This is a genomic window from Sporofaciens sp. SGI.106, assembly GCF_050314255.1.
In the GTDB taxonomy this organism is placed as follows: Bacteria; Bacillota; Clostridia; order Lachnospirales; family Lachnospiraceae; genus Claveliimonas.
Genome location: NZ_JBNPMZ010000004.1, coordinates 1 through 57,671, shown reverse-complemented (window position 1 = coordinate 57,671; position 57,671 = coordinate 1). Strand labels below are relative to the sequence as shown.

50 protein-coding genes, 1 riboswitch and 1 other annotated feature (1 of these 52 running past the window's edge) are annotated in these 57,671 nt (G+C 46.5%); of the genes, 47 read left to right on the top strand and 3 right to left on the bottom strand.

The window, feature by feature from the left end; all coding sequences use genetic code 11:
- From ACQRCC_RS04505 to ACQRCC_RS04485, 5 genes are all read left to right on the top strand, one after another.
- Positions 1-575: the final stretch of an elongation factor G gene (locus ACQRCC_RS04505; RefSeq protein ID WP_427849613.1), read on the top strand. It extends 1,501 nt beyond the left edge of the window; the window shows 575 of its 2,076 coding nt (coding positions 1,502-2,076); its start codon lies off the left edge, out of view; its stop codon occupies positions 573-575.
- Positions 576-809: 234 nt separating this feature from the next.
- Positions 810-2,168, top strand: a complete 1,359-nt coding sequence (gene trkA / locus ACQRCC_RS04500) for a Trk system potassium transporter TrkA (protein ID WP_427849612.1) — start codon at positions 810-812, stop codon at positions 2,166-2,168.
- 14 nt (positions 2,169-2,182) lie between these two features.
- On the top strand, positions 2,183-3,625 hold the full coding sequence (locus ACQRCC_RS04495) for a TrkH family potassium uptake protein (protein WP_427849611.1): 1,443 nt from the start codon (positions 2,183-2,185) through the stop codon (positions 3,623-3,625).
- 20 nt (positions 3,626-3,645) lie between these two features.
- Positions 3,646-5,241, top strand: a complete 1,596-nt coding sequence (locus ACQRCC_RS04490) for a CvpA family protein (RefSeq protein ID WP_427849610.1) — start codon at positions 3,646-3,648, stop codon at positions 5,239-5,241.
- A gap of 6 nt (positions 5,242-5,247) precedes the next feature.
- Positions 5,248-6,180 (top strand): AEC family transporter, encoded by a 933-nt coding sequence (locus ACQRCC_RS04485; RefSeq protein ID WP_427849609.1) that lies wholly within the window; start codon positions 5,248-5,250, stop codon positions 6,178-6,180.
- A gap of 140 nt (positions 6,181-6,320) precedes the next feature.
- Here ACQRCC_RS04485 and ACQRCC_RS04480 read toward each other — a convergent pair whose 3' ends face one another.
- Complete coding sequence (locus ACQRCC_RS04480; RefSeq protein WP_427849608.1) at positions 6,321-6,743, bottom strand: hypothetical protein; 423 nt, start codon at positions 6,741-6,743, stop codon at positions 6,321-6,323.
- 238 nt (positions 6,744-6,981) lie between these two features.
- On the opposite strand from ACQRCC_RS04480, the gene ACQRCC_RS04475 reads away from it, so the two are divergent.
- The 34 genes from ACQRCC_RS04475 to ACQRCC_RS04310 all read left to right on the top strand — a co-directional run bounded on the left by ACQRCC_RS04475 (position 6,982) and on the right by ACQRCC_RS04310 (position 45,330).
- Positions 6,982-8,019: an Rpn family recombination-promoting nuclease/putative transposase gene (locus tag ACQRCC_RS04475; protein WP_427849607.1), complete on the top strand. Its 1,038-nt coding sequence runs from the start codon at positions 6,982-6,984 to the stop codon at positions 8,017-8,019.
- Positions 8,020-8,112: 93 nt separating this feature from the next.
- Positions 8,113-8,361: a binding site (T-box leader), on the top strand.
- Between the two features lie 198 nt (positions 8,362-8,559).
- Positions 8,560-10,992 carry a leucine--tRNA ligase gene (gene leuS, locus ACQRCC_RS04470; RefSeq protein ID WP_427849606.1) on the top strand — a complete coding sequence of 811 codons (2,433 nt, stop codon included), beginning with the start codon at positions 8,560-8,562 and terminating at the stop codon, positions 10,990-10,992.
- Between the two features lie 13 nt (positions 10,993-11,005).
- Positions 11,006-12,610 (top strand): dicarboxylate/amino acid:cation symporter, encoded by a 1,605-nt coding sequence (locus ACQRCC_RS04465; protein ID WP_427849605.1) that lies wholly within the window; start codon positions 11,006-11,008, stop codon positions 12,608-12,610.
- Between the two features lie 194 nt (positions 12,611-12,804).
- The gene (locus ACQRCC_RS04460) at positions 12,805-13,143 is read left to right on the top strand and encodes a P-II family nitrogen regulator (protein WP_427849604.1); all 339 of its coding nucleotides are present in this window, start codon (positions 12,805-12,807) and stop codon (positions 13,141-13,143) included.
- Between the two features lie 98 nt (positions 13,144-13,241).
- Entirely contained in the window at positions 13,242-14,492 is a 1,251-nt protein-coding gene (locus ACQRCC_RS04455) for an ammonium transporter (RefSeq protein ID WP_427849603.1), read from the top strand.
- Between the two features lie 145 nt (positions 14,493-14,637).
- Entirely contained in the window at positions 14,638-16,422 is a 1,785-nt protein-coding gene (gene cobK, locus ACQRCC_RS04450; protein ID WP_427849602.1) for a precorrin-6A reductase, read from the top strand.
- Between the two features lie 50 nt (positions 16,423-16,472).
- Positions 16,473-16,710: riboswitch (cobalamin riboswitch) on the top strand.
- A gap of 100 nt (positions 16,711-16,810) precedes the next feature.
- Complete coding sequence (locus ACQRCC_RS04445) at positions 16,811-17,560, top strand: energy-coupling factor ABC transporter permease (protein ID WP_427849601.1); 750 nt, start codon at positions 16,811-16,813, stop codon at positions 17,558-17,560.
- Between the two features lie 13 nt (positions 17,561-17,573).
- A complete protein-coding gene (locus tag ACQRCC_RS04440; protein WP_427849758.1) occupies positions 17,574-17,894 on the top strand; it encodes an energy-coupling factor ABC transporter substrate-binding protein in 321 nt (106 codons plus the stop codon).
- Position 17,895: 1 nt separating this feature from the next.
- The gene (cbiQ, locus tag ACQRCC_RS04435) at positions 17,896-18,666 is read left to right on the top strand and encodes a cobalt ECF transporter T component CbiQ (RefSeq protein WP_427849600.1); all 771 of its coding nucleotides are present in this window, start codon (positions 17,896-17,898) and stop codon (positions 18,664-18,666) included.
- Positions 18,663-19,565 carry an energy-coupling factor ABC transporter ATP-binding protein gene (locus ACQRCC_RS04430; protein WP_427849599.1) on the top strand — a complete coding sequence of 301 codons (903 nt, stop codon included), beginning with the start codon at positions 18,663-18,665 and terminating at the stop codon, positions 19,563-19,565. The genes cbiQ and ACQRCC_RS04430 overlap by 4 nt, the downstream gene beginning before the upstream one ends.
- Positions 19,501-20,271, top strand: coding sequence for a sirohydrochlorin cobaltochelatase (locus ACQRCC_RS04425; RefSeq protein ID WP_427849598.1), 771 nt, complete (start codon positions 19,501-19,503; stop codon positions 20,269-20,271). Before ACQRCC_RS04430 ends, ACQRCC_RS04425 begins: the two co-directional genes overlap by 65 nt.
- 13 nt (positions 20,272-20,284) lie before the next feature.
- Positions 20,285-21,496, top strand: a complete 1,212-nt coding sequence (gene cbiD, locus ACQRCC_RS04420; RefSeq protein WP_427849597.1) for a cobalt-precorrin-5B (C(1))-methyltransferase CbiD — start codon at positions 20,285-20,287, stop codon at positions 21,494-21,496.
- Position 21,497: 1 nt separating this feature from the next.
- Complete coding sequence (gene cobI, locus ACQRCC_RS04415) at positions 21,498-22,244, top strand: precorrin-2 C(20)-methyltransferase (protein WP_427849596.1); 747 nt, start codon at positions 21,498-21,500, stop codon at positions 22,242-22,244.
- Complete coding sequence (cobM, locus tag ACQRCC_RS04410; RefSeq protein WP_427849595.1) at positions 22,245-23,063, top strand: precorrin-4 C(11)-methyltransferase; 819 nt, start codon at positions 22,245-22,247, stop codon at positions 23,061-23,063.
- Entirely contained in the window at positions 23,056-23,787 is a 732-nt protein-coding gene (gene cobJ / locus ACQRCC_RS04405; protein ID WP_427849594.1) for a precorrin-3B C(17)-methyltransferase, read from the top strand. Before cobM ends, cobJ begins: the two co-directional genes overlap by 8 nt.
- Entirely contained in the window at positions 23,780-25,027 is a 1,248-nt protein-coding gene (gene cbiE, locus ACQRCC_RS04400) for a precorrin-6y C5,15-methyltransferase (decarboxylating) subunit CbiE (protein ID WP_427849593.1), read from the top strand. The genes cobJ and cbiE overlap by 8 nt, the downstream gene beginning before the upstream one ends.
- Positions 25,024-26,457 carry a cobyrinate a,c-diamide synthase gene (locus ACQRCC_RS04395; RefSeq protein ID WP_427849592.1) on the top strand — a complete coding sequence of 478 codons (1,434 nt, stop codon included), beginning with the start codon at positions 25,024-25,026 and terminating at the stop codon, positions 26,455-26,457. The genes cbiE and ACQRCC_RS04395 overlap by 4 nt, the downstream gene beginning before the upstream one ends.
- Before the next feature lie 10 nt (positions 26,458-26,467).
- The gene (gene cobT, locus ACQRCC_RS04390; protein WP_427849591.1) at positions 26,468-27,526 is read left to right on the top strand and encodes a nicotinate-nucleotide--dimethylbenzimidazole phosphoribosyltransferase; all 1,059 of its coding nucleotides are present in this window, start codon (positions 26,468-26,470) and stop codon (positions 27,524-27,526) included.
- 11 nt (positions 27,527-27,537) lie between these two features.
- The gene (gene cobS / locus ACQRCC_RS04385) at positions 27,538-28,305 is read left to right on the top strand and encodes an adenosylcobinamide-GDP ribazoletransferase (protein WP_427849590.1); all 768 of its coding nucleotides are present in this window, start codon (positions 27,538-27,540) and stop codon (positions 28,303-28,305) included.
- Positions 28,296-28,871 carry a histidine phosphatase family protein gene (locus ACQRCC_RS04380; RefSeq protein ID WP_427849589.1) on the top strand — a complete coding sequence of 192 codons (576 nt, stop codon included), beginning with the start codon at positions 28,296-28,298 and terminating at the stop codon, positions 28,869-28,871. Before cobS ends, ACQRCC_RS04380 begins: the two co-directional genes overlap by 10 nt.
- Positions 28,868-29,848 (top strand): adenosylcobinamide-phosphate synthase CbiB, encoded by a 981-nt coding sequence (gene cbiB / locus ACQRCC_RS04375; protein ID WP_427849588.1) that lies wholly within the window; start codon positions 28,868-28,870, stop codon positions 29,846-29,848. Before ACQRCC_RS04380 ends, cbiB begins: the two co-directional genes overlap by 4 nt.
- A 27-nt stretch (positions 29,849-29,875) precedes the next feature.
- Positions 29,876-30,931 (top strand): pyridoxal phosphate-dependent aminotransferase, encoded by a 1,056-nt coding sequence (locus tag ACQRCC_RS04370; protein WP_427849587.1) that lies wholly within the window; start codon positions 29,876-29,878, stop codon positions 30,929-30,931.
- Positions 30,924-32,477, top strand: a complete 1,554-nt coding sequence (locus ACQRCC_RS04365) for a cobyric acid synthase (protein ID WP_427849586.1) — start codon at positions 30,924-30,926, stop codon at positions 32,475-32,477. Before ACQRCC_RS04370 ends, ACQRCC_RS04365 begins: the two co-directional genes overlap by 8 nt.
- Positions 32,465-33,355 (top strand): hydroxymethylbilane synthase, encoded by an 891-nt coding sequence (hemC, locus tag ACQRCC_RS04360; protein ID WP_427849585.1) that lies wholly within the window; start codon positions 32,465-32,467, stop codon positions 33,353-33,355. The genes ACQRCC_RS04365 and hemC overlap by 13 nt, the downstream gene beginning before the upstream one ends.
- A gap of 19 nt (positions 33,356-33,374) precedes the next feature.
- Positions 33,375-34,922, top strand: a complete 1,548-nt coding sequence (gene cobA / locus ACQRCC_RS04355; RefSeq protein ID WP_427849584.1) for a uroporphyrinogen-III C-methyltransferase — start codon at positions 33,375-33,377, stop codon at positions 34,920-34,922.
- Between the two features lie 24 nt (positions 34,923-34,946).
- Positions 34,947-35,861, top strand: a complete 915-nt coding sequence (locus ACQRCC_RS04350; RefSeq protein WP_427849583.1) for an ABC transporter permease — start codon at positions 34,947-34,949, stop codon at positions 35,859-35,861.
- An 11-nt stretch (positions 35,862-35,872) separates the two neighbouring features.
- On the top strand, positions 35,873-36,703 hold the full coding sequence (locus ACQRCC_RS04345; protein WP_427849582.1) for an ABC transporter permease: 831 nt from the start codon (positions 35,873-35,875) through the stop codon (positions 36,701-36,703).
- A gap of 1 nt (position 36,704) precedes the next feature.
- Positions 36,705-38,501: a dipeptide ABC transporter ATP-binding protein gene (locus ACQRCC_RS04340; RefSeq protein WP_427849581.1), complete on the top strand. Its 1,797-nt coding sequence runs from the start codon at positions 36,705-36,707 to the stop codon at positions 38,499-38,501.
- Between the two features lie 54 nt (positions 38,502-38,555).
- Complete coding sequence (locus tag ACQRCC_RS04335) at positions 38,556-40,199, top strand: peptide ABC transporter substrate-binding protein (RefSeq protein WP_427849580.1); 1,644 nt, start codon at positions 38,556-38,558, stop codon at positions 40,197-40,199.
- Between the two features lie 21 nt (positions 40,200-40,220).
- Complete coding sequence (locus ACQRCC_RS04330) at positions 40,221-41,228, top strand: bifunctional adenosylcobinamide kinase/adenosylcobinamide-phosphate guanylyltransferase (RefSeq protein ID WP_427849579.1); 1,008 nt, start codon at positions 40,221-40,223, stop codon at positions 41,226-41,228.
- A complete protein-coding gene (locus ACQRCC_RS04325) occupies positions 41,225-41,854 on the top strand; it encodes a precorrin-8X methylmutase (RefSeq protein WP_427849578.1) in 630 nt (209 codons plus the stop codon). The genes ACQRCC_RS04330 and ACQRCC_RS04325 overlap by 4 nt, the downstream gene beginning before the upstream one ends.
- Before the next feature lie 14 nt (positions 41,855-41,868).
- Positions 41,869-42,420: a precorrin-2 dehydrogenase/sirohydrochlorin ferrochelatase family protein gene (locus tag ACQRCC_RS04320; RefSeq protein ID WP_427849577.1), complete on the top strand. Its 552-nt coding sequence runs from the start codon at positions 41,869-41,871 to the stop codon at positions 42,418-42,420.
- Positions 42,410-43,807, top strand: coding sequence for an aminopeptidase (locus ACQRCC_RS04315; protein ID WP_427849576.1), 1,398 nt, complete (start codon positions 42,410-42,412; stop codon positions 43,805-43,807). Before ACQRCC_RS04320 ends, ACQRCC_RS04315 begins: the two co-directional genes overlap by 11 nt.
- A gap of 140 nt (positions 43,808-43,947) precedes the next feature.
- Positions 43,948-45,330: an aminopeptidase gene (locus ACQRCC_RS04310; protein WP_427849575.1), complete on the top strand. Its 1,383-nt coding sequence runs from the start codon at positions 43,948-43,950 to the stop codon at positions 45,328-45,330.
- Between the two features lie 16 nt (positions 45,331-45,346).
- Here the strand turns inward: ACQRCC_RS04310 and ACQRCC_RS04305 are convergent, their stop codons facing one another.
- Positions 45,347-46,282, bottom strand: coding sequence for a helix-turn-helix domain-containing protein (locus tag ACQRCC_RS04305; RefSeq protein WP_427849574.1), 936 nt, complete (start codon positions 46,280-46,282; stop codon positions 45,347-45,349).
- Between the two features lie 152 nt (positions 46,283-46,434).
- Here ACQRCC_RS04305 and ACQRCC_RS04300 point away from each other — a divergent pair, with 152 nt between their 5' ends.
- The 6 genes from ACQRCC_RS04300 to ACQRCC_RS04275 all read left to right on the top strand — a co-directional run bounded on the left by ACQRCC_RS04300 (position 46,435) and on the right by ACQRCC_RS04275 (position 53,500).
- Positions 46,435-48,333, top strand: a complete 1,899-nt coding sequence (locus tag ACQRCC_RS04300; protein WP_427849573.1) for a DUF5696 domain-containing protein — start codon at positions 46,435-46,437, stop codon at positions 48,331-48,333.
- A 4-nt stretch (positions 48,334-48,337) separates the two neighbouring features.
- The gene (locus tag ACQRCC_RS04295) at positions 48,338-49,654 is read left to right on the top strand and encodes a Gfo/Idh/MocA family protein (RefSeq protein ID WP_427849572.1); all 1,317 of its coding nucleotides are present in this window, start codon (positions 48,338-48,340) and stop codon (positions 49,652-49,654) included.
- Between the two features lie 87 nt (positions 49,655-49,741).
- Positions 49,742-51,025 (top strand): ABC transporter substrate-binding protein, encoded by a 1,284-nt coding sequence (locus ACQRCC_RS04290; protein ID WP_427849571.1) that lies wholly within the window; start codon positions 49,742-49,744, stop codon positions 51,023-51,025.
- A gap of 22 nt (positions 51,026-51,047) precedes the next feature.
- Positions 51,048-51,974: a carbohydrate ABC transporter permease gene (locus tag ACQRCC_RS04285; RefSeq protein ID WP_427849570.1), complete on the top strand. Its 927-nt coding sequence runs from the start codon at positions 51,048-51,050 to the stop codon at positions 51,972-51,974.
- A 12-nt stretch (positions 51,975-51,986) separates the two neighbouring features.
- Positions 51,987-52,814, top strand: coding sequence for a carbohydrate ABC transporter permease (locus tag ACQRCC_RS04280; protein ID WP_427849569.1), 828 nt, complete (start codon positions 51,987-51,989; stop codon positions 52,812-52,814).
- Positions 52,815-52,948: 134 nt separating this feature from the next.
- Entirely contained in the window at positions 52,949-53,500 is a 552-nt protein-coding gene (locus ACQRCC_RS04275; RefSeq protein ID WP_427849568.1) for a sugar O-acetyltransferase, read from the top strand.
- Here ACQRCC_RS04275 and ACQRCC_RS04270 read toward each other — a convergent pair.
- A complete protein-coding gene (locus ACQRCC_RS04270) occupies positions 53,495-54,157 on the bottom strand; it encodes a YesL family protein (RefSeq protein ID WP_427849567.1) in 663 nt (220 codons plus the stop codon). The genes ACQRCC_RS04275 and ACQRCC_RS04270 overlap by 6 nt on opposite strands.
- Positions 54,158-54,229: 72 nt before the next feature.
- Between ACQRCC_RS04270 and ACQRCC_RS04265 the strand changes: the two genes are divergently transcribed.
- Entirely contained in the window at positions 54,230-54,850 is a 621-nt protein-coding gene (locus tag ACQRCC_RS04265; RefSeq protein WP_427849566.1) for a hypothetical protein, read from the top strand.
- A 106-nt stretch (positions 54,851-54,956) separates the two neighbouring features.
- Complete coding sequence (ppdK, locus tag ACQRCC_RS04260) at positions 54,957-57,581, top strand: pyruvate, phosphate dikinase (protein WP_427849565.1); 2,625 nt, start codon at positions 54,957-54,959, stop codon at positions 57,579-57,581.
- Positions 57,582-57,671 lie beyond the last annotated feature (90 nt).

The window sequence follows — 57,671 nt, the reverse complement described above, 5'->3', positions numbered from 1 at the left end:
ATGGACATGTAAAGATGAGATTCGAACCATCCGGAGATATGGAGACACCTTATGTATTCGAGGAATGTGTAGTCGGCGGTGCAGTACCGAAGAATTACTTCCCGGCAGTAGAGAAGGGTCTGCAGGAATCCGTTCTGAAGGGACCTCTGGCAGGATACCCGGTTGTTGGTGTGAAGGCAACACTGTATGATGGATCCTACCATCCGGTAGATTCTTCTGAAATGGCGTTCAAGACAGCTACTATCCAGGCATTTAAGAAGGGATTCATGGAGGCTGCTCCGGTTCTCTTAGAACCAATCGCTTCTGTTAAGGTTACGGTTCCGGATGATTATACCGGAGATGTTATGGGTGATCTGAACAAGCGCCGCGGCCGTGTGCTTGGTATGAACCCGATCAGCGGAGGATACCAGGTGATTGAGGCAGATGTGCCGATGACAGGTATGTTCGGATATTGTACAACTCTTCGTTCCATGACAGGAGGAAGAGGTACTTATTCATATGAATTTGCACGTTATGAGCAGGCTCCTTCCGATGTACAGGAAGCAGAGATTGCAAAGCGTGCAGCTGAAGAATAAGGTGTGCGGCAATCCGTATGGATTATAAAGTAAAAACATAAAGTATAATACGGGATGTGCAGAACAATGCACATCCCGTTTTTGCTGCCATGCATACGCCAAAAAGGTTCAGTGGACCATTTTTTAGTGGCGATTTTACTGCCTGCCATCGGGTGTAATAGTATTGAAGTTCCGATATAAAAGTGCTATAATCCATATACTTAGACAAAAAATGAATTCGAAGAGGATAATAAAGTGAAAATAGTAATTATTGGTGACGGCAAAGTAGGGCACAAGCTGACTGCCCAGTTGTCGGACGAAGGATATGATGTGGTGCTGATTGATCAAAATGAAGGAAAGCTTAAGGAAGCTCTGAATCGTCTGGACATTTTCTGCATAACGGGAGACGGGGCAAATGCAGATATCCAGAGACAGGCAGATGTACCGCATGCGGATCTGGTCATTGCATGTGCGTCTACGGATGAGCTCAATATGTTAAGCTGTCTTCTGGCAAAAAGGCTGGGCGCGAAGCATACCATTGCCCGGGTAAGAAATCCGGTGTATTACAAACAGATGGATCTTCTGAAGGAGGATCTGCGTCTGAGTATGGCGGTTAATCCGGAATTTACACTTTCCAATGAGATTGCCAGAGTGCTTCTTTTCCCGGATACGAGTAAGGTGGAGACTTTCGTGAAAGGAAGGGTTGAACTGGTTGAGTTTCCAGTTCGTGAAAACAGCCGTCTGGATGGACTGACACTGGCAGAGGTCTATCGGAAGTTCCAGATTAAAATTCTGGTGTGCGCGATCAAAAGAGGAAACGATGTATTTATTCCGGATGGTGAATTTGTTCTGCATTCCGGCGATAAGCTTCATATCGCAGCCGCACATAAGGACCTGGAGGCATTCTTTGCTGCTCTCGGAAAGAGAACTAATAAGATTAAAAATGTAATCATCTGCGGCGGAGGAAGAGTCAGTTTCTATCTGGGAAGCCAGCTTATCAAGACCGGAATGCGTGTAAAGATTATTGAGCAGAATTACGAAAAATGTGAGAACCTCTGTGAGATGCTTCCGGATGCGACCATCATTCACGGTGATGCAACCGATCATGACCTTCTGATTGAAGAAGGAATAGAGCGCGCCGATGCGCTGGTTGCCCTGACCGGTATGGATGAAGAGAATATTATTATGGCATTATTTGCCAAGATAAAGAATGTGCCGAAGATCATTGCAAAGGTGAATGAGGATTCCAGAGCTCAGATGGTGGAGGGACTTGGAATTGACAGTATTGTGTCTGCCAAGAGTGCAACTGCTGATGCAATCCTAAGTTATGTAAGGGCACGCCAGCAGTCTGTGGAAAGTGCCAATATTGAAACCATGTACCGTCTGGTAAATGACAGAGTGGAAGCCTTGGAATTTATTATTCATAAAGAAAGTGAGTATACAAATGTTCCGTTAAAAGATCTGAAGATTATGAGAAATAATCTGATTGCCTGCATTGGACGTAAGGGCGGAATCATTATCCCGGGCGGAGAGGATCATATGGAAGTAGGCGACAGTGTAGTGGTTGTCACTATGGGCCGTAAGATTAACAGCCTGAGAGATATACTTTTGTAATGAGGGGATCTGACATGAACAGAAAAATGATTATGTATATTCTGGGCAAAATGTTAGGGGCGGAAGCGGTACTGCTTCTGCTTCCGGCTTTTGTCGGAGCGCTTTATAAAGAGTCCAGTGCAGTGACTTTCCTGATTACAGCAGCCATTTTGGTGGCTCTCTATTTTATATTTGGAAGAAAGAAACCAGAAGTAACCACGATTTATGCGAAAGAAGGTTTCGTAGTCGTTGCAGCAGCGTGGATATTATGGTCAATGTTTGGCGCACTGCCATTCTTCCTGTCCGGTGAGATCCCGAGTTACCTGGATGCATTTTTCGAGACGGTATCGGGATTTACCACGACGGGTTCTTCGATTTTAACAGATATTGAATCTTTGTCACAGTGTATGCTGTTCTGGAGAAGTTTCACCCACTGGGTAGGCGGTATGGGAGTGCTGGTATTTGTAATGGTGCTTACGACGCTGGATAAGAACAATTCCATGCATCTGATGCGCGCGGAGGTTCCGGGACCTGAGAAAGATAAGCTGCTTCCAAAGACCCGTTCTACAGCTCAGCTTTTGTACGGGATGTATTTTGTATTAACCATGGTTGAAGTGATACTTCTTCTTTTGGGCGGAATGAATCTTTTTGACAGTCTGATTCATGCCTTTGGCACAGCAGGTACAGGAGGATTTTCCAATTATGCGGCCAGCGTCGGACATTTTGACAGTGCTTACATCGATGCTGTTATTACCATCTTTATGATTTTGTTTGGTATTAATTTTAACCTGTATTTCTTCTTGCTCTTGGGAGAGTGGAAGAGTTTTTATAAAAATGAAGAGCTGTGGGCATACCTTGGTATCATCGGTAGTGCTATCTTGGTGATTACCTGTAATATTGCTCAGATTTATGAATCACCACTTAAGGCGTTCCGTTATGCGGCATTTCAGGTGGGATCAATTATCACGACAACGGGATATGCGACGGCAGATTTTAATCTCTGGCCGGAGTTTTCCAAATGCATTCTTCTTTCTATCATGATCATTGGTGCCTGTGCTTCCTCCACGGGAGGTGGAATTAAGGTTTCCAGAATGCTGATCGTGCTTAAGAGTATCCGAAAGGAAGTAAAGAGGATGCTGCAGCCTAAATCCGTGAATGTAGTAAGAATAAACGGAAGAAAGCTTGGAGAGGAAACAGTCCACAATGTATATATCTATCTGATGGCATATGTGGTGCTGATGATATCCTCAGTTTTAATTGTATCCATTGATAATTTTGATTTTGCAACTACTTTCAGTTCTGTTATTGCGACTTTGAACAATATCGGACCCGGAGTGGGAGCAGTAGGGCCGACGGGAAGCTTCAGTGATTTTTCACCGCTTTCCAAGATTGTATTCTGTCTGGATATGCTGGCAGGCAGACTGGAAATATTCCCGTTCCTGATGCTGTTTTCCATTGCTGACAGAAGGAAGTTTTAATATGAAGGGAGGATGACATTGTGAAAACGTCAAAAAAGCTGCTGATTGCAGTGTTAGTAGTGATTATTGCAGGGATTTATTATTACATTTCTCTTCCGGCATTTAATTTACATTCGTCGGACACATGGTTTTTTATCATATTCTTGCTGATTATACTGCTGTTTATTATTATATTCCGTAAAAAGTTCAGAAAAGAAGAAATTAAGCAATCGAAAATAGTAAAGAGTCTGGGATTCGTAATCCTGGGACTCGGAGTCATCTATCTGGTTGGTTCACTACTTTCTTCTCCGATCATTAATGCCAGACAGTATCAGAAGCTGATGAAGGTGGAAGAGGGAGAATTTACAGAGGATGTACAGGAGATTTCTTTTGACCAGATACCGCTTCTGGATAAAGACTCTGCAGCGATTCTCGGAGACAGGAAGATGGGAAGCATGGTCGATATGGTTTCCCAGTTTGAAGCAGATGATATTTATACCCAGATTAATTATCAGGGAAGACCGGTGAGGGTATCTCCGCTTCGGTATGCAAGTACGATTAAATGGATTACGAATCAGGCCAACGGTATTCCAGCTTATATCCGAATCGATATGGCAAATCAGAATACGGAGCTTGTAAAGCTGGATCAGGGAATCCGTTATTCCACCAGTGAATATTTTAACCGTAACATATACCGTCATCTGCGGTTTGCGCATCCGACTTATATTTATGGTACGTTGAGCTTTGAGATTGATGAGGATGGTGTACCTTACTGGGTTGCACCGGTTAAGAAATTTAATATCGGTCTGTTCGGTGGTGAGACAGTTGGAAGAGTGGTGCTTTGCAATGCCATTACCGGAGAGATGGAGGATTATGCCATTAAAGATGTTCCTCAGTGGATTGACCGGGCTTATTCTGCAGATCTTCTGGTGCAGCTGTTCGACTACTACGGCACCTTAAAGCATGGTTTCCTGAACAGTGTTCTCGGACAGAAGGATTGTCTGGAGACGACGGACGGATATAATTATCTGGCTCTGGATGATGATGTATGGATGTACACCGGTGTTACTTCGGTAAATGGAGACCAGTCCAATGTAGGATTTGTTCTTTCCAATCAGCGAACCATGGAGACAAAGTATTATAAAGTGGAGGGCGCCACAGAGGCAGCAGCCATGGCATCTGCGGAGGGTCAGGTACAGAACCTGAAGTATCATGCAACCTTCCCGCTGCTTCTTAATATTTCCGATGAGCCGACCTATTTTATTGCTCTGAAGGATGATGCGGGTCTGGTAAAGAAATATGCGATGGTCAACGTCCAGAAATATCAGATTGTTGCAATCGGCGACAGTGTAAGTCAGTGTGAGGAGAATTATCTCTCTCTGCTTCTGAGCAATGGTTTGAAGGAAATAGCAGAGGATACCCGTGAAGTGCAGAAGATCACCGGAAAGATCACGAAGATTGCCCAGGGAGTCATTGACGGCAATTCCCACTATTATCTGATGGTAGAGGGATCCGATGATATATTTGATGTATCCGTGGTGGATTACATTGACGTAATCCGGTATGAGGTCGGAGATGAAGTGACGATAGAATATAAGGAAGATGAGAAGGCAAATACGGTGATGTCTCTGAAATAGCGAAAGATGGAATTAAGTATTTTACTGACAAAACAGATCATGGGTCTGTTCTTCATGGGAATGATAGGATTTATCATTGTAAAAACAGGAAAACTAAAAGAGGAAGACAGCAGGATTATTTCCTGGGTGGTTGCCTATATCTGTTCCCCCTGTGTGGTCATTGATGCATTTCAGATTGATTTTACACAGGAAAAGCTTGCAGGGCTTGCGTTAGCCGTGGCAGCGGCAGTATTTTCACATATTATATTGATCGGCGGTACGAAACTTCTGGTAAAGCCGCTGAATCTGAATGGAATAGAACACGCATCCATTGCATATCCCAACTGCGGTAATCTGATTGTGCCACTGGTGACGGCAGTCCTGGGACCGGAGTGGGTATTCTACACCGCAGCATATATGATGGTACAGACTGTTATGATCTGGACCCACGGACAAATAATCCTGAGCGGAGATGCGGAGATAGACTATAAGAAAATCTTCCTGAACCCGAATGTGATCGCCATCGGAGTGGGCCTGATATTGTTCGCAACAGGGATTCGACTTCCGGTACCGCTGGATGCCTGTATCAGTGGATTCGGCAGTACTATAGGCCCTTTAAGCATGCTGGTTGTCGGTATGCTGATTGGAAACCTGGACCTGAAATTGGTATTTGCCCGGAAACGTCCTTATCTTATCTGTGTTATGCGGCTGATCGTATTTCCGCTGATTACGACACTGGTATATGGATTATCCGGAATCGTAAAGGTTCACCCGGATGCGGAGTATATCCTTTTGGTGTCGCTGCTTGCATCCAGTGCGCCTGTGGCGGTGATGGTAACTCAGCTTTCCCAGATTCACGGCAAAGATTCCCGATATGCAAGCATTATCAATGTCATGTCGGTGTTGTTCTGCATCGTTACCATGCCTGTAATGGTGTATATATTTGAAAGTCTGATATAAAAAATAAAGAAAACATGGAACTATTATCAAATCATATCTTGAAAAAGTAAATATTACACGTAAAAAGGGATGGCCGCTATTTTGCCATCCCCATTTTATTTTTATATGTATTCGTCTTATTCAGTTTTTCATTCTCTATCTTAGTTCAGAACAGAGCAGTCTGTAAAGTCTACATCTTTCAGATCATCCTTGCTTGCGCTGATGCTTACGTAGAAGTTAATGCCGCACTGTGCAGAAATCTTTTTCAGTCTCTCTACGAATCTTGGCATGCTTTCAAGATCAACGTTAGCATGCTTTAAAATTCCGTCGATGAATACGCACTCTACGTCGTGGTTTGCACTGTACATACCATATAAAAATCCGATATACTCATCAATGTTTGTGATTGCCGGATAATCATCCATACAAACGACACGAATATCGAATGCTACGCTCCTTGTATCTCGATGGCTGTTTTTAATAAATACTACGTTTCCATTACAAGCTTTAGCCTGCTGATTGGCCAACTCAATCATCTGCTGTGTCTTGCCGCTGCCTTTAGGGCCTGTCAATAAATTTACCATGGGAAACACTCCTTTTTCTATGTATTTAACATACGTATTTTCTTATGTCCTAATTATACATGAATTCGGAATGAGAAACAACCGTAAAGTGGAAAATTATAGTTTTTTGAGTTGGTTGACAATAAATCATAAAATGCTTATTATAATGTAAGAGGTGCTAAATTTACAAAGTTACATGTAAATATTGTGATATATGAAGTAACCATTAATTCTGAGAACATAGAAAAGTGAGGAATCTATGGGGAAAAAAGATACAATAACCAAGAATTACATGTCAAATCGGGAACATTTTGCGGATGCATTCAATTTTTTTATATTTAACGGAAGGAGGGTAATACAAACAGAAAAGTTAAAGGCTTTAGATCCAACAGAAATTGGTCTTGTTTTTCAGGAGAAGGAGAATGATATTGTTCAAAAAGTAAGGGACGTACTGAAGCAGTGTGTAGTTATGCAAGATGATAAGGTGTATTATCTTATTCTTGGAATTGAGAATCAGACGAATATACATTATGCAATGCCTGTGAGAAACATGCTATATGATGCTTTGAATTATGGACAGCAGGTATCCGAACAAGCAAGACAGCATAAGAAAGATAAAGATGTGAGTGGAGATGAATATTTATCCGGATTTTCAAAGAAAGATAAATTAAAACCTGTTATTACATTAGTGATTTACTTTGGGACAGAGGAGTGGGATGCTCCCAGAAATCTGAAAGAAATGTTCGGTGATGTGGATGAACATATCCTCCGATATACAGCTGATTATAAAGTGAATCTGATTATTCCAAAAGAAATCCGGGAAGAAGATTTTTCCAGGTTTGCAACTGATTTTGGAAAGGTTATGAAATATATTTCAGTAGCAGACGATATGGAAAAATTCGCTGCAGCTACAAAAGAAGAGAAATTCAAAATTATCAGCTTGGAGACTGCCCATCTGTTGAATGAATGCCTGGGAACAGAAATTATGATACCTGAAGGAGGGGAGGCGGTAAATATGTGTGAAGCGTGGCGAGAGATTAAAGCCAAAAGTATAGCGGAAGGATTAGCAGAGGGAAGAGCGAAAGGAATAGCGGAAGGAATAGCGAAAGGAATAGCAGAAGGAAGAGCGGAAGGAATAGCAGAAGGAAGAGCGGAAGGAAAACTTGACACTTTATTCAGCCTTGTGAAAAAGGGAATTCTTACAGAGTCTCAGGGTGCCCGGGAAGCAGAATTATCTCTGGAGACTTTCCTTGAGAAGATGGAAAAATGGTCTGAAAAGGATTCTGCGGTTGAGTAAGACTCGATGATTTCGTAGCTTTCCCAAGATGGAAGAATGTTAAACTGGGACTTGACTTATTTTAACATTCTTCTTATAATAGTTGAAGATATGACAAAAACGAAGAAGAGGATTAGTAGGAGATGGAAGCCTGTCAGAGAACTGCCGGATGGTGCGAGGCAGGAGGCGGAAGCTTTGAACTCGCCTCGGAGTTCTTCTGTTGAAGGGTATGACGATGGTAGTCAGGCAGGATAGGCAGAAGCGGGAGTTCCCGTTACAGAATCAATGAGTGCGTTCGGTGCATGAGGATATGACCGGACGAAGAAGAGTGGTACCACGGAATTTAGCCTTTTCGTCTCTTGTGAGATTGAAAAGGCTTTTTTACTCTATAGGCAACTGCGTTTCCATAGAGTAAAAAACCTCCGGGGGATGCGCACTCCGGCGTGAGCTGAAGATGTCGCAGAGCGACCGCCGGAGGCGCGAGAGTTCCGCGAGCGGAACTCTTTGTTCTGCGCAGTATATCTTAGCGTACCAGGAAATCAGAAAGAGAGGATTAGTGAAATGGCACAGAAGATTGTCTATAATCACAAAGCTATTGAGAAAAAATGGCGTGAGAACTGGGAGAAGAACCCGGTAAACCCGAAAGTGGACAAAGATGGTAATAAGAAACAGAAGTATTACTGTCTGGATATGTTCCCGTATCCATCCGGAAACGGACTTCACGTAGGACATTGGAGAGGGTATGTAATCTCTGATGTGTGGAGCAGATATAAATTACTGCAGGGATATTATATTGTACATCCGATGGGATGGGATGCATTCGGCCTTCCGGCAGAAAACTATGCAATTAAGATGGGAGTTCATCCGGCAAAATCCACAGCAGAAAATGTGGCTAATATTAAGAGACAGATTAATGAGATCGCAGCACTGTATGACTGGGATATGGAAGTGAACACAACTGATCCGGAGTTCTATAAATGGACACAGTGGATTTTCGTAAAGATGTTCAAAGAAGGTCTTGCGTATGAGAAAGAGTTCCCGATCAACTGGTGCCCGTCCTGTAAGACAGGTCTTGCAAATGAAGAGGTTGTAAACGGCAAATGTGAGCGCTGTGGTACAGAGGTTACCAAGAAGAATCTGCGTCAGTGGATGTTAAAGATCACAGCATATGCAGAGCGTCTGCTGAATGACCTGGATAAGCTTGACTGGCCGGAGAAAGTTAAGAAGATGCAGGCTGACTGGATTGGAAAATCCTATGGTGCAGAGGTAGATTTCCCGGTAGAAGGAAGAGATGAGAAGATTACTGTCTATACTACAAGACCGGATACTCTGTACGGAGCAACCTTCATGGTACTGGCACCGGAACATGCACTGGCAGCAAGCCTTGCAACGGATGAGACAAGAGAAGCAGTGGAAAAATACATCTACGATGCATCCATGAAGTCTAATGTAGACCGTATGCAGGATAAGGAAAAGACCGGTGTATTTACAGGAAGCTATGCAATTAATCCGTTAAATGGAGAAAAGACACCGATCTGGCTCTCTGACTATGTACTGGCTGATTACGGTACCGGAGCAATCATGTGTGTGCCTGCTCATGATGACCGTGACTTTGAATTTGCTACTAAATTCGGCATTCCGATTATTCAGGTAATCGCAAAAGACGGAAAAGAAATCGAAAATATGACAGAAGCTTATACCGAAGCAAATGGAACTATGATCAATTCCGGTGAGTGGAATGGTATGGAGTCAGCGGTTCTCAAGAAAGAGGCACCGCATATTATCGAGGAAAGAGGAATCGGACGCGCAACCGTAAATTACAAGCTGCGTGACTGGGTATTCTCCCGTCAGCGTTACTGGGGAGAACCAATTCCGATCGTACATTGTCCGGATTGTGGCGCTGTACCGGTACCGGAAGAAGAATTGCCGCTTCGCCTGCCGGATGTAGAGTCCTATGAGCCAACCGGAACCGGAGAATCTCCGCTTGCCGGAATTGAGGAGTGGGTAAACTGCACATGCCCGGTATGTGGAAAGCCAGCCAAGAGAGAAACCAACACCATGCCGCAGTGGGCAGGTTCATCCTGGTATTTCCTGCGTTATGTGGATAATCACAATGATAAAGAACTGGTATCCAGAGAGAAAGCAGATGAGATGCTGCCGGTAGATATGTACATCGGTGGAGTAGAGCATGCGGTTCTGCATCTTTTGTACTCCCGTTTCTACACCAAATTCCTGTACGATATCGGTGTAGTAGACTTTGACGAGCCTTTCCAGAAACTGTTCAATCAGGGTATGATTACCGGAAAGAACGGAATTAAGATGAGCAAGTCTAAAGGAAATGTAGTATCTCCGGACGATCTGGTAAGAGATTACGGTTGCGATTCTCTGAGAATGTATGAGCTTTTTGTAGGACCACCGGAGTTAGATGCAGAGTGGGATGACCGCGGAATTGACGGTGTATCCAGATTCCTGAAAAAAGTATGGAATATGGTAATGGAAAGCAAAGACAAGAACATTGAAGCAACGAAGGAAATGGTAAAAGAGCGTCATAAACTGATTTATGACGTAACCACCCGTCTGGAAAGCTTCAGCCTGAATACGGTTGTTTCCGGATTCATGGAGCATACGAATAAATTGACAGAGATTGCCAAGAAGGCAGGCGGAATTGATGTAGAGACCTTATCTGTTATGGCAGTACTTCTGGCACCATTTGCTCCTCATATTGCAGAGGAAATCTGGGAGCAGCTGGGTCACACAGAGACTGTATTTGCTGCAGGATGGCCGACTTATGATGAGGAAGCAATGAAAGATGACGAAATCGAGATTGCGGTACAGATCAATGGTAAGACCAGAGCGGTTGTATCACTTCCGGCAGATGTATCCAAAGAGGATGCACTGGCAGCAGGTAAAGAGGCAGTAGCAGATAAACTGACCGGAACCATTGTAAAAGAAATCTACGTACCGGGAAGAATCATTAATATTGTACAGAAATAGTAGAGGCAAGATTTTGAAAATTAAGAATGAAAAGCTGGAATACATGCTGAATGATTCAGCTGTTGACAGTGTGGCAGAGAAAGTGCAGTCATTTCTGGCTGCACTGAATATGGAAAAGAAGAATATACTGCGCATCCGCCTTACGGTGGAAGAGATTCTTCTGAACTGGCAGGAACATTATGATGGCGAGGTACCATTTACTTTTTTGACAGGAAAAAGGCTGGGCGCTCCCTTTATCTCCATCGTACTGGCAGGAGAATCTGTAAATCCGCTGGAGCGGATGGAAGAGGAGTGTGGAGAGTGGAGCAGCCGTCTGTTGGTGAACATGGGTATTTCGCCGACCTATTCCTACAGTAAAGGCAAAAATATTATTACCTTTAAGCCGAAAAAAGAAAAAATGAATCCGATGGTTTCTCTGCTGGGAGCGGTTGCCCTGGCAGTTGTCCTTGGATTATTGGCACAGATGCTGCCGGCATCTGTTCATGAAATGCTCACAGAATATTTTGTAACACCGATTTATGATGCGTTTCTCGGGGTGCTGACGACGGTGGGTATTCCTGTCGTGTTTCTGGCCATTGTATCGGGAATATGCGGTGTCGGTGATGTAGCTTCCTTTGGAAAGATCGGAAAGCGAATGGTGGGAAAATTCCTGCAGCAGGAGTTTGTGTATGCGGCAATCGGAACGATTCTTGCCATACCATTTTTTAAACTGATTATTACAACAAAAGTAAATGTAGGAGCACAGCTCGCCAGCGTTGTGGGAATGGTGATGGATATGCTTCCGAAGAATATTATCAGTCCGTTTCTGGAAGGAAACTGCATGCAGCTGATCGTCATAGCGGTTGCACTGGGATTGACACTTCTGGTTATGGGCGAAAGAACAAAGTTGATTACCAAAGGTATCGAGCAACTGACAGATATAGGAATGTTCCTGTTGGACAGATTGAATGATGTTGTTCCTGTTTTTTGCTTTTTTGTAGTACTACAGCTTATCATGTCGGGAACAGCAATGGCGGTCGTATCTGCGTGGAAGGTACTGGTGGGGACTATCCTGCTGGCGCTTCTGGGCGTGATTTTCAACCTGATTTATGTGGGGCGGAAAAAGGAAATTTCACCGGTTGTCCTGGGGAAAAAATTGCTTCCGCCTGTTCTGATCGCGCTGGCAACAGCTTCTTCATCGGCTGCATTTGGTACAAATAGTGTTAATTGTACAAAGAAACTTGGAATTGATAATAAAATAGTTTCCTTTGGGCTTCCCATAGGAAATACGCTCTGTCATCCGGGACATGTATTTATTTTTCTGCTGTGTTCGCTGAATATGGCAGAGTATTATCAGGTAGAATGTTCTGTGGTATGGTTTGTAATAGCTGCAGGGATGTGCGCGATTATGCCAATGGTAATGGCACCGGTTGTCGGTGGAACGGCTGCGGCCTATACATTGCTGTTCAATCAGCTTGGAATCCCCATGACGGCATTGCCGGTTGCTTTGGCACTGAGTGTGGTATGTGATTTCTTTGCAACCGGACTGAATATGGCATATCTGCAGATTAATTTATTGCTGCGTGCAGATGAGCAGGACTTGCTGGACTATGGAGTACTCTCCAAAACAAATGGGTAGAAATGCTGAAAATTCAGCGATTTTTACAATTATAAAATTTTTGTAAAATTTCCTTTGACATTTATTTGTCAACGAGTATAATAAGGTACATCAAAACAAGGGTGTTTTCCAAAGCGGAAAGCACCTTTTTTTGTTACCGTGCATGCCGATGACGGGTTTTGCAGGGTGGATAAGAGAATAAGGAGGACTTGACTATGAAGAAATTGGAAATTATCATTCAGCCGGAAAAGCTGGAAGAACTGAAAGCAATTCTTGATGAGTGTTCAGCCAATGGACTTATGATTACAAATATTATGGGTTATGGTAATCAAAAAGGTCACAAAAAAATTTACAGGGGTGCAGAATACAATGTAAATCTTCTCCCGAAAGTAAAAGTTGAGACGATTGTAGAGCCGGATACGGCAGAGAAAATCATTGAAAAAGTCGTAGCGGAGATTCAGACCGGTACATACGGAGATGGTAAGATTTTCGTATATGAGGTGGAGGATGCAGTCAGAATCCGTACCGGTGAGCGTGGATCAGATGCATTATAGAAGTTATCGAAGGAGATAGCTGTAGAGAGCCGATTAGGGCACTACAGATATCTCCTTTTTAAGTATTCGAAACATAGAGAAAACAGGAGGAAAGAATTATGGGATTAGCGGATTTGATTTCAGGCGGAATGGATGCGGCAGAAGCAGCGGGTCTCTTAATGAATGTTATGTGGACGATGATAGGAGCAGTACTGGTATACTTCATGCAGGCAGGATTTGCCATGTGTGAGGCTGGATTTACCAGAGCGAAAAATACAGGAAATATTCTTATGAAGAATATGATGGATTTTGTACTTGGAAGCTTATTCTTCTTTATATTCGGATTTGCAATTATGCATGGAACGGACTGGAATGGAGTTCTTGGTGTTCAGGGCTTTTTTGATCCGACCAGTCTGGCGGATGAAGCGGGTATGATCAACGGTCTGCCGGCAGGTGTGTTCATCATTTTCCATACAGTGTTCTGTGCAACAGCAGCTACAATTGTATCAGGTTCCATGGCAGAGAGAACCAAATTTGCTGCTTATCTGGCGTACAGTGCAGCAATCAGTATTTTCATTTACCCGGTATCCGGACACTGGATCTGGGGTGGCGGCTGGCTCTCTGAGCTTGGTTTCCATGACTTTGCAGGTTCAACAGCAGTACATATGGTTGGTGGTGTCTGTGCATTAGTCGGTGCGAAGATCCTTGGAGCACGTATTGGAAAGTTTGGTAAAGATGGTAAAGTAAAAGCGATTCCGGGACATAACCTTCCGATCGCAGCTCTGGGAGTATTCATTCTCTGGTTCTGCTGGTTTGGATTCAACTGTGGTTCTACAACTGCAGCAACAACAAATCTTGGAGATATTGCAATGACAACAAACCTTGCAGCAGCGGCAGCAACTTTGATGGCTCTGATCGTTACCTGGGTAAGATACGGAAAACCGGATGTATCCATGACATTCAACGGTTCTCTGGCAGGTCTTGTAGCGATTACAGCAGGATGTGATACCGTAAGCAACTGGTCAGCAATCATTATCGGAGCAATTGCAGGTGTGCTGGTTGTATTCTCTGTAGAGTTCTTTGATAAGGTGGCAAAAATTGATGACCCGGTAGGTGCAATTAGCGTTCACGGTGTATGTGGTGCCGTAGGAACAATTCTGACAGGTGTATTTTCTCCGGACTGTTCACTGGTAACACAGGTAATCGGTGTGGCAGCAACTGCAGCATACGTATTCGTAATGGCATTGATTATCTTCACAATAATTAATAAGACCATCGGACTTAGAGTTACTAAGGAAGAAGAAATCGAAGGTCTCGATATTCATGAGCACGGCTCAACAGCATACGCAGATTTCAACTTTAGATTGTAAAACATCTTTCCAGAGGGAGGCGGATTTTCCGCCTCCTGTTTGCATCTTTGAAAATATTCTGGACATGGTAATCTGTGACCTTTGCCTATTAGTTATGCGTGTGATATACTGAGGTTAACAAATTGGGAGGAAAGAAGAGTTATACATGAAGCTTATCATAATCAGTTTTACCAGACAGGGAAATGAAAAAAACAGGATACTCAGGGAGAAAATGGAAGAACAGGGATACAGCTGTGAGGGTTACGCACCGGCCAGATTTGCCGGTGCTGAGGAGGAGCTGAGTCCCCTTCCGGAGGATATCCGGGGATGGATCGGCACACTGTGGGGAGAATGTGGTTTCCTTTTCATCGGTGCTGCGGGAATTGCAGTCAGGATGACTGCCCCCTGGGTGAAGGATAAGTTCACAGATTCCCCGGTTCTGGTTATGGATGAGAAGGCCGGATATGTTATTCCTCTCTTATCAGGCCATGTTGGGGGTGCCGTTGAGATTGCGCGGGATGTATCCGCCTGTGTCGGAGCAGTTCCGGTGGTGACAACGGCTACAGATGTACAGGGGAAATTTGCAATAGACGTATTTGCAAAGAAAAATGATCTGGTGATTACAGACCGGGTACTGGCAAAGAAAATTTCCGCTGCGTTGCTGGAGGGAGAGAATCCATATCAAATAGAGATCGCACAGCATGTTCCGGACAGCAGTGATGAGGAGGACAGTCAGTGTCTGACACTGCTTCCTAAGAATGTGATCGTTGGAATCGGATGCAGGAAAAACTGTAAAAAAGAGAAGCTGGAAGCGGGACTGGATGAAATTCTATCGAAAAACAGATTGAGAAGGGAACAGATCCGGGCGGTTGTAAGTATTGATCTGAAAAAAGATGAGCTTGGACTTGTAGCGCTTTGCAGGGAACTTCGGGTTCCGTTTCTTACCTATACAAAAGAAGAACTTCTGGAAGTAGAGGAAGTCAGCAGCCGGTCGGAATTCGTTGCCCAGGTGACGGGAGTGGACAATGTCTGTGAACGTGCGGTAAAACGGTATATGAGTGGTAAGCAGGGAATGATTCTTCAGGAGAAGGTGTGTCTGGACGAAATGACGGTCGCAGTAGGATGTATAAAACATGAAAATGAAGAACAACGGAATCCGGAGAACGGTATGAAAACCGGAGGAGTCCTGGTTTTTGCGGGAACCACGGAAGGCAGAAGACTGGCAGAATTCCTGGGAACATGTTCCGGGCAGGCTTATGTCAGTGTGGCGACAGAGTATGGAAAAACCTGTGTGGGAGAATATCCCAATGTTCAGGTGATCTGTGGAAGGATGAACCGGGTGCAGATGGAGACATTTATGAGAGAACATCAGATTTTCATGGTGATTGATGCAACTCATCCTTATGCGGTAGAGGTGACCAGGAATATCAGAGAAGCCTGTGAATGTGTGAATGTTCCATATCTGCGCTGTCTGAGGCAGGAAAAAGATGTGGAGAATGAAGAGCTGAAAGATGTGAAAGTTCTCCATGTAGAGTCTGTGGAAGAGGCAGTACAGTATCTGGAAGGAACTGAAGGTAATATTCTGATTGCTACCGGGAGCAAGGAACTGGGATTGTATACACAAATTAAGAATTACAGGGAGAGGTGTTATGCCAGAGTACTTTCGGTTCGGGAATCTGTGGAGAAAGCGATCAGTCTCGGGTTTGAGGGAAGCCATCTGATTGCCATGCAGGGTCCATTTTCAGAGGAAATGAATCTTGCCCTCCTGAAGCAGACCAGGGCAGAATGGTTTGTGACGAAAGAATCCGGGAAGACCGGCGGATTCGGGGAAAAAGTATGGGCAGCGAAACAAAGCGGTGCCACGCTGGTGGTGATCGGAAGACCGAAGGAGGAAGGTATGACTGTGGAAGAAATCTGCAGACAGTTTCAGAAAATATATACCATTCGTTGAATACTTTTCATAAATGTGATAGAATAAATTCGGTTTCAAATCCGAAAGAAATTCAAAAGAAGTCCGGCAGGAACGCCGTATGGCGTTCCGTGACCGGCGAGGAAGTCAGGTGAGAATCCTGCGCAATACCCGTTGCTGTATTGGAGTAGTGCGCTTCCTGTATTTCTGATGTGGAAATAAATATGTTTCTATGTCAAGAAATAAGTCACTGCAGAGGAGTCTGTGGGAAGGCGGAAGCGGCATGTTTGATGCCTAAGTCAGAATATTCACTTTTGGATGGGTTTGGAAGGTTACGGGAATATAACCAGGTCGTTACTTTGGATTCCTCCGATTCTATGGACAGCCTGGAATATTCTGAGAGCTTGTCATAAGAAAAGGAGAGAAAACAATGACAAAAAAAGAAAAACAACTCATGAGAGCGGCAATTGCATTTTCCGTATTATTTGCCGCAGCACCGGTTTCCCATGCGATGCACATTATGGAAGGTTACCTTCCGGTATCTTACTGTGTGGCATGGGGAGTAGTCTGTGTACCGTTTCTGGCAGCCGGTATGATTTCCCTGAGGAAAAAACTGAATGAAAATCGAAGATCCATGACGCTGATTGCTATGGCAGGGGCTTTTGTGTTTGTGATATCTTCACTGAAGATTCCGTCTGTAACGGGAAGCTGTTCCCACATGACAGGTACGGGACTTGGAGCCATCCTGTTCGGACCCTGCGCAGTGAGCATCCTTGGAATCATCGTGCTGATTTTTCAGGCCGTGCTTCTGGCACACGGAGGTCTTACTACGCTTGGAGCCAATACGTTCTCCATGGCGATTGCAGGACCGATTCTGTCCTGGGGAATCTATAAGCTTTGCCGGAAGATGAAAGTGAATCGAAAAGTGACAGTCTTCCTGGCGGCATGTCTGGGAGACCTGTTTACCTATTGTGTGACCAGTGTTCAGCTTGCGATGGCCTATCCTTCAGAGGCGGGCGGTGTACCTGCGTCTGCACTGAAATTCCTGGGAGTATTTGCACCGACGCAGATTCCGCTTGCTCTGATCGAGGGAATTCTGACCGTGATCGTTGTGATGGCGCTGGAGTCCTATGCGAAGCCGGAGCTTCGCGCAATTGGTTTCTGGAAGGAGGCACAGTAGGATGAGTAAGAAAATGAGTAAAAATATGAAGTTGACACTGATACTTCTTGTGATAGCTGTTTTGATCGCAGTTGTCCCGCTCTTTGCAAAAAAAGGAGCAGAATTCGGAGGCTCCGATGATGCGGGAAGCCAGATGGTAGAGGAAATTGCAGGAGAATATACACCGTGGTTTACCCCGGTTCTGGAGACGGCTCTCGGCGGAGAGATACCGGGTGAAGTGGAAAGTCTGGTATTCTGTATCCAGACTGGAATCGGAGTAGGCATCATTGCGTTTTTCATGGGAAGATTTGTGGAACGCAGGAAATGGCAAAAGGATATGGAAAAGGAAGAATAAAATGATCATTGATAAGCTTTGCTATCAGTCGGGGCTTCGCTATGTGAATGCCAATTTGAAATTTATATTTGCCATGACAAGCCTTCTGTGCTGTGTGATCAGCCGATCAGTGCCTGCAGCACTGACAGTGCTGGTAACAAACGCAGTCCTGACGGTAAAAATCGGAGGCATATCATTTGCGAAGTACAGAAAGCTTATGAGAGTGCCTTTTGCTTTCCTTTTGTTAAGCACCCTTACTATTATTGTAAATATTTCCGGGGAGCCGATGGACGGTTATGCTTTTCTGATTGGAAACTTATATCTGACCGGAAGCCGTGCTTCCCTTGTGTTTGGGGCGAAATTAATTCTTACCGCCCTTGCTGCCGTGTCCAGTCTGTATTTTTTGACCCTGAATACGACTATGACGGATATTCTTGGAGTCATGGAATGGCTGCACGTGCCGGCTCTTATTACAGAACTGATGATGCTGATTTACCGGTTTATTTTTGTGCTGACGGAGGTGGCATCCAATATTACTGTTTCACAGTATTCCAGATTGGGAAACCGGGATTTTCAGACATCGCTTCGCTCTTTTGGGCAGATGGCAGCGGCAGTTTTTGTACGTGCAGTGAAGAAATCAAGATTTCTGTATGATGCTATGGAGTCACGCTGCTACGACGGGAAGGTACGGGTGCTTCGGGAGCAGTATCCTGCAAAGAGGTGGCAGATCGGTCTGGTGGCGGGTTATGAATGCCTTCTGATCGGGATCGTAATTGTGGAGAAATGTCTATGAGTGAGATTTTGCTGGAGCTTCGAAATGTAAGCTTCACTTACGAGGGAGAGACGGAGGCGTCTCTCCAAAATATAAATTTACAGATAAAAAAAGGAAAAAAGATTGCAGTGATGGGTGCCAATGGTTCCGGGAAATCCACCCTTTTTCTCTGTTGTAACGGGATTCACAGACCGGACGAAGGCGGGGTGTATTTCCATGGAGAGCCGGTGGATTATTCCAGAAAAGGCCTGCTGGAGCTGAGACGGAGTGTGGGAATTGTATTTCAGGACCCGGACAATCAGCTGTTCTCCGCCAGTGTTTATCAGGAGATTTCGTTTGGTGCCTGTAACATTGGCATGAGTGAAGAAGAGGCGAAGGGGGCGGTGGAGGATGTGATGGAACATCTGGAGATCACGCCTTTTAGGGAAAGACCGACCCATGCTTTAAGCGGAGGTCAGAAAAAGCAGGTGTCGATTGCGGACATTCTGGTGATGAAGCCGGAGGTGATCATTATGGATGAGCCGGGGGCTTCCCTGGATCCGCGCCATACCCGGATGGTGAACCGGATCATGGAGCGGATGACGGAAGAAGGAATTACGGTACTTCTGGCAACTCACGATATGGATTATGCCTATGCGTGGGCGGATGAGATCGTGCTGATGCATCAGGGGAGGATTCTAAAACAGGGTACACCTCTTCAGGTGTGCAGTGACAGGGAGGCACTCTATAAGACGAATCTGGAACCGCCTATGGTTCTTCGGATGTATGAGATGCTTTGCCACAAGGGCATACTGAAGGAAGGAAAGTATCCGCCGAAGAGTATGGACATATTATTGAAGCAGATGGAGGAAGAAGATGGGGACGAAGAAAGGGATTCTGACGGTCAGCTTCGGGACCAGTCACCTGGATACGCTGGATAAGACAATCAAAGCCATAGAACAGGATATCGCGGAAGCATTTCCGGAGTATCGGGTCTACCGGGCATTTACCAGTCAGATGATTATAAAGAAATTAAGGAAAAATGGCGTGGAGATCGCAGATGTGCGGGAGGCGCTGGAGCAGATGGCAAAGGACGGTGTGGAAAATGTAATCGTTCAGCCGACCCATGTGATCAACGGAATTGAGTATGACGGAATGATGCGAAATCTCCTGGAATATACAGGGCGGTTTCGGCAGATCCGTGTGGGAAAGCCCATGCTCAGCAGTCCCGAGGATTATAAGAAGGCGATTCATGCCGTGATGTCAGATGTAGAAATTGATGAGGATGAGATGTTGGTCTTCATGGGACACGGGACAGACCATCATGCCAATTCCGCATATCCTACGCTGGAATATACCTTCCATTTCCTGGGATATGAGCGGGTGCTGGTGGGAACGGTGGAAGGATTTCCGGATCTGAAAGCGGTGATGACCAAGCTGAATGTGACCGAGTGTAAGAAGGTGGTACTGATGCCATTTATGATCGTGGCGGGTGACCATGCGAAAAATGATATGGCAGGAGAGGAAGATTCCTGGAAGACGGAGCTTGAGGCAGACGGCTATGAGGTTCGGACGCTGGTAAAAGGGCTGGGCGAGATACCGGGAATCCGCAGGATTTTCCTGGAACATATCCGTGAAGCAATGTAACAGGAGAAAGAAAATGAGTAACAACCGGATTGTCTGGAAGAATCAGCAGAAACTAAAAAGTGGATATACGACGGGAAGTTGTGCGGCGGCAGCGGCGAAAGCGGCAGCTCACATGCTTTTTGCCGGGGAAACTGTGCCGCAGATATCTCTGATGACGCCTGCGGGCATCCTGCTGTATCTGGATGTGGAGCAGATTCAAAAAGGAACAGGCTGGGTAAGCTGTGCGGTGAGAAAGGACAGCGGAGATGACCCGGATGTGACCAACGGTATTCTGGTGTATGCAAAGGCAGAGTTTATTACACAATCCGGCGTTACAGAAGCGGATAGGGATGATGAATTCCGACGGCGGATAGAGGTTCCCGGCGGTATGCTGGAGATATCATTGACCGGCGGGAGAGGAGTCGGCCGGGTGACCTGCAAGGGATTAAAGCAGAACATCGGGGAGCCTGCGATCAATCCGGTTCCAAGGCAGATGATTCTGGATGCGGTGGAATCACAGGCGAAGGAAGCCGGAGTGTCGGGCCATATACAGGTGGAGATATCCATACCGGAAGGGAAGGCTCTGGCGGCAAAGACCTTCAATCCCCGTCTTGGCATCGAGGGTGGAATTTCTGTTCTCGGGACCAGCGGGATCGTGGAGCCGATGAGTGAAAAGGCTCTGACGGAGACCATTTACCTGGAAATGAAGGTGCTCAGGGAAAACGGCCGGGACTGGTGCTATCTGGTACCGGGAAATTACGGAAGTACTTTCTTAAGAGAAACCCTTGGATATGACGGAAAACTGGCGGTGAAATGCAGTAATTACATTGGAGAAACCATCGATGATGCCGTGGAGCTTGGCATGAAGGGCATTCTGCTGATCGGCCATGTGGGAAAACTGATTAAGCTGGCAGCAGGCGTCATGAATACCCATTCCAGAATGGCGGATTGCAGGATGGAGGTTCTGGCGGCTCACAGTGCCATGGCAGGGGCCGACAGTGAAACGGTGAGCAGGCTGATGAAATGTGTGACTACCACGGAGGCTCTGGATATTCTTGAGGAAGAACAGCTTCTGGAAACCGTGATGGAAACGGTGATGGAGAAAATCGAGTATTATATCAGACAGCGGTCGGGCGATAACCTGAAAACGGAGGTCATCGTATTTTCGGATGAGAGAGGAATTCTCGGAGAGACGAAGGGCGCAAGATGGCTGAATGAACAGATTAATGCAGAGGAGAATAGATAGCATGCTAGGGAAATTTTATGCAGTTGGCGTGGGTCCAGGTGATCCGGAACTCATGACTCTTAAGGCGGTTCGGTGTATAGAAGAAAGTGATGTGATTGCGGTTGCAGTGTCGAAACCGGAGACTTTGGAGGTCCTGTATCAGGGGGAATCCGAGGAAACATACCGAAATCTTCTGGAAGTCTGTACTGCTTATCAGATTGCCTGTCCGGTGTGTCCGGGAATTGAAAAGAAGGCGAAGCTTTTTCTTCCCATGCCCATGATGAAGGATAAGGAAGTGCTTCGGAGGGTGCATGATGACTGTGCAAAGAAAACAGCAGAGTTTTTGAAAAAGGGACTGACGGTAGCGTTTATTACACTGGGAGATCCCACGGTATATTCCACCTGCCTGTACGTGCACAAAAGGCTGAAATGTGACGGCTATGAGACGGAAATTATTCCGGGGGTGCCGTCATTTTGTGCGGCGGCTGCAAGACTTGGAATGGGGCTTGCAGAGAATCGGGAGGAGATCCATATTATTCCGGCATCCTACCAGGTGGAAGAGAGTCTGAAGCTTCCGGGTACGAAGGTCCTTATGAAGACGGGAAAGAAAATGCCTGCTGTGAAGGATGCCATCCGGCGGGAAAATCTGACGGTACGTATGGTGGAGAACTGCGGAATGGACGCGGAGAGGATTTATGAAAATGTGGAGGATATTCCGGAAGAAGCGGGATATTTCTCTCTCATGATTTTGAAGGAGGAAGAGAAATAGATGATATGGTTTGTGGGTGCCGGACCGGGGGCAGAGGATCTGATTACGGTGCGGGGAAAGGAACTGCTTCAGTCGGCGGATATGGTCATTTATGCCGGTTCTCTTGTAAATCCGGGTTTGCTAAAGGTGTGCCCGGAGGGCTGTGAGATATACAACAGTGCACGAATGACGCTGGAGGAGGTTATGGAGCAGATGCTCCGTGCCGAGCGGGAAAATAAAAGAATCGTGCGGCTTCATACGGGAGATCCCTGTCTCTATGGTGCGATTAAGGAACAGATGGATATTCTGGAGCGGGAAGGGATTCCCTATGAGGTGTGTCCGGGAGTCAGCTCCTTCTGTGGAGCGGCGGCTGCCCTTGGAGCGGAATACACGCTTCCGGGGATTTCCCAGTCAGTTGTGATTACAAGGATGGCAGGAAGGACACCGGTGCCGGATAAGGAATCCATTCGAAGCTTTGCGGCGCATCAGGCGACCATGGTCATTTTCCTGAGCACCGGGATGCTGCGGGAACTGTCGGAGGAACTGATTGCCGGAGGCTATGCTTCTGATACGCCGGCGGCCATTGTTTATAAGGCCAGCTGGCCGGAAGAGAAGGTGTGCCGCTGTACCGTGGGAAATCTTGCTGAGACTGCACAGGAAAATCAGATTCACAAGACTGCACTGATTGTGGTGGGACGGATACTGGATGGGGAGTATCAGCGGTCAGAGCTTTATCATCCGGCGTTTTCCACGGAATTCAGAGAGGCCTCCTGCCGGAGAGAGGATGTGCCGGATATCCGGGACAGAGAATCGAAGGGAAAGGAGCAGCAGGATGTGTAAGATATATGTAGTGGGAATCGGGCCGGGAGCGGAGCGGCAGATGACGATCCTGGCGGACGAGACCCTTAGACAATGCGATGTGATCGTGGGCTATACGGTCTATATTGATCTGGTGAAGAACCGGTATCCGGATAAAACCTTCCTTACCACACCGATGAAACAGGAAGCGGCCCGCTGCCGGATGGCATTTGAGGAAGCTTTAAAAGGAAAAAAGGTGGCAATGATCTGTAGCGGCGATGCCGGAATCTATGGGATGGCAGGGCTTATGTACGAAGTGGGACGGGACTATCCGGAGGTTTCTCTGGAAATCATACCAGGAATTACGGCAGCTTCAGGGGGAGCGGCCGTTCTGGGAGCACCGCTCATGCATGACTTTGCAGTCATCAGCTTAAGTGATCTTCTGACACCCTGGGAGAAGATAGAGGCGAGACTGCGGGCAGCAGCGGCAGCAGATTTTGTAATATGTATCTATAATCCGTCCAGTAAAAAACGGGCAGATTATCTGAAAAAAGCCTGTGACTGTGTGCTGGAATATCAGTCCGGGGACACGGTCTGCGGTCTGGTAAAAAATATCGGCCGCGAGGGAGAGACCTGTCGGGTACTTCCTCTTCGGGAACTTCGGGATACGGCAGTAGACATGTTTACCACGGTGTATATCGGAAATGAGCAGACAATGGAAATCGATGGCAGGATGGTAACACCAAGAGGATATCGCAATGTGTAGAGAAGAGAGACAGATTTATCTGATCGGAATTGGAATGGGCACGACCCGGACATTAACAGAAGAGGGAAATGAGGCGCTTCAGATGGCAGAGCTGATTATCGGAGCGGAGCGGATGACGGCTCCCTTTGAAAAAATGGGCCGGAACTGTCTGCGGGAATACCGTCCGTCCGCAGTGCGTCAGTTTTTGGAAAGTTATTCGGAGTACAGAATCTGTGCGATTGTACTCTCGGGCGACACAGGTTTTTACAGCGGTGCGAAAGGAATGGCGGAGAAGCTTGGAGGTATGGGAGAGATTCACTGGATTCCGGGCATCTCTTCCGTAGCTTATCTGGCTGCCAGACTTGGAACATCCTGGGAAGATGCGGCGCTGGTGAGTGTTCACGGACGATTCCAGAATGCAGTTTATGCCATCGCGCATAACCGGAAGACCTTTCTTCTGACGGATCAGAAATCCGGCGGGCAGTTATATGATAAATTACGATATTATCCATTTGAAAATGTTACGGTTCATATCGGGAATAACCTGTCTTATGAGACGGAGAGAATTGTGTCAGGGAAACCGGAGGAGCTTCATAGAGAAGACTTTGGGGAGCTGGCGGTGGTTATGGTTGAAAATGATGCCCCGGATACGCGGGTGTGCCCTCACCTGAAGGATGAGGAATTTATCCGCCTGGAGGGGGAGGTTCATGTTCCAATGACGAAGGAGGCAGTCCGGACCCTCAGCATCGGTGCGCTGGAACTGACGAAGGATGCGGTGCTGTATGATATCGGTGCGGGAACCGGCTCTGTTTCTATAGAGGCAGCAGGGATGGCACCCGGAATCCGTGTCATTGCGGTGGAGAAAAAAGAAGAGGCCTGTGAGCTGATTCGAAAGAACTGCCGAAAGTTTAAGACGGATCAGGTGGAAGTGATTCCCGGAATGGCACCGGAGATTCTGGAACAAATGGAAGAGTTGGAGCCACCGACCCATGTGTTTATCGGGGGAAGCTCCGGGAATCTGAAGGAAATTCTGCGTTTCGTGAGAGGAAAGAATCCAAATGCACGGATCGTGATCAATGCCATTTCACTGGAGACCGTGTGTGAAATTATGGATGCGGTGAAAGAGGGACTGATTCCGGAACCGCAGATACAGCAGGTTATGGTATCCGGGGCAAGAACTCTGGGCAGTTATCATATGATGCAGGCGCAGAATCCGGTCTATATTGTCAGTACCGGAGGAGAGAAGGGAGTCGGCCAATGAAAATTCCGGGAGTAATGATTGCCGCTGCATCCAGTGGGAGCGGTAAAACGGTGACAGCCTGCGGGCTGATGGAAGCCTTTCTGGGAAAAGGACTTCAGGTTCTGGCATGTAAATGCGGACCGGATTACATTGATCCCATGTTCCACCGGCAGGTGCTGGGCATAGGGTCGGAAAATCTGGATCTGTACTTTTCAGAGGCGGAAGACCTGAGAGAAATATATACGGAGCATGCGAAGAACGCGGATCTGACGATTATCGAAGGTGTTATGGGATACTATGACGGGATGACGCTGGATTCAGAACGGGCCAGTTCCTATGAGGTGGCAAAGACGCTTCAGGTGCCGGTGATTCTGGTGGTATCCTGCCGGGGAATGGCTTATTCGGTATCGGCAGTGATCAGGGGAATTGCAGGATTTCGCAGTGACAGCAATATCCGCGGGGTGATTTTGAATCGGATTTCTCCGTCCCTTTACCCGCGAATGAAGGAAATGCTGGAGAGGGAGCTTGCAGACACCGGAATCAGGATTGTGGGATACATACCGGAAGATGAGGTGTTCCGTCTGGACAGCCGCCATCTTGGACTGGTGACACCGGAAAATATCCGGAATCTAAAAAGTCAGATGGAGAGCGCGGGTCATATCTTAAGTCAGTCGCTGGATCTGGAACTGATCCGTCAGATTGCGGAAAAACACTCCAAATTAGAAATGAATAAATATATAAAGAAACGAAATAATGATTATAGAAATAAATTTAAAGACCGCGTCAGAATTGCAGTAGCGTCAGATGAGGCCTTCAATTTCTACTATCAGGCGAATATGAGGATGCTGGAACATCTGGGCTGTGAGCTGGTACCATTTAGTCCTATTGTCGACCGGAAGCTGCCGGAGGGAATCGGTGGTCTGATCCTGGGAGGCGGGTATCCGGAAGAGTATGCTGCGCGGTTGTCAGAAAATGTCTCTATGCGGGAGGATATCCGGGCGTGGATTGCAAAAGACGGTCCGTGCCTGGCAGAATGCGGAGGATTCCTGTATCTGCAGGAATGGCTGACGGGGACAGACGGCAAAACCTGGCCCATGGTGGGCGCAATTGCTTCCGGGTCGGAGAGAAAAGACAGACTGGTCCGATTTGGCTATATGAGGGCAGAGGCTCTGACGGACGGGGTTTACCTGAAAAAGGGCGAGTCCATTCGGGGGCATGAGTTTCACTACTGGGACAGCTCCGAGAATGGAGGGGACTGTCTGGCCGTGAAACCGGACGGAAAGCGGAGCTGGGAATGTATTCATATGAAGGGAAATCTGTTTGCGGGTTATCCCCATCTGTACTATCCGTCCAATCCGGTTTTTGCAGAACGGTTTGTAGAGCGGTGCCGTACAGTATGTCAGGTGGATGACAATTTCCGAGAAAGTCTCGGATATAAAGAAACAAATTGAGGTGGCAGGAATGACGACAGAAGAGATAAGAGCACGGATCCAACCCGTGGATAAACGCAGTATGGAAGAGGCGAGAGAACACTGGATGACCGTGGGAAAGCCTCTGTTCAGCCTCGGAAAGCTTGAGGAGGCTGTGATCCGTATGGCGGGGATTCAGAGAACTCCCAGGGTCCGCATCGATAAAAAGGGACTGATTATCATGTGTGCAGATAACGGAGTGGTGGCAGAAGGTGTTACCCAGACCGGACAGGAAGTCACTGCAATCGTAGCAGAAAACTTTGCGGGGCACCGGTCTTCCGTATGCCTGATGAGTGATGTGGCTGGCGTGGATATTTTCCCGGTAGATATCGGGATGATAAAGGATGTGCCGGGGGTGAGCATTCCGGAAAATAAGGTGGCTTACGGGACGGGCAACCTTCTTCATGAGTGTGCCATGACCAGGGAAGAAGTAGAAAAGGCTCTTTCTATCGGGATTCGTACAGTAGAAGAGAGAAAGAGAGAAGGATATCAGATTCTGGCGACAGGAGAGATGGGAATAGGAAATACCACGACCAGCAGTGCAGTGGCTTCTGTACTTCTCGGGGTGCCGGTGCCGCAGGTGACAGGAAGGGGAGCCGGTCTCAGCAGTTCGGGACTTGCTCGAAAGATTCAGGTGATTGAGGAAGCCATTGCAAAACATCAGCCGGATGCATCCGATGTGATCGATGTGCTGTCCAAGGTCGGAGGTCTGGATATTGCCGGGCTGGTCGGAGTTTACCTTGGAGGAGCCGTCTTCGGGATTCCTATTGTAATCGATGGGTTTATATCAGCAGTGGCAGCACTTTGTGCCATGAGTATGGATGAGCGGGTCAGAGATTATATGATGCCCTCTCACGTATCGAAGGAACCGGCCGGGGCAATGCTTCTGGAAGCCCTGGGGCTTTCCCCCTTCCTTACCTGTGACATGTGTCTGGGCGAGGGAAGTGGAGCGGTGGCGGTACTTCCGTTGCTGGAAATGGGACTTCGTGTTTATCATGAGATGGGAACATTTGATGATATTAAGGTGGAGCAGTATCAGGTGCTGAAATAAGGAGGTAGAATATGAATTTTCTGCAGTCATTTGTGATTGCCATGTCCATGTATTCCAAGATCCCCATGCCGGCGGTGGAATGGAAGAAGGAAAATATGAAATATGCCATGTGCTTCTTCCCTCTCGTGGGAGTTGTGATCGGTGCGGCAGTTTATCTGGCAGGCAGGTTGTTCTTTGGGCTTCACTGTCAGCCGCTTATGAGAGGGGCTGTGTGTACCCTGGTTCCAATCCTGATCAGTGGCGGAATCCATATGGACGGTTTCATGGACACGATGGATGCCCTTGCTTCTTACGGAGATAAGGAGAAGAAGCTTGCCATATTAAAAGACAGCCATGCGGGTGCATTTGCCATACTGGGGCTTGGATGTTATCTGGTCTGGAGTCTGGCGGTATGGGGAGAAATCCCGGAAGAAATGCTGGGAGTGGCTGCCCTTAGTTTTGTCGTATCCCGGTCGCTTAGCGGATATAGTGTGGTGACCTTTCCAGCTGCAAGAGAAAATGGTCTTGCGAGAACATTTCAGGATCAGGCAGAGAAAAAGCGCGTGAAGATTACGATGCTGGTCTTTCTGATTCTGGCTGCGGCGGGAATGTGTGCAGTTCATCTCAGGGCTGCTGCGGGAGCACTTCTGGCAGAAGTGCTGGTATTCTGGTACTATAAAAAAATGAGCACCAGGCAGTTTGGCGGCGTGACCGGAGATCTGGCAGGATATTTTCTGGAAATATCGGAGCTTGCCATGCTGACGGGAATGATGCTCACAGGAGGATACTTATGGAATTGATATTTATCCGGCATTTAAAGACAAAAGGGAATCGCCTTCGTCAGTACATCGGCGTGACCGATGAACCCCTGGATCAGCCGGTGCTTTTGCGGGAGTATCCGAATGCGGACACAGTGGTCGTAAGTCCTCTGAAGCGGTGCATACAGACGGCAGAACTGATTTATCCCGGAAAAGGACAGATGATCTGTCCGGGACTTCGGGAATGTGATTTTGGCGAATTTGAGAAAAAAACCTATGAAGAGTTGAAAAATCATCCTGCATATCAGAAATGGCTGGACAGCGGCGGAGCGGCAGCATTTCCCGGAGGAGAGGGAAGAGAAGCATTCGTGAAACGCTCGGTGGCAGCCTTTGAAGAGGCTGTGAGGAAACTCATGGAAAATGGCTGCAGGAGGGCTTCGTTTGTGGTGCATGGCGGAACTATTATGGCGGTTCTTTCAGAATTTGACAGGGAGAAAAGAGACTTCTATCAGTGGCAGGTGGCTAATGGAGAAGGATTTCTTGCAAAATTAGATGAAACAGACTGGAAGTCTGGAAAGAAACAATTAACGGAGATAAGAAAGATATGAGTATATTAATGGCGTGCACTGTCGGTGTGATCCTGGATATGATATTTGGGGATCCGGTATGGCTTTACCATCCGGTGAGGCTGATTGGAAGGCTGATTACCGTTCTGGAGCGTGGATTTCGCAGAATCTGCAGTGATGAGGATCCGGAAAAGGAAAATCACAAGCTTCTGATAGCGGGAAGAGTGTTCTGTATCATGGTTCCGGTGATTTCTGCAGGAATTCCTGCATTTATTCTTCTGGGAGTGAGACAGTTCCGTCCGGAAGCGGCATTTGTACTGGAGTGCTTCTGGTGTTATCAGCTTCTTGCGGCCAGATCTCTGAAGGCGGAGAGCCGCAGAGTATACGACAGATTAAAGGACCATGACCTGCCCGGTGCCCGGAAGGCAGTTTCTATGATCGTGGGAAGGGATACCCAGGCACTGGATGAGCGCGGCGTAACAAAAGCAGCAGTGGAGACGGTTGCCGAGAATACTTCAGATGGTGTGACAGCGCCTCTTTTCTATATGATGATCGGAGGTCCGATACTGGGATTTTTCTACAAGGCTGTCAATACGATGGATTCCATGGTAGGCTATAAGAATGAGAAATACCTGTACTTTGGCCGTGCGGCAGCAAAATTTGATGATCTGATGAATTACATTCCGGCAAGGATATCTGCATGGCTGATGATAGCAAGCGCTTTTCTTCTCCGCATGGACGGGGCAAATGCGTATCGTATCTATAAGCGGGACAGGAGAAAACACGCCAGTCCCAATGCGGCTCAGACAGAGGCGGTCTGTGCGGGTGCGCTGCGGGTGCAGCTTGCAGGCAATGCGTATTATTTTGGAAAATTATACGAGAAAGAATATATCGGAGATGATCTGCGCCCTGTGGAAGCGGAGGATATCCTTCGTGCCGGGCAACTGATGGACGGTACGGAAATCCTGATGCTTGTGATGTGCGCGGTGCTGAGATATATGATTTTGGCTTTCATATAGAATGAAGAGAAAGGAGGGAGACTTTAGATGGAATACGTGCATGGGGGAGATATATACAGCGAAGAGGGGCTGATGGATTTCTCAGTGAATATCAATCCATTTGGTCCGGGAGAACGGGTGATTGAGGCAGTGAGAAGTGCAGCAGCTGAGATTGGCGCTTATCCGGACAGCCGGTGCAGGAAACTTCGAAATGCGCTGGCAATGGAACTTCAGGTTCCGCCGGAATGTCTGATATTTGGAAATGGCGCGGCAGATATCCTCTTTTCCCTGGTGCTGGCGAAGAAACCGAAGCGGGCACTGGTGACGGCACCGGCATTTGCGGAATATGAGCAGGCCCTTCGCAGTGTCGGCTGTGAGGTTTTGTATCATGAGCTGAAAGAAGAAGAGAATTTCTGTCTTACGGAAGAAATTCTCCCCTGTCTGGATAAGGGTTTCGATATGGTATTCCTATGTTCGCCGGATAATCCTTCGGGTGCAGTGATTCCAAAACCTCTTTTAAAGCGAATCTTGCAGAAATGTGAAAAAGAGAATATCCTCATGGTACTGGATGAATGCTTCTGGGAATTTGCTTTTGCAGACGCCAAAGAGACCATGCAGGAAGAAGCGATTGCTTCTAAATACTGTTTCCTCCTCCGTGCATTTACCAAGATGCATGCCATGCCGGGACTTCGCCTGGGCTATGGGATCTGTGCGGATGAGGATCTGCTGGAAAATATGCAGGAGGTGCGGCAGCCCTGGAGTGTATCTAACGTTGCACAGGCGGCAGGCATCGCGGCAATCGGAGACAAAGAGCGTGCTGCCGAAACCCGTCTGTACGTGCAGGAGGAGAGAGAACGGATACGGGGGATTCTTACAAAACTTGGAATACACTGCTATCCATCTTCAGCGAACTATATTCTTATGAAGAGCGAAAAAGATTTGTATAAGTTTCTAAAGAAACGAGGATATCTTATTAGAAACTGTAATAATTACCGTGGATTGGGAGAAGGATACTATCGGATCGCAGTCCGAAAGAGAGAGGATAATGAGAAACTTCTGGCGGCTGTGACAGAAATATGTAAGGAGGAACTGGCGGATGGCTAAACCGATTATGATACAGGGAACCATGTCCAATGCAGGAAAGAGTATTCTGACAGGAGGGCTTCTTCGGGTGCTTAAGCAGGATGGCGTGAAGGCTGCTCCTTTCAAATCTCAGAATATGGCACTGAATTCCTTTATTACCAGAGAGGGACTGGAGATGGGACGGGCTCAGGTCATGCAGGCGGAGGCGGCTATGATTGAACCCTCTGTCCGGATGAATCCCATTCTCCTGAAGCCAACCAATGACACGGGATCTCAGGTGATTGTGAATGGAGAGGTGACAGGCATCATGTCTGCGACGGAGTATTTTCGTAAAAAACGGGAATATATTCCGGCGATTCTGGAGGCCTATCATTCTCTGGCAGTTGAGTACGATGTTATCGTAATTGAGGGCGCGGGAAGCCCCGCTGAGATTAATCTGAAAAAAGATGATATCGTCAATATGGGAATGGCCGCCATGGTAGATGCTCCGGTGCTTTTAGCCGGAGATATTGACAGAGGTGGTGTGTTTGCACAGATCGTGGGAACAATTGTACTCTTAGAAGAGGAAGAAAAGAGAAGGATCAAAGGAACGATTATTAATAAATTCCGCGGAGATAAGGAGATTCTGAAACCGGGACTTCGTATGCTGGAGGAGAAGACAAAGATCCCGGTTTGCGGCGTGGTACCATATTTTCATCTGGATATTGATGATGAAGACAGTCTGACCGAGCGTTTTTCAGGAAAAGGAGGCCCCGGTCTTCTTGATATTGCCGTGATTCGTCTGCCCCGAATTTCGAATTTTACTGATTTTGCGGCATTGGAGTACCGGAAAGAAATGTCGATTCGCTATGTGGATACGCCGGGAGATTTCGGAGAACCGGATGCGGTTCTGATACCGGGAAGTAAGAATACGATTCAGGATCTTCTGTGGATGCGGCAGAATGGTCTGGAGGGAAAGATCATCCGTCACGCGAAGAAGGGAAAACTGGTCTTTGGAATCTGCGGCGGCTATCAGATGCTTGGAGAGAGCATCTACGACCCGGAAGGAGTCGAACAGAAAGGTGAGATCCGGGGGATGGGACTTCTCCCGGTGAGAACTGTATTTGAGACAGAGAAAACCCGGACCAGGGTGGAAGGCCGATTTTTGAAGATGGAAGGAATTCTGGAAGAAATGACGGATGTGCCAATGGAAGGTTATGAAATCCATATGGGGACGACGGAATATATGAATGAACCGGCGGCACCGCTTGTGAATTTAGTGTATGAGGCAGGTACAGCCGCAGTTGGTGGCGGAGAGCGGAAAACCCGTGCGGACGGGGCGCAGTCAGGCAATGTGTATGGCTGTTATGTTCATGGAATCTTCGATAGCTCGGAGGCGGCGAAGGGGATTTCGGCGGCACTTCTTAAATGGAAGGGATATGATGCTGACATGGCAGAAACCATGGATCTGAAAGCATACAAAGAAAGCCAGTATGATCTGCTGGCAGATGTCATCCGGGATAATCTGGATATGAAGAGAATTTATGAAATCATTGAGAAAGGAATGGATGCACCATGCAGTCTGTAATTCGTATCGGAAGCAGGGAGAGTGCTCTTGCTGTTGCACAGGCAGAACTGGTTCGGCAGGAAATTGAGAGAAGACACCCGGAGGTCAGGACAGAGCTTGTCACCATGAAAACTACGGGAGATAAGATACTGGGGAAGAGTTTGGAGGCGATCGGCGGAAAAGGCCTCTTTGTCAAGGAGCTGGATCAGGCTCTGTGTGAGGGGAAAATAGATATCTCCGTTCACAGTCTGAAGGATATGCCGATGGAAATATCTGATGAACTTCCGATTCTGGCATTTTCTGCACGGGGAGACGCGAGAGATGTGCTGATCTATAAGCCGGGAAGGGAAGAACTTCCAAAGTGCCCGGTTATCGGGACTTCCAGCAAGAGAAGGACGATACAGATGAGAAAACTCTTTCCGGACGCATCATTTACGGGAATCCGGGGAAATGTACAGACACGTCTTCGCAAATTGGCAGAAGAGAATTACGACGGTACGATTCTGGCGGCAGCCGGTCTTGAGAGGCTGGGAATGAATCGGGTTGCAGGAAGATATTTTTCTGTGGAAGAAATGATTCCGGCCGCAGGGCAGGGCATTCTGGCGATTCAGGGCCGAAAGGGAGAGGATGTTTCCTGGCTGGAGGGGCTCAACAGTCCGGAGAGTCAGGCGGCAGCTTTAGCGGAACGGCAATTCGTGCGGGCGCTGGATGGAGGATGTACTTCTCCGGTGGCAGCATATGCCAAAGTGGCAGGCAGGGAAATCCATTTGACGGGACTCTATTATGATGAGTCGGAGGAATGGTATTTTACAGATTCGGTTGCAGGAAATGTGGATTGTCCAGAGGCTTTGGGAGAAAAGCTTGCATTAACGATGCGAAAGAAGGCGGACAATCGTTAGAAAAGGAGGCAGAACCGGAATGAAAGAGACGGGAAAGGTGTGGCTTGCAGGTGCAGGACCGGGAGATGAAGGACTTTTGACGGTAAAGACCAGACAGGTGATGGACGAGGCGGATGTGGTGGTCTATGATGCGCTGGTCAGCATGGAAATATTGAGCCAGATTCCGGTTGATAAGGAAATGATCTATGTGGGGAAACGTGCGGGACATCATCCGGTACCCCAGAACAGGATAGAGGAAATCCTGGTTGAAAAGGCAAAAGAGGGAAAGAATGTGCTCAGACTCAAAGGTGGCGACCCATTTATCTTTGGACGTGGTGGTGAGGAGGCAGAGGCACTGATCCGGGAAGGAATTTCTTTCGAGATTATTCCCGGAGTGACATCAGCCTGTGCGGTTCCGGCTTATGCGGGGATACCGCTGACCCACAGAGATTATGTGTCCTCTTTCCATGTGGTGACCGCCCACCCGAGAAAGGATGGGAACAGCCGGATCGATTATGAGGCACTGGTTCGTGCCGGAGGAACCTGCGTATTTCTCATGGGCGTATCTTCCCTTGCATCTATTTGCAATGGACTTATGGAAGCGGGAATGAGCGGCAGTATGCCGGCAGCTGTTTTAGAGAAGGGAACGACTGCGAAGCAGAGAAGAGTGGTTTCTACGGTAGCGGAGCTTCAAGAGGCGGCAGCACAGGCGCAGATTGCTACTCCTGCCATTATTATCGTAGGCCAGGTGTGTGAACTGGCAGATACATTTGCGTGGAGTGAAAAGAGAGTACTTGGGGGACGGAGATTTCTGATTACCAGACCACGGGAACGTGCGTCTGAGCTTGCAGGACGGCTTCGGAGGCTGGGAGCGCAGGTGATTGAGCTTCCTTCCATTCAGACCAGACCTCTGGAGATAGAGGGGGAATTGAAGGCAGAACTTGAAAAGTTTGGAACCGGAACGGACAGGGAAGAGGCGTGGCTTCTATTTACCAGTCCTGCCGGAGTGAAGATATTTTTTGAAAAGCTTCGTCAGATGCGAATGGATATTCGATCGATCATAAGGAAACCGGCAAAGGTGTGTTTTGCCGCAATCGGTTCTGCCACCGGCAGAGCTCTTACCGAACATGGTATCATTCCGGATGTAATTCCGGAAAAATATGATGCAGGATCACTGGGGATGGAAGTTGCAAAGAAAGCAATGCCGGGAAGCGAGATTTTGATCCTTCGTGCCAGGGAAGGCTCCGGGGCATTGATCCCGCCAATGAGAGAGGCTGGCCTTGATGTGAAAGAGATTCCTCTTTATGAGACCGTCTATGAAATTCGGGATGTGTTCCGTGAACAGATAGAATCCATGCTTCTTCAGGGAGAGATCGATGCTGTGACATTTACCAGTGCTTCTACGGTAAAGGGATTTGTAGAAATGTTTAAAGAACAAAAGAAAGAAATATGTGACTGTATAACAGCTGTGTGCATCGGTGAGCAGACGGCAGAAGAAGCAGGAAAGCATGGAATGAAGGTGGAGATATCGAAGCAGGCTTCCATGGACAGTATGGTGGAGAAGCTGATAGAACTATATCAGATTTAGGATGGCAAATGTGAGGAAATCATAATGGCAGGATACGTTGGAAAGAGAATACTGGCGGGACTTTTGTCCCTCTTCATTCTGGTGACGGTTACCTTTTTTCTGACCCGGATGATACCGGGAAGTCCTTTTGCAGGAGGAAATGTTTCGGAGAATGTGCAGGAGGCCATAGAAGAGGAATATGGACTGAATGAGCCGGTAATGGTACAATATCAGAATTATCTGAGGAATCTGTTGCAGGGAGACCTGGGCGTTTCTTTGAAGAAACCGGGTGTAACGGTGGCTGAGGTCATAGGCCGAGCATGGCCTGTGACGGTGTCCGTTGCCCTGCCTGCTATTATCCTTGCGGCGGTTTTGGGGATACTTCTTGGTATCTGGCAGGCGTCCTCGGGAAACCGGGGAATCAGGAACAGCATATTTTTCAGTACGGTGATTGGAAGCTCGGTTCCCAATTTTGCAGTGGCGATTCTGCTGCTTTTGTTATTTGGCGTCCGGTTGAAATGGTTTCCTGTTGCAGGGCTTATGACTCCTGCCAATTATGTATTGCCGGTGACGGCGATGGCCATTTACCCGGCATCTGTGATCGCAAGGCTGATGTGCCGAGCTTATACAGAAGAGATGCAGAAGGAGTATGTGACGCTTGCAAAGGCAAAGAGAATCCGTAAATCCCGGATTCTTCTGGCACATGTGATGCGCCATGCGCTGATTCCCGTATTCAATTATCTGGGACCGGCGGCTGCATTTCTGGTAACAGGAAGCTTTGTGGTGGAGAGTGTATTTACGATTCCGGGACTTGGCAGAGAATTTGTCAATGCCATTGCAAACCGGGATTATACGATGATTATGGGACTGACGGTATTTATGGGAGCAGTGGTAATCCTGCTGAATCTCATGACGGATATCCTCTGTGGATGTCTGAATCCGGCAGTAAAAGAAAAGTAAGAGGAAAACAGATGGAGAGACTAAAGGAAAGGCAAAGGTGGAAAAAATATGTGAAGAACAGATGGATTGTTGCAGGGAGTATTTTGTTTCTGCTACTGGTTCTTTTTGCCATTTTTGTCCCTGTGTTGTCTCCATATTCTTATACAGAACAGAATGTGTCGGTGCAGAATCAGTCTGCATCTCTGGCACATTTATTTGGAACAGATAAATTTGGAAGAGATATCTTTGTGCGGGTGTGGTATGGAACCAGAATCAGTCTCATTGTTGGAATGGTCAGCATGCTGATCAATGGGGCATTGGGAATCATCTATGGAGCGGTTGCCGGATATGCGGGAAGAAATGTGGACATCCTTATGATGAGGGCAGCGGATATTCTGGATGCGATTCCCTCTCTTTTGTATGTGATTCTGATCATGCTGGTGATGGGGGCAGGAGTAAAAAGTGTGATTTTCGGTATCTGTATCTCCGGATGGATCGAGACAGCCCGGATTGTCCGCGGAGAAGTGATGAGGCTTCGCAATCAGGAGTTCATCCTTGCTGCAAAGCTTGCCGGAGCCGGGACATTTCACATTCTGACCAGACATCTGCTTCCGAACGCAATGGGTCCGATTCTGGTAAGCCTGACATTTCTGGTTCCGAAGGCTATTTTTACGGAGGCGTTCCTAAGTTTTGTCGGCGTGGGAATCGCGGCACCTGCAGCGAGTCTTGGAACATTGATTCAGGATGCCAGAAGCCAGATGCAGGTCTATCCCGGACAGATGTTATATCCCATGGCAGTACTGTGCATATTAATATTATCGGTTCACCTTATAGGGACAGGACTTGAGCAGGAAGAGGTGTAGGATGAGTCTTCTGAATGTAAAGAATCTGAATGTTGAATATGAAAAACGGGGCATACGTGTCTGTGCAGTGAGGAATCTGTCTCTTAGTCTGGAAAAAGGAGATGTTGTGGGAATCGTAGGCGAATCCGGTTCGGGGAAGACCAGTGCCATGCTGGCACTTCTGGGGCTGCTGCCGGACAGTGCAAAGATAACCGCAGATGAGATGGAGGTAGACCGGAGGAAGCTTGCTATGGTATTTCAGGATCCATCGGCATACCTGGATGATGCCATGCCGGTGGGGCAGCAAATTACGGAAACCATCTGGGCTCACAGGAAATGTACCCGGGCACAGGCAAAAGAAGAGGCGGAACGGCTTCTTGATCTGGTAGGAATACCACAGGCGGCAAGGAGAATGAATCAATATCCGGGTGCTCTTTCGGGGGGGATGCGGCAGAGGGTGGTGATAGCAATCGCTCTTGCGTGCGAGCCGGAGGTGTTGATTGCGGATGAGCCCACAACGGCGCTGGATGTAACGGTGCAGAGTCAGATTCTGGCACTGATCGGGCGGATTGCTGCTGAGACCGGGACGGCTGTCCTGCTGGTAAGCCATGATCTGGGTGTCATTGCATCCCTGTGTCACAGGGTGCTGGTCATGAAGGATGGGCGTCTGGTCGAGGAGGGGAGTGTGGAAGACATTTTCTACGATCCGAAAGAAGCTTATACCAGGGAACTTCTGAAAGACGCAGACTACATGTACCGAATGGGAAAACCAATGCGGAGAGTTACTGATAAAGCAGGTGCTGAAGAGAAATTATTATTGGAACTTAGAAATGTTACAATGTCATATGAAAGACATAAATTTCTTACAAAAAAGCGTAAAACGGAAGAGGTGAAAGAGGTTTCTTTCATTATACGAAAGGGGGAAACCTTCGGGCTTGCAGGCGAGAGCGGCTGCGGAAAGACAACGCTTGCCAGACTGATCACCGGTCTTGAAAAACCGGTTCGGGGTGAGATACTGTATAAAGGAGAACTGCTGAAACCCATTTCTGAGAGGACGGATCGGAGAGAAAGTCCGATTCAGATGGTTTTTCAGAATTCTTATGCATCATTGAATGCCCGAATGACTGCCGGAGAGATTCTGGAAGAAATGCTGATACTCGGCGGAGAAAAATCGAAGACAGAGCGTCGGAGAATGGTAAGAGAAGCCCTTGAGATGACCGGACTTTGCGCCGAGGATACAGAAAAATATCCCGGAGAATTTTCCGGCGGACAGCGGCAGAGACTGTGTATTGCGCGGGCTCTGATTCGCAAACCGGAGCTTCTGATTCTGGATGAGGCACTTTCGGGGCTTGACATTTCCATACAGGTGCAGATACTGGCACTGCTTAAGAAGATACAGGAAGAAACGAAGATTGCATATCTTTTTATTTCCCATGATCTGAATACCATTCGACGGATGTGTGAGCGGACAGGGATTATGTACAGAGGACAAATGGTAGAAGAGGGGGATACGACGGATATTTGCCGGGAACCATGGCATCCATATACCCGGGCTTTGCTTCAGTCTGTTCCTGTGCCGAATCCGAAGAAGGCGAGGCGTATGAAGCCTGTCCTGTGGAGTGAGGAAGAGAGGGTTCATACAGAAAAGAGAATGGATGAGGGATGCCCATACCGGAACCGGTGCGGTTACCGGATGGAGCGCTGTGGGCAAAATCGGATTTCCACGTATCGGCATGGCAGCAGGCAGATTGCATGCTTTTTGTATGATCCGGATGACTCCGGAAGGAGCAGAGATTATGAGATGACGGTGCAGATATAGAGGCACAGATTGATGTTGAGGTCAAAAGCCCCAACAATGATAGGAGGAAGATAGATGGGACACATATTTGGGAGAAATCAGAGAAGGACACGTATGACAGCATGGATTATCATGATGTGTATGCTGCTGTCGTCTTTGACGCTGGGCGGGTGTAAAGCAGGCGGATCCGGAAATTCAGAGGAAACAAAGGGCATTACGGTGGCATTAAATAGTGAGACCGGTTCACTGGATCCGGCAGGAATGATTGCGCTTACCTATCTGGCATATTCGGTATCAGCTCTGGATGAACTTCTGACCTTTGATGAAGAGGGAGAAATCGAATACCGTGCAGCTACATCCTACGAGGTAAATGATGATGCGACGCTATGGACCTTCCATCTAAGAGAAGACGCACTCTGGTCAGATGGAACCCCGGTGCGTGCAGAAGATTTCAAAAACACCATGGTCCGCTCCCTGAATCCGGCAAGTGGAAATGGATATGCCAATTATCTTTTTCCTATAGAAAATGCAGAAGCTATTTACAATGGAGAGGCAGATATGGACAGTCTTGGGGTTGAGACACCGGATGACAATACCCTGGTATTTCATCTGAGTGAACCGTGTGTTTATTTTCTGGATCTGTTAAGACTTCCGGTCTATACACCGTCCTGTACGAAATATGCAGATGCCGTGGGAAGCGGATGGGACAAGAACCCGGAGACCAGCGTGTCCAACGGGCCTTTCTATCTGGCCGAATATGTACCAGAGCAGTATTTTGTAATAAAGAAAAATGAAAACTACTGGAATGCGGACGCAGTGAAGCTGGACCAGATTACCTATAAATTCTTCAGCGATCAGCAGTCCATGGTTAGTGCCTATGAGACCGGAGAGGTGGACATAGCTCCTTCCCTTCCGTCCTTTGTCATGGACTTATATGAGGGGAAAGAGGATCTGGTGATTACGGACACCATTGCCACCCGTTACATTTATCCTAATTTAAATGTAAAGCCTCTGGATGATGTGCGGGTGAGAGAGGCAATCAATCTTGCAATCGACAGGGAAGAACTTTGCCAGATGGTTGGAAAAGATACAGAACCGACCGTGAATCTGGTGGCCAAATATATGAAGAACAAAGAAACAGGTAACTATTTTGTGGAAGAAGGAGAGGTCTTATTCGAGGAAAATGTGACCCGCGCACAGGAACTTCTGGCGGAGGCCGGATATCCGAACGGAGAGGGATTCCCGGTGCTGACCTATAACTATCCTTCCCTGGAAATGGATTCTGATACCGCCCAGGTACTCAAGGAACAGCTGAAAAAGAATCTGAATATTGATATAGAATTAAAGGCGCAGGAGCTTCAGGTAAATTATTCAGACCGCCATGCCGGTAACTTTGACCTGTGCCGGATGAACTGGACGGCGGATTTTGCAGATCCCAATACCTATCTGTCCATGCTGTTGTCCAACAGTACCTATAATTGCAGCGGCATTCACGATGAGGAGTACGATGCTCTGGTGCGGGCATCGGATAATGAAAAGGATCCGGCGAAACGCTCTGCATTGATGTACGAAGCGGAGAAGCTGGCGGTGGGTGAGCAGTTCTATGTGATTCCGCTTTTCGCCATGAAGAGCTGTAATCTGATCCGACCGGGAATTGAAGGTATCACTCAGATTCCGGCCAGCGGAGCGCTGGAATACCGTTATGCACAGGTGAATTAGCAGAAAGAAGGAATAGTGTAAATGCTTCAAATTATTACAGGCGGAAGCGGAAGCGGTAAATCCGCATATGCCGAGGAGTGTATCGTCCGTTATCACCGAGACGGAGGCGAAAAAGAGAGCGCTTTGTATTACATTGCCACGATGGAACCCTTCGGTGAGGAGACGCTTCGGAAAATCGAGAGGCACCGAAAGATGCGAAGTGATAAAGGATTCCGGACCATTGAGTGTTACCGGAATCTATCGGAGGCGGCAGAACAGATCGCACGCGAGTCTGAAAGAGCAGACGTATTGCTGGAATGTATGTCGAATCTAACAGCAAATGAACTGTATTCTATAGGTGAGGAAGAGCCGGTTGTGGATTCCATACTGGAGGGAATCAGAAAACTCCGCCAGGTTTGTGACCATGTGGTAATCGTGACCAATGAGGTCTGCCTGGAATGTACAGATGATTCCAAAGAGATGCAATTATATAAGAAGGTTCTGAGTCGCATCGGAAGAGAAATGGCACAGATGGCAGATCGGGTAACCGAAGTGGAATACGGAATTGCGATAGAGAGAAAAATTGCATCAGAACCGGAAAGAAAGTCAGAGGTGAAATCAGGAATGCGAGTGGTGATCGGCGGAGGATTTCAGGGAAAGAAAAAGTGGGCTCAGGAACAGTATGGAGTCACGCAGTGGGCAGACGGAAGAGATTGCCCTTTTGAGGAAATCTATCAATGTGAAGGAATTCATCATTTCCATGAATATATCCGGAGAGCAATGATGCAGGAGGAAAACGATTCAAATCATGGGAAGACATTGACAGATGTGAGAGTCCTTCCGGAAGCATTATCACAGAAAAATCCGGATATTGTGATTGTCACAGACGAAATCGGATGCGGGCTGGTGCCGGTGGATGCATTTATGAGGAAATACCGGGAAGAGACGGGGCGCATCTGTACGGAACTTGCATCACGGGCAAATGAAGTGGTGCGGGTAGTACTTGGAATCGGAACGGTAATAAAATCAGCGGAGGCGACAAACAGATGAAGATTGAATTAGAGCAGGTTCAGCCTGCAGAGATTGAAAAAAGAAGCTTTGAGATTATTACGCAGGAGCTGGGGGAGATGGATTTTGCGCCGGGAACAGAAGCAATCGTAAAGCGGTGTATCCACACCAGTGCAGATTTTGACTATGCGAAAAATCTGATGTTTTCCGAGGGCGTGGTTGAAAAAGCACTGAACGCTCTGCGAAATGGTGCGGTGATCGTGACGGATACGCAGATGGCAAAGGCGGGGATTAATAAGACGCGACTTGCAAAGTATGGCGGTGAGGTGCGATGCTTTATGTCGGACGATGACATTGCGAAGGAGGCAAAGGTACGGGGAATTACGCGGGCGACAGCCAGTATGGAGAAAGCAGCCCGGATTCAGGAGCCGGTAATCTTTGCCATCGGCAATGCCCCTACAGCTCTGGTTCGCCTTTATGAATTGATTCAGGAAGGAAGGATTCATCCGGAATTGATCATCGGTGTCCCGGTGGGATTTGTAAATGTGGTTCCATCCAAGGAATTGATCTTAAGTCTTAAGGAGACACCTTATATCGTAGCCCGGGGACGAAAGGGCGGCAGTAATATCGCAGCCTGTATCTGTAATGCACTTTTATACATGCTGTAAAGGAGGAAAACGGAATGGGAAATCCATTTTTTCCTGTGTTCATAGATATATCGGATAAGAAAATCCTGGTTGTGGGGGCCGGACAGATTGCGGTAAGAAGAGTTCAGACTCTGCTCCGATTTGGAGCTGATGTTACCGTAATTGCTCCGGAGGCACGTGAGGAGATCAGAGAACTTGCAGAAAAAGAAATAATTTGCTGGATTACGAAAGAATTTTGTGACAGTGATATTACCGAAGCATCGGAAAATCACTGGTACATGGTGCTGGCAACAACCGATAAGCCGGAAGTGAATGAACAGATCGTCAGAGTCTGCAGGAAGAAGGCCATTCTCTCTAACCGGTCGGATAAGAAAGAGGATTGTGACTTTTATTTCCCGTCTGTCACAGAGGTGGAAGGAGTGGTCATCGGCATGAATTCCGGGGGGACAGATCCGGGAAGGGTAAAGGCGGTGCGGCAGAAAATTGAAAAAACATTTTCGGTTCCCTCAAGTGTTATGGAAGAAAAAACGTGTTATACTAGGAAAAAATATCAGAATAATTTGGAGGATGTTTCAAATGGAAAATAAAAATGTGTGGAGTACTTACACAGAAGAGAATTTGGCAGAGCTGAATCGAATCAATGACACTTATAAGGCATGTCTTGATGAAGGAAAGACAGAACGTGAATGTGTAAAACTGGCAGTGCGTATGGCACGGGAAAAAGGATATCAGGATATCCGGGAGCTGATTCAGAATCAGACACCGGTAAAAGCTGGAGATAAAATTTATGCAGTGTGTATGGATAAGAGTGTTTCTCTGTTCCATATCGGAAAGAAACCTCTGGAAGAGGGAATGAATATTCTCGGTGCTCATATTGATTCTCCGCGTATTGACGTGAAGCAGAATCCGCTGTATGAGAGTGAAGATTTCGCATACCTGGATACCCATTACTATGGAGGAATCAAAAAATATCAGTGGGTAACCATTCCTCTGGCACTTCACGGTGTGGTTGCAAAAACTGATGGCGAGGTAGTGAATGTAAGTATCGGTGAGAAGGATGATGATCCGGTATTTGCAATTACGGATCTGCTGGTTCACTTGGCTGCACAGCAGATGGAGAAGAAGGCCAGCGCTGTAATCGAAGGCGAGAAGATGGATCTTTTGATCGGAAGCTGTCCGCTTGCACAGGCAGAGGGCATGGATAAGGAAGAAAAAGAAGCTGTGAAGAAGAATATCCTGAAGCTTCTGGAAGAATATTACGGTATCTCTGAAGAAGATTTTGTATCCGCTGAGCTGGAGATCGTTCCGGCAGGAAGAGCAAGAGACTGCGGACTGGACAGAAGTATGATCATGGCTTACGGACAGGATGACAGGGTGTGTGCATTTACCTCTCTTTTTGCAATGCTGGATGTGGAAGAAGTAGAGAGAACGGCCTGCTGTATTTTGGTGGATAAGGAAGAAATCGGAAGCGTAGGTGCTACCGGAATGCATTCCCGATTCTTTGAAAATACGGTAGCAGAGATTATGGATCTCATGGGAGAAACAAAAGACATCAAAGTGCGCAGAGCACTACAGTATTCTAAAATGCTGTCCTCCGATGTAAGTGCTGCTTATGATCCGATGTTTGCAGAAGCATTTGAAAAGAGAAGCTCCGCATTTTTTGCACAGGGACTGGTTTTCAATAAATTTACCGGAAGCAGAGGCAAGAGTGGTTCTAACGATGCTAATGCAGAATACCTTGCTAAGATTCGCAGGGCTATGAAAACGGACGGAGTAGCATATCAGTTCGCCGAGCTTGGCAAGGTAGATGTGGGTGGCGGCGGAACCATCGCATACATTATGGCAAACTATGGTATGGAAGTCATCGATAGCGGTGTTGCGGTACTTTGTATGCATGCGCCGTGGGAGATTACCAGCAAGGCAGATATTTACGAAGCATATAAGGGATACAAAGCTTTCATTAAACATATGTAATCTGGCAGATGAGATTGATTACGACAGATAATACTCTGGAAATGGCTGGATAATCCTAAAACCTTCATGGACAATCGTATAAGCCCCTTTAGTAAATCTTTACTATAATAGTTATAGATTTTAACATTTGGGAGGGACTTATGGAACGAAAGAATTTATGGAGTTCTTACAGCGAAGAACAGCTGATGGAACTGGAAAAAGTATCTGAAAAATACCGCACCTGCCTGGATATGGGGAAAACAGAGCGTGAGTGCGTGCGGACTGCGATTGCTCTGGCCAAAGAGGCGGGCTATCGGGACATGAAGGAACTCATCCGAAATGGAGAACGGGTGAAACCGAATGACAAGGTGTATCTGGAATATATGGAGAGGGCTATCGTTCTTTTCCAGGCGGGTACACTGCCAATTGAGCAGGGAATGAATATTCTGGGGGCACACATTGACTCTCCACGTATTGACGTGAAGCAGAATCCGTTGTATGAAAGCGGAGATCTGGCTTATCTGGATACCCATTATTACGGAGGCGTGAAGAAATACCAGTGGCTTGCCCTGCCCCTTGCGCTTCACGGAGTGGTTGTCAGAAAAGACGGAACCAGAACAGATATCAGCATCGGTGAGCGGGATGATGAACCGGCACTGGTGATCACAGATCTTCTTCCGCATCTGGGACGTCTGCAGAGAGAGAAGAATGCGGATAAATTCATTGACGGTGAGCAGATGGATCTCCTGATCGGAAACCGTCCGCTTAAGGATGAGAAGGAAGATGGAGTGAAGAAGCAGATTCTCAGAATTTTAAAAGACAGATACAATATGGAAGAGGAAGATTTTCTTTCTGCCGAGTTTGAGATTGTACCTGCGGGAAAAGCAAGAGACTGCGGATTAGATCAGAGTATGGTTCTGGCATATGGACAGGATGACAGGGTGTGCGCCTTTACTTCCCTTTTTGCGATGCTGGAGGAAAAAGAAGTTACAAGAACCTCCTGCTGTCTTCTGATTGATAAAGAAGAGATCGGAAGTGTAGGGGCAAGCGGCATGACATCCAGGTTCTTTGAAAATGCGGTGGCAGAGTATATTGCTTTGAATACAGACTATAATGATTTGATCCTCAGACGTACCCTGGCCAACTCCAAAATGCTCTCATCCGATGTGAGTGCGGGATTTGACCCCATGTACGAAGAGGTATATGAGAAGAAGAACGCCGCATATCTGGCGCGCGGACCGGTATTTAATAAGTATACGGGAAGCGGCGGAAAGAGCGGATCTAATGACGCGAATCCGGAATACATTGCTCAGCTTAGAAAAATTATGGAGGATGCGGGTGTATCTTTCCAGACGGCAGAGCTCGGTCGGGTTGATATCGGTGGAGGCGGTACCATCGCCTATCTGATGGCTGTTTACGGGATGGAGGTCATCGACAGCGGTGTGGCAGTGCTGTCCATGCATGCTCCATGGGAAGTGACCAGCAAAGCGGATATCTATGAGACCGTCAGATGCTATGAAGCATTTTTGAAAGCAGAATTCTAGAAAAACAGGGAAGCACTTATTGAGTGTCTTCCCTGTCTTTTGGTCTTAATGCCTCGGTCATTCCCTTGACGGAGGAAGCATATTCGGATGGAGACATGCCGTTCGCCGCCCGGAATTGTTTGGAAAAATACGGGAGAGAACTATAGGAAAGAAAATAGGCAATTTCTGTGAAATTCATGTTCCCGTCCCGGATAATATCCTTGGCTCTTTGAATTTTCATGGCATTAAAATGATCAATTACGCCGCAATTCAGTTTATCATGAAATAAAGCCTGCAGTGAAGAGCGGCTGATGGAGAAGGTATTGCAGATGTCGGAAATCTTAAGCTGCTCGCAGATGTGGAATTCCATATACTGCAGGATGTTTTCCAGTCTTTCCTGCTTCATGGACCGGGTGCCCGGAGAATCCATGGAAGCGGGAGTTTTTTTGATCTCATGTGCTTCGTCTGTGTGATTGCGCACGGCGGTAATCAGGAACAATTCCAGATAAAGGATAATAAGCTGGGCAGAGGCAAAGGGAGTCTCTTCTTTCAGGATTACCTGTTCCACGGATGGAATATGTATAGGGGTGGAGAAGGTTTTACGACCCTCGGAAATAATATGGGAAATCAGGGATCGCTCTTCTCCTGTCAGTGTGAAATGTTTCTGAATAAAAAAGTCCATAGAGGGAGAATTGCTGGTAAATGACATGGCAACCAGGTTGGGTGAATTTTTACCAATGGATTTGATTGCATGAAATTCATTGGGTCTATGGAAAATAATATCCCCTGTATTTAATGTCATCCAGGTGTCGTCAGCGCATACGGATACAGTTCCGTGGTCCACATAGAGAAATTCCCAGAAATTGTGGGATTCACCTTTAAAAACAAAGTCTTTCATATATTCAAAATAGTGAAGCGTGATGATAGAATCTATTTCTATTTCTTTTTTCAGCTTTGTTCTGATGTATGTCACGGATATCCCTCCTTTTTACATATTGTAGCAGAATAGAGATAATTAGACAATATGACTAGACAATAGTATAAGCATAATTGTGCAATGTGGAATATAATTCTAATTGTTGAAGAGATGAATACAGCAGTATTCACAAAAGGGGAAAAGACGATATGATAAATGTAAATGTGAATCATACCGGGATTCGGTTTGAAGAAGAGAGTCTTCGGTATACCCTGGCCAGAAATGATGCCACATGGGGATGGTCAGAGGATTATGTGCCGCATATGGAATGCGAAGAAGGAACGGTAAAATTTGAGGACGCTCTTCACATCAGTCATGAGAAAGTGGAGAACGGAATCGGAATGGGAATCCGCAGTTTGTTCCGGGGATTCCAGGTGGAAGGTGTGGAGGTCCCATATACCTTCGAAACCTTTGTATGGATCGAGAAATCTACAGAGCATATCTATTTTGAATGGATACCGGTCTGTGAGGATGGATTGAAAGTAAAACATATGTACTGGCCGGGTGAGATGGCTTTTGAAGAAAAGAAAGACAACTGGTACACCCTGCTGAATATGCAGCAGGGACTCATGATTCCCAATACCTGGGAGACAGAGCTTGCACCGATCGTGTTTGACGGATTTTTCGGAACCGCGGGAGGATATATGCCATGGTTCGGACAGGTGAAGGACAGAAACGGATACATTGCAATCTGTACCACACCATGGAACGCGGGGTATCATGCGGAACATCCGGCAGGTGGACCGTATACCCATGTGGGGGTGTGGTATGAGCCAAGCCTTGGAAAAATGGATTACAGAAGAATCATGAGATATTCGCTTCTTGATGACTGCGATTATAATGAGCTCTGTAAAGTATACAGAACTTATGTGAAAGAGCAGGGACGTCTCCGTACATTAAGAGAGAAGGCTGCAAAGGTTCCGGCAGTAGATGAACTGATCAAATGTTCATTTATACATATGGGAATCAAAACCTATGTGAGAAAAGAATCTGATTTCTATGATCCGAAAGATCCGGAAAGAAATAACAGTCTCACTACATTTGCACAGAGAGAAGAAGAATTAAAGAAATATCATGAGGCAGGAGCAGGTAAGCTCTATCTGCATCTGGATGGATGGGCTGAGCCCGGATATGACAATAATCACCCGGATTACCCGCCGGCATGTGAAGAAGCCGGAGGATGGGAAGGTATGAAATCACTGGCTGATTCCATGCATGAATCCGGAGACCTGTTTGGAATTCATGATCAGTACAGAGATTACTATATGTCTTCAGAGAGTTTTGATGAAGATTATGCATGCCGTCTGGTAGATGGTACGATTCCGACCCATCAGAGATGGGCTGGTGGTCCGCAGTCCTACTTGTGCGGAACCCAGGCTCCATACTATGTGAAGCGTAATTTTGCGGAACTGGAAAAGAATGGAATAAATCTGGACTGTGCATATCTGGATGTATTTACCTGTAATGAAGGGGATGAATGTAATAATCCCCGTCACAGAATGAGCAGAAGAGAATGTCAGGAGGAGCGAAATCACTGTTTCGATTACCTGATGTCAAAGGGGATTCTTCCAAGCTCAGAGGAAGTGAGTGACTGGTGTGTGCCAAGTATGGTCTTCAGCCACTATGCACCGTATGATTTTATGCTCCGTGAGCCGGGCGGACCGAGATATGGGGTTCCGGTACCGCTGTTTAATCTGGTATATCATGACTGTCTGATCGCACCGTGGATGATGGAGAGAGTCAGTAAGTCAGAGGATTATATGCTGTATGCGCTTCTGAATGGCGGTGCGCCATATTTTCGGAGAGACGGGGCATATCCGAATTTTGACGGTTCCTTTGAAAATGTCGTGGAAACAGACGTTGAGGAAGATATTAAGCGATGCAACCTGGTATCCGGATTATATCAGAAGGTGGCAAAGCAGGAAATGGTAAGACATGAGATGGTAAATGGGAATTACGATGTCCAGAGAACAGAATTTGCAGACGGAACCATCGTGACCATAGATTTTAAAAAGCAGACATATGAGATAGGAACAAAGGAGGATTAAGACAATGGGAAAATGTGTCAAAGTTGCAATCGCGGGGCTGGGGAGCCGCGGCAGGGATGCATATGCCAGGGTTGCAAAGACGCATCCGGATAAAATGCAGATTACGGCAGTGGCAGATACGGACCCACATAAAGTTGCTCTTATGGCGAAAGAATACAATCTGCCTAAGGAAGCATGCTTTTCCAGTGCCGAGGAGATGCTTGCGGCAGATAAGCTGGCAGATGCCATGATTATTGCAACACAGGACAGGCAGCATGTGGGACATGCGATCCCGGCTCTGGAGAAAGGTTATCATCTTCTTCTTGAGAAGCCGGTGTCACCGGATCTTAACGAATGTGCGAAGCTGGCAGAAGCGGCGAAGAAATATGAGCGCAAAGTTGTGGTATGTCATGTGCTCAGATATACACCGATCTATCAGAAAGTAAAGGAATTGTTAGATGATGGAAGTATTGGGGATATTGTTTCCATCATGGCAATTGAAAATGTGGGCTGGTTCCATCAGGCACACAGTTTTGTCCGTGGAAACTGGGCAAATTCCGATGTGACAAGTCCGATGATCCTGCAGAAATGCTGTCATGACATGGATCTGTATCTGTGGCTGGCAGGAAAAGAATGTAAATCCCTGTCTTCTTATGGCGATACATATCTCTTTAAGAAGGAGAAGGCGCCGGAAGGATGTGCCATGCGCTGTATGGATGGATGTAAGGTGAGAGAGACCTGCCCATTTGATGCAGAAAAGATATATATGGAAAATAAGCTGGCAGGCTACAATGCAGGTAACCGTATATGGCCTCTGGATGTACTGGTACCGGAAGGACCGAATGAGGAAAAAATACTTCGGGCATTGAAGGAAGGTCCATACGGACGATGTGTATACCACTGTGACAACAATGTGGTTGATCACCAGGTGGTGAACCTGAATATGACTGACGGAAGCACAATGAGCTTCACTATGTGTGGATTTACTTCATCGATAACCCGCTATGCGAAATTCATGGGAACGAGAGGAGAAATGATCGTTAACATGGATGGAAATGAACCGGAGAAGAGTGAGATCACCATTCGGAATTTTGATGAGAATATTACAGAACACAGCATTGATGTTATGAGCCTTTCTGATGATTTCTCCGGACACGGAGGCGGCGATACACAGATGGTAGAGGAATTTCTGGATATGATAAGCGGGGAGAGAGAAGAAAGTTCTTACGTGACATCTCTTGACCGTTCTCTGGAAAGTCATTACTGTGCACTTGCAGCAGAATATTCCAGAGTACATGGCGGAGAGCCTGTAGATATCCGGACTTTTGCAGGTGACAGATAATATGGATATGTTAATCCCCTGGCCAGGAGAGGGATTTCATATAGATACTTTTTAATACTTTTATTTTCAAAAGGAGGAGTGAAGACTATGAAAAAGAACTTCAAAAAAGCAGCTGCACTCACACTTTGTGCAGCAATGAGTGTAACTATGCTCGCAGGATGCGGCGGCAAATCTGAGGATGGCGGATCTGAATCCGGAAAGACAACCTTAACATTTGGTATCTGGGATGAGAATCAGAGACCGGCTATGGAACAGCTTGTAGAAGCATATCAGAAAGAAAATGAGAATGTAACAATTGAAATCCAGCTGACACCTTATAAGGGAGGAGAGTACTGGACAAAATTAGAGGCTGCTGCTACAGGCGGTAAGGCTCCGGACGTATTCTGGCTGAACGTACTTCACCTGGATTCTTATGTAGAAGGTGGAATCCTGGCAGATATGACAGATGCAATCGGCGGATCTGATATCAATGACAGCTTCCCGGAAGCACTGGTAAATAACTATGTTCGTGACGGCAAGAACTATGCAGTACCGAAGGACTTCGATACTAATGCTCTGTGGTATAACAAAGAGATCTTCGACAAAGCAGGCGTTGCATACCCGACAGATGATATGACATACGAAGATCTGGTAAAGACAGCAGAAGACTTAAAGGCAGCTGGATTAGATGATGGTGTATATCCATTTGCATGCCCGGTTGACTTCCAGACATGGTATTATCAGACTGTATATGCTAATGGCGGATACATTCTGAACGATGATAAGACAGAGACAGGATATGACGATCCTAAGACACAGGAAGGTATCCAGTGCTGGATCGACATGATCGACAAAGAGCTTTCACCAAGCGCAGCAGCACTTGCTGAGACATCCGCAGATGCTATGTTCGAGGGTGGACAGACAGCTATGAACTTTGCAGGTTCTTACATGGTTCCTGAATATGCAGGAAACGATGCAATCGCAGATAAGATCGACTGCGTTGAGATTCCTACATTTAACGGAATCGAAGATAACTGTATCAATGGTCTGGGATATGCAGTATACGAAGGAAGCAAGAACAAAGAAGCAGCAATTGATTTCGCAATCTGGCTTGGAAGCGCAGAAGCTCAGAAGATTCAGGGAGAAACTGGTGTAGTTATTTCTGCAAGAACAGATGCACAGGAATATTTTGCAAAATCCAATCCGGATTACAACCTTGCAGCATATACAAACCATGCAGATATTGCATATCCACTTCCGGTATGTAACGTAGCAGCAGAGTTATACGATTTAGAAGCTACTTATCTTCAGAAAGCATACAATGGAGAACAGCCATTAGCAGATGTTTGTAAGGAACTGAAAGCAGAGGCAGATGCGTTACTTGCAAAATAGTAACAGTTAAGTAGGTGATTTTATGGCTGAAAGCAAAGCAAAAGCAGTAGTACCTAAAAAACGGGCGAGTAAGCGCGCCAAAAAAGACTGGTTTGCAGCATATGTATTTATTGCACCTGTAACTATTGGACTTTTCGTCTTTTATATCTGGCCGTTTATTCAGAACGTGTGGTTTAGTTTTAACGATGTAAATAAGTTTAATGTAACAACATTTATCGGACTGCAGAACTATGTGGAACTGATTCATGATAAAGAAGTGTGGAAGACTTTTGGCAATACACTGAAGTATGTAATCTTTACAGTGCCGGTTGGATTATTCCTGTCCATATTTATTGCTGCTCTTCTGAACTCCAAGATCAAAGGAACTTCCATATACCGTACCCTGTATTTCCTTCCTTCTGTAACGATGGCAGCAGCCGTTGCTATGGTGTGGAAATGGATTTACAACGAGAAAATGGGTATTCTGAATAGTGCAATCAGAGCTATGGGAGGAAAAGGCCATGGCTGGCTGACCGATCCGAAAACGGCGCTTTTCATGATTATGATCGTAGGATTGTGGATGACCGTGGGATATAATATGATTATTCTTCTGGCAGGTATGCAGGGCATATCCAAATCATATTATGAGGCAGCTGCCATCGATGGTGCCGGTTCTATACAGCAGTTTTTTAAGATAACAATACCGATGCTGACTCCGACGATTTTCTTTGTAATGATTACAAGTATCATCAGTGGTTTCCAGACATTCGATGTTATCTACATGATGATAGCCAAGACAAGTCCGGCGTATGCAGATACGCAGACAGTAGTTATGCTGTTCTACAGACAGGCATTTGATTATGGATATAAAGGATATGCAGCAGCAATCTCCATCCTGATCTTTGCAGTTATCATGATTGTAACTGTGATTCAGCTTGTCGGACAGAAAAAATGGGTTAATTACGATTAGGAGGGGAAGAAAGTGAAAAGTAAAGCAAGTGGAAAAAAATTACTCATTCATCTGGCGCTTCTCCTTGGAATCGGAATAACGGTATTTCCGTTTGTCTGGATGGTGCTTACCTCCTTTAAAACAGTAGGTGAGGCGATGCAGATACCGCCTACGATTTTCCCGAAGAAATTCCTGTTGGATGCTTATAAACAGATCGTAACGGCACTCCCGTTTGCAAGAGTATACCTGAATACTATTATTTCTACTCTGGTAACAACAGTAGTACAGGTGGGCTTCTGTTCTATGGCAGCTTATGCATTTGCAAGACTGGAGTTCCCGTTTAAGAATTTCATATTTGTGCTGATTCTGTCAGTACTCATGGTGCCGGGTCAGATTTTCCTGATTCCTCAGTATCAGATTATCCAGAAGCTTGGTCTTCTTGACACGATTCCGGCATTATTCCTGCCGAATCTGTTCAGTGCATTCGGAACCTTCCTTCTGCGTCAGTTCTTCATGTCACTGCCGAAGGAATTGGAAGAAGCAGCGCTTCTTGACGGATGTAACAGATTCCAGATATTCGGAAAGATTATGCTTCCGCTGACGAAACCGGGTATTGTATCACTGGTTATCTTCACAGCGAAGTTCGCATGGAATGACTTTATGTGGCCGTTGATCGTCAATACATCTCCGAAGATGATGACTCTGGGTCCTGCACTTTCCACACTGCAGGGACAGTATACGACCAAATATCCGATGCAGATGGCCGGAGCAGTTATGGCGGTTATCCCGATCATCGTTCTGTTCTTCATCTTCCAGAAGCAGTTCATTGAAGGTGTGGCACAGTCAGGAATCAAAGGTTAGGAGAAAACCTGAATTATCAGGGGGAAGGAGTAACATCCTTCCCCTTTTTTACAATCCGCCCGTGAGGGAAGACTGCTCGGATATACAAATATTTTCATAAGTAAATAATGCGACTTGCAGGAAAGGATGTATAGATGGTTACAGAAGAAATAATCAAAAGTGGGGAAATGTATAATAGCATGGATGCAGAATTATTTGAGCTGCAGTGGGAATGTAATGATTTGATGTATGAGTATAACAGCATGAAACCTTCTGATCGTGAGGGCCAGCAGAGGATACTGAAAAAGCTGTTGGGAGATATGGGAGAGGGTTGCGTGATTGAGCCGCCTCTTCGTGCCAACTGGGGAAAGAATACACATCTGGGAAATCGTGTATATGCGAACTTTAATCTGACGCTGGTTGATGATGCAGATGTTTATATTGGGGATGATGTGATGATCGGACCGAATGTGACGATTGCCACTGCGGGACATCCGCTGGAGGCTGAACTCCGAAAACAGGGCATGCAGTTTAACAAGTCTGTACGTATCGGAAACGGTGTGTGGCTGGGAGCCGGAGTAATTATTCTTCCGGGTGTCACAATAGGAGAAAATACAACCATTGGAGCGGGAAGTGTGGTGACAAAGGATATTCCTGCAAATGTTGTTGCGTATGGGAATCCGTGCAGAGTCCGGAAGAGCTTATAACTCTTCCGGTATCATTTCTTCCGTGACAGTCTCTTCGGGCTCGTATTTCTTAAAAATACGGTTAAACAGAAGACAGGCGGAAAATGACATTACAGAAAAGCCGCAGATGCCGCTTAAGACAATGGTAATGGCAAATGCATTTGCAGATATGGCACACAGATACACGATGCCTCCGCATACCAGCAGCAGAACAGCGGTATATGGAAGGTGACCAATGCTCATAAGCAGGGCATTCTTAATCGCCTGTCTGGTACTGCAGACGAAATGTGAAATAATGGGAAATACATACAGGAACATACTGAGCAGGATAACGCAGATGATCCAGAGAAGCACACGGATTACCGCAAACATGGTAGTGTCCTGCGAATTAATAATGTAAAAATCCATTCCCAGAAATGTGCATACCAGCAAAGTCAGGATCCAGACAAGAGTGCCCTGTTTAAAATTCTGGCGGAAGGATTCCCAGAAATTCTTCCAGATATAGGGGTCTTCGTTTCTGACCATTTTCAGGGAAACATAGTTGAGGGCGCACAAAGATGCACCAACAGTAAATACGGGAATGCAGCTGAAGATAAATATCAGGTTCAAAATGACCAGATCAAATATTTTGGAAATAAACTGCATAACCGGGTTGTCATAGCTAAATAATCGATTCATAAAAACATACCTCTTTTCCTTTGGAAATAGTATAATGGAAATTACAGATAAAATCAATGAGAGGCAAAACATATGGAAGAAGAAATTGTGAAGAAAAAATGGAAGGAGATGACATTTCTGCAAAAGGCAGAATATCTCTGGATGTATTATAAAATGTGGCTATTTGGTGCGGCGGCAGTGATTGCACTGATATGGCTTGGAGTTATGATGTACAAAGGGGCCCACACTAACGTGCTTCTCAATGTAGCGGTAGTCGGGGGTGACAGTCAGAAGGCACAGGAGCTGGCAGAAGATTTTGCCGGATATTGTGGAATCACAGAAAAAGACGGTGTTATCCGCGTGAAAGCAAATGTGCCGGAAGCAGATGGAACGACGTCACAGGAGACGGTTTTGACAACGTTGATCGGCGCGGAAGCGGTAGATGTTCTGATATGCACCGGGGATGTCTATGAAGAGTACAGTTCCCAGGAGGGATTCCAAAGTATGAAAGAGGTGCTGAAGGACGAGAGTCGGGAAGCGGATGAAAGAATTTTAGATTATGGAATCCGGCTTTCAAAAGACAGTCTTCCCGGGTTTATAAATCTGGTATCTTATAATGAAATCTATGTGGCAGTTCCGGTGACCTGTCAGAATCAGGAGATGGCAGGAGAGTTTGTAAAATATCTTCTGGAAGGCGGAAGCACAGCCGAGTAATAAAAAAACATTTTGCTTTTGCTACGACTTGACGAATACTGGCAAAAATAGTAAAATATTAGATGCGACTTACAAAGCAAATTTTAGTTTAGGAGGTCATGACAAAATGGCAAAATGGGTTTATATGTTTACAGAAGGTAACGCAACCATGAGAAACCTTCTTGGTGGTAAAGGTGCTAACCTTGCTGAGATGACAAGCTTGGGTCTTCCGGTACCACAGGGCTTCACTATCACAACAGAAGCTTGTACACAGTACTATGAAGACGGAAGAAAGATCAATGACGAGATTATGGAACAGATTATGGAAGCCATCGTTAAGATGGAAGAAGTAACAGGCAAGAAATTTGGTGACAGCGAGAATCCGCTTCTTGTATCCGTTCGTTCCGGTGCCAGAGCTTCCATGCCAGGTATGATGGACACAATCCTGAATCTTGGTCTTAATGAGACTGTTGTTAATGTTATTGCTGAGAAATCCGGCAATCCGCGTTGGGCTTGGGACTGCTATAGAAGATTTATTCAGATGTATTCTGACGTAGTTATGGAAGTTGGAAAGAAATACTTCGAAGAGCTGATCGATAAGATGAAAGCTGACAGAGGTGTTACATTCGACGTTGAGCTGACAGCAGAAGATTTAAAAGAGCTGGCTGCACAGTTCAAAGCTGAATATAAAGAAAAAATCGGCGCAGACTTCCCGGATGATCCGAAGGAACAGTTGATGGGAGCTGTAAAAGCTGTATTCCGTTCATGGGACAACCCGCGTGCCAACGTATACCGTCGTGACAATGATATCCCGTATTCCTGGGGAACTGCTGTTAATGTACAGTCCATGGCATTTGGTAACATGGGTGATGACTGTGGTACAGGTGTTGCATTTACACGTGACCCTGCTACAGGCGAGAAGAAGCTGATGGGTGAGTTCCTGATCAATGCTCAGGGTGAAGACGTAGTTGCAGGTGTTCGTACACCTATGCCGATCGCTAAGATGGAAGAGGAATTCCCGGAAGCATTTGCACAGTTTACACAGGTATGCAAGACTCTTGAAGATCACTATAGAGATATGCAGGATATGGAGTTTACTGTTGAGAATAAGAAACTCTACATGCTGCAGACACGTAATGGTAAGAGAACAGCTCAGGCTGCTCTGAAGATTGCATGTGACCTTGTTGATGAAGGTATGAGAACAGAGGAAGAGGCAGTAGCAATGATCGATCCACGTAACCTGGATACACTGCTTCACCCACAGTTTGATGCTGCTGCACTCAAGGCTGCTACACCAATGGGCAAAGGACTTGGAGCTTCTCCGGGTGCTGCTTGCGGTAAGGTTGTATTCACAGCTGAAGATGCTGTAGAGTGGGCTGCAAGAGGAGAAAAAGTTGTTCTTGTTCGTCTTGAGACATCACCGGAAGACATTACAGGTATGAAATCTGCTCAGGGTATCCTGACAGTTCGTGGTGGTATGACATCTCACGCTGCCGTTGTTGCTCGTGGTATGGGTACATGCTGTGTATCCGGATGCGGCGACATCGCTATGGACGAGGCAAATAAGAAATTTACATTAGCAGGAAAAGAATTCCATGAAGGAGATGCAATCTCTATCGATGGTACAACAGGTAACATCTATGATGGAATCATTCCTACTGTTGATGCTACAATCGCCGGTGAGTTCGGAAGAATCATGGCTTGGGCAGACAAATACAGAACATTAAAAGTTCGTACAAATGCAGATACACCTGCAGATGCTAAGAAAGCTGTAGAGCTTGGTGCAGAGGGTATCGGACTTTGCCGTACAGAGCATATGTTCTTCGAGGAAGACAGAATTGCTGCATTCCGTGAGATGATCTGTTCTGATACAGTAGAAGAAAGAGAAGCAGCACTTGAGAAGATCCTTCCATATCAGCAGGGAGACTTCGAAGCACTTTACACAGCACTGGAAGGAAATCCGGTTACTATCCGTTTCCTTGATCCGCCGCTTCATGAGTTCGTTCCTACAGAGGAAGAGGACATCAAGAAACTGGCAGATGCTCAGGGCAAGACTGTAGAACAGATTAAGACAATCATCGATGGATTACACGAATTCAACCCAATGATGGGACATCGTGGATGCCGTCTTGCAGTTACTTATCCTGAAATTGCTAAGATGCAGACAAAAGCTGTTATCCGTGCAGCTATCAATGTAAAGAAAGCTCATCCGGAATGGAATGTTAAACCGGAGATCATGATTCCGCTTGTTGGCGAGATCAAAGAGCTGAAATACGTTAAGAAATTCGTAGTTGAGACAGCAGACGCTGAGATCGCTGCAGCAGGTATTGAGCTTGAGTACGAAGTTGGTACAATGATCGAGATCCCAAGAGCTGCTCTTACAGCTGATGAGATCGCAAAAGAAGCTGACTTCTTCTGCTTCGGTACAAACGACCTGACACAGATGACATTCGGATTCTCCCGTGACGATGCTGGTAAGTTCCTTGATGCATACTATGATGCTAAGATCTACGAGAACGATCCATTTGCAAAACTTGACCAGACAGGTGTTGGTAAGTTAATGGAAACAGCTATCAAATTAGGAAAACCGGTTAATCCGAACCTTCACATCGGTATCTGTGGAGAGCACGGTGGAGATCCATCTTCTGTAGAATTCTGCAACAAGATCGGTCTTGACTATGTATCATGCTCACCGTTCCGTGTACCGATCGCTCGTCTGGCAGCAGCACAGGCTGCTATAGCTCAGAAGTAGTGCACCGCTGGTGACAGGTATCTGAAATTAATTAGCTTATATAGAAAACCCCTTACGCTATGATTGGCGTAAGGGGTTTTTCTTTTTTTA

Coding starts and splice junctions, on each gene's coding strand:
- ACQRCC_RS04300 (WP_427849573.1), top strand. CDS start 46,435: ATGATAAATGTAAATGTGAATCATACCGGGATTCGGTTTGAAGAAGAG.
- ACQRCC_RS04340 (WP_427849581.1), top strand. CDS start 36,705: ATGAGTCTTCTGAATGTAAAGAATCTGAATGTTGAATATGAAAAACGG.
- ACQRCC_RS04495 (WP_427849611.1), top strand. CDS start 2,183: ATGAACAGAAAAATGATTATGTATATTCTGGGCAAAATGTTAGGGGCG.
- ACQRCC_RS04335 (WP_427849580.1), top strand. CDS start 38,556: ATGGGACACATATTTGGGAGAAATCAGAGAAGGACACGTATGACAGCA.
- hemC (WP_427849585.1), top strand. CDS start 32,465: ATGCAGTCTGTAATTCGTATCGGAAGCAGGGAGAGTGCTCTTGCTGTT.
- ACQRCC_RS04270 (WP_427849567.1), bottom strand. CDS start 54,157: ATGAATCGATTATTTAGCTATGACAACCCGGTTATGCAGTTTATTTCC.
- cobK (WP_427849602.1), top strand. CDS start 14,638: ATGAAGCTTATCATAATCAGTTTTACCAGACAGGGAAATGAAAAAAAC.
- ACQRCC_RS04485 (WP_427849609.1), top strand. CDS start 5,248: ATGGAATTAAGTATTTTACTGACAAAACAGATCATGGGTCTGTTCTTC.
- ACQRCC_RS04275 (WP_427849568.1), top strand. CDS start 52,949: ATGGTTACAGAAGAAATAATCAAAAGTGGGGAAATGTATAATAGCATG.
- ACQRCC_RS04350 (WP_427849583.1), top strand. CDS start 34,947: ATGGCAGGATACGTTGGAAAGAGAATACTGGCGGGACTTTTGTCCCTC.
- ACQRCC_RS04295 (WP_427849572.1), top strand. CDS start 48,338: ATGGGAAAATGTGTCAAAGTTGCAATCGCGGGGCTGGGGAGCCGCGGC.
- cobA (WP_427849584.1), top strand. CDS start 33,375: ATGAAAGAGACGGGAAAGGTGTGGCTTGCAGGTGCAGGACCGGGAGAT.
- ACQRCC_RS04370 (WP_427849587.1), top strand. CDS start 29,876: ATGGAATACGTGCATGGGGGAGATATATACAGCGAAGAGGGGCTGATG.
- ACQRCC_RS04425 (WP_427849598.1), top strand. CDS start 19,501: ATGGGGACGAAGAAAGGGATTCTGACGGTCAGCTTCGGGACCAGTCAC.
- ACQRCC_RS04315 (WP_427849576.1), top strand. CDS start 42,410: ATGGAAAATAAAAATGTGTGGAGTACTTACACAGAAGAGAATTTGGCA.
- cobJ (WP_427849594.1), top strand. CDS start 23,056: ATGTGTAAGATATATGTAGTGGGAATCGGGCCGGGAGCGGAGCGGCAG.
- cbiE (WP_427849593.1), top strand. CDS start 23,780: ATGTGTAGAGAAGAGAGACAGATTTATCTGATCGGAATTGGAATGGGC.
- leuS (WP_427849606.1), top strand. CDS start 8,560: ATGGCACAGAAGATTGTCTATAATCACAAAGCTATTGAGAAAAAATGG.
- ACQRCC_RS04325 (WP_427849578.1), top strand. CDS start 41,225: ATGAAGATTGAATTAGAGCAGGTTCAGCCTGCAGAGATTGAAAAAAGA.
- ACQRCC_RS04395 (WP_427849592.1), top strand. CDS start 25,024: ATGAAAATTCCGGGAGTAATGATTGCCGCTGCATCCAGTGGGAGCGGT.
- ppdK (WP_427849565.1), top strand. CDS start 54,957: ATGGCAAAATGGGTTTATATGTTTACAGAAGGTAACGCAACCATGAGA.
- ACQRCC_RS04380 (WP_427849589.1), top strand. CDS start 28,296: ATGGAATTGATATTTATCCGGCATTTAAAGACAAAAGGGAATCGCCTT.
- ACQRCC_RS04330 (WP_427849579.1), top strand. CDS start 40,221: ATGCTTCAAATTATTACAGGCGGAAGCGGAAGCGGTAAATCCGCATAT.
- ACQRCC_RS04445 (WP_427849601.1), top strand. CDS start 16,811: ATGACAAAAAAAGAAAAACAACTCATGAGAGCGGCAATTGCATTTTCC.
- ACQRCC_RS04440 (WP_427849758.1), top strand. CDS start 17,574: ATGAGTAAAAATATGAAGTTGACACTGATACTTCTTGTGATAGCTGTT.
- cobM (WP_427849595.1), top strand. CDS start 22,245: ATGATATGGTTTGTGGGTGCCGGACCGGGGGCAGAGGATCTGATTACG.
- ACQRCC_RS04320 (WP_427849577.1), top strand. CDS start 41,869: ATGGGAAATCCATTTTTTCCTGTGTTCATAGATATATCGGATAAGAAA.
- ACQRCC_RS04285 (WP_427849570.1), top strand. CDS start 51,048: ATGGCTGAAAGCAAAGCAAAAGCAGTAGTACCTAAAAAACGGGCGAGT.
- ACQRCC_RS04265 (WP_427849566.1), top strand. CDS start 54,230: ATGGAAGAAGAAATTGTGAAGAAAAAATGGAAGGAGATGACATTTCTG.
- ACQRCC_RS04365 (WP_427849586.1), top strand. CDS start 30,924: ATGGCTAAACCGATTATGATACAGGGAACCATGTCCAATGCAGGAAAG.
- ACQRCC_RS04310 (WP_427849575.1), top strand. CDS start 43,948: ATGGAACGAAAGAATTTATGGAGTTCTTACAGCGAAGAACAGCTGATG.
- ACQRCC_RS04290 (WP_427849571.1), top strand. CDS start 49,742: ATGAAAAAGAACTTCAAAAAAGCAGCTGCACTCACACTTTGTGCAGCA.
- cbiD (WP_427849597.1), top strand. CDS start 20,285: ATGAGTAACAACCGGATTGTCTGGAAGAATCAGCAGAAACTAAAAAGT.
- ACQRCC_RS04480 (WP_427849608.1), bottom strand. CDS start 6,743: ATGGTAAATTTATTGACAGGCCCTAAAGGCAGCGGCAAGACACAGCAG.
- cobT (WP_427849591.1), top strand. CDS start 26,468: ATGACGACAGAAGAGATAAGAGCACGGATCCAACCCGTGGATAAACGC.
- ACQRCC_RS04475 (WP_427849607.1), top strand. CDS start 6,982: ATGGGGAAAAAAGATACAATAACCAAGAATTACATGTCAAATCGGGAA.
- ACQRCC_RS04345 (WP_427849582.1), top strand. CDS start 35,873: ATGGAGAGACTAAAGGAAAGGCAAAGGTGGAAAAAATATGTGAAGAAC.
- cbiB (WP_427849588.1), top strand. CDS start 28,868: ATGAGTATATTAATGGCGTGCACTGTCGGTGTGATCCTGGATATGATA.
- cobI (WP_427849596.1), top strand. CDS start 21,498: ATGCTAGGGAAATTTTATGCAGTTGGCGTGGGTCCAGGTGATCCGGAA.
- ACQRCC_RS04460 (WP_427849604.1), top strand. CDS start 12,805: ATGAAGAAATTGGAAATTATCATTCAGCCGGAAAAGCTGGAAGAACTG.
- cbiQ (WP_427849600.1), top strand. CDS start 17,896: ATGATCATTGATAAGCTTTGCTATCAGTCGGGGCTTCGCTATGTGAAT.
- ACQRCC_RS04455 (WP_427849603.1), top strand. CDS start 13,242: ATGGGATTAGCGGATTTGATTTCAGGCGGAATGGATGCGGCAGAAGCA.
- cobS (WP_427849590.1), top strand. CDS start 27,538: ATGAATTTTCTGCAGTCATTTGTGATTGCCATGTCCATGTATTCCAAG.
- ACQRCC_RS04430 (WP_427849599.1), top strand. CDS start 18,663: ATGAGTGAGATTTTGCTGGAGCTTCGAAATGTAAGCTTCACTTACGAG.